The organism is Limnohabitans sp. (assembly GCF_040401495.1).
Taxonomy (GTDB): Bacteria; Pseudomonadota; Gammaproteobacteria; order Burkholderiales; family Burkholderiaceae_C; genus Limnohabitans.
This window is the reverse complement of the sequence record NZ_JBBAOI010000022.1, coordinates 1-41,415: the sequence shown is the minus strand read 5'-3', so window position 1 is coordinate 41,415 and position 41,415 is coordinate 1. Positions and strand designations below refer to the sequence as shown.

The window sequence follows — 41,415 nt, the reverse complement described above, 5'->3', positions numbered from 1 at the left end:
CGCCACGTTTGAGGCCACGGGGCAAGACCATTTTGCCGTAGCGAATTCGAATCAAGCGACTGACAGCATGACCAACCGCCTCAAACATGCGACGCACCTCACGGTTGCGCCCTTCTTGGATGGTGACGCGGTACCAACAATTGGCACCTTCGCCGCCGCCATCCTCAAGGCTGCCAAACTGGGCCATGCCGTCTTCAAGGTTGACGCCCGAAAGCAATTTTTCTTTTTCGATATTGCTCAAAGCGCCCAAGACCCGCACAGCGTATTCTCGCTCGAGGCCAAAGCGCGGATGCATCAGCTTATTGGCAAGTTCACCCGAACTGGTGAACAACAACAAACCCTCGGTATTGAGGTCTAGGCGACCCACGGCTTGCCATTTGCCTTGGTAAAGACGGGGCAGTTTGCGAAACACCGTAGGACGGTTTTGCGGGTCATCACGGCTGACGATCTCGCCCACCGGCTTGTGGTAAGCCAAAACGCGTACCGGCATGGCTTGTATGCGCACGGGAATCGCTCTGCCATTAACCTTAATGCGATCGCCAAACTGTATGCGTTGGCCCACATGGGCAAGCTCATCATTGACAGTGATGCGACCTTCGCCGATCAGTCGTTCCATCTCTAAGCGAGAACCCAGCCCAGATTGGGCCAAGACTTTGTGCAACTTAGGGGTATCGTCGCTCACGCGGGGTTCTCGCCCGAAGCCGGTTCTTCCAAGGCCATGGGCATTTGGGCAGGGTCGACTTCTTCGATGGATGCAGAAGTGAAAAATTGACTCACAGCGCCTGGAGACTCTAAAGGCGGCAACTGGTCCAGTGAAGCCACGCCCAAATCGTCTAAAAATTGTTTTGTGGTGGCATAGAGCATGGGCCTGCCAACGGTTTCGCGGTGGCCAATGACCTCGACCCAGCCGCGGTCCTCCAGTTGTTTAAGCACCAAGGAATTGATGGTCACGCCACGAATGTCTTCCATGTCTCCGCGGGTCACCGGTTGGCGGTAGGCAATGATGGCCAAAGTTTCCATGGCGGCACGCGAATATTTGGGCGGCTTTTCAGGGTGCAAACGGTCAAGGAAGTCACGCATTTCAGGGCGACTTTGCATGCGCCAACCGCTGGCAACTTGCACCAATTCAATACCACGCTGCGTCCAGTCGTCTTGGACGTCGTGCAAAAGTGTTTTGAGCGTGTCGGCGCCCAGCTCATCGTTAAACAGCTGGCGCAGCTCTCGCACCGACAAAGGTTGTGCGGCGCATAGCAGAGCGGTTTCGAGGACACGCTTGGCATCCAAGGTGTTCATAGCAGGTATTCCGAGGGAAATTCAACCGATCATTCTAACTGAGCACCTCGGACAGACCCCAATCCGACAGGGCTTGCTGCATGTCAAGGGGTAAGGCCCTGTGAAATTGCAAGGACTCCCCCGTCATGGGGTGCAGGAAACCCAATTTGTAAGCATGCAAAGCTTGGCGCTGAAGATTGGCACCATGACTTCCACCGTACAAGGTATCAGCCAACAAGGGGTGTCCAATTGACGCCATGTGGACGCGGATTTGGTGGGTGCGACCGGTGTGCAAAGTGCAATGCACCAAACAGCCTAAATCTTGGCTTTCCAAGCAGCGCAAACTGGTGTGTGCGGTTTTGCCGGATTGTTTGGCCATGTCAACCACTGCCATACGCAAACGCTGACGTGAGTCACGCCCTATGGGTGCGTCCACCTCCCGCAACAAGGCCCCGCGCCAAGGGCGGTGAGCGATGGCGAGGTACTCACGGTGTACTTGCCTTGCGGCGATCATTTGCACCAAAGCGTCCATAGCGGGGCGTGTGCGGGCGGTGACCATCAAACCGCTGGTGTCCTTGTCCAGGCGGTGCACAATGCCAGCGCGGGGAATTAATTTGAGCCCTTCATCCAAATACAGCAAACCATTGAGCAAAGTGCCGCTCCAGTTGCCTGGGGCCGGATGCACAACCATTCCCACGGACTTATGAATGACGCGAAGGTGCTCGTCCTCAAAGACCACATCCAATGGCAAGTCTTGTGGCACAAAGGCCTGTGACATATCGGTTGGCTGCAACCGCACCTGACAGGCTTCAAATGCTTTGACCAAATGCGCTACTTTGGTGACCACTTGTTCGCCCAAGCTGACACATCCGTCTTCGATCATGTGCTTGAGATGGTTGCGTGAAAACTCGGGCAGCAAGCTCACCAAAGCGCGGTCCAAGCGCTGTCGATGTAAATCGGTGGGTATGGCAAGTTCGCGGACTTCTATCTCGGTGGCGAGGTCATCGCTTTCGAGCTCAGCCAATGTCGGTGGGGCTGTCGGTGCTTTGTGGTGGGAGATCATCGTTGATAATGCATGCCATTCAAAGCCTAAAGGTTGACTGTGTTGAGATTTCTTTCATTATCGGTGTTGTTGGCAATGCTTGCGCTCCTCGGTTGCGCGACCGAGGAAAAAGACAAAACCCTCAAGATGAAGCCCGAGGAGCTCTACGAGGAAGCCCGTGACAGCATGAATGGCGCTTTGTACGACAAGGCGATTGTCCTTTACGACAAACTCGAAGGAAGAGCCGCAGGTACCGTACTCGCCCAGCAAGCCCAACTTGACAAAGCCTACGCGCAGTTTAGAAACGGTGACCGCGCCACGGCCATCGTCACGCTTGACCGCTTTATCAAGCTCAACCCTGCCTCTCCTGCGCTGGACTATGCGCTCTACCTTAAAGGCACAGTCAATTTCAATGACGATTTGGGCTTGCTTTCCAAATGGTTTAAACAAGATTTGGCAGAACGAGACCAAATGGCGGCTCGGGAGTCTTTCGAAGCGTATAAAGAGTTGGTAACCCGCTTTCCAGAATCAAAATATACCCCTGACGCCACCTTGCGTATGCGTCATATCGTTAATTTACTGGCAAAATCTGAGATCAAAGTCGCTCGCCACTATTACAAAAAAGGCGCTTATGTGGCCGCCATCAACCGCGCACAAACCACACTCAATGACTACCAAAACATTGCGGCAGTGGAAGATGCTTTGATTATTTTGATCGATTCTTACGAAGCTTTGGGCTTGACCAAACTAAAGGAAGACGCGATTCGGGTGCTTGAGAGCTCTTATCCCCAAAGCCAGTATTTCACTGACAAAGCACCACCACCACCTCCTCCTAGCAAGCGTTGGTATCAGTTTTGGTAATGCAAGCCAAGGCTTGAAGAAGTTCTGGCAGGGTCTGTACCTTTTGCATGGCTGGCAAATTAGCTAGTAAACGCCTGCCATAACCGGTGCTGACCAAGCGGTTGTCACAAACCACCAAAGCGCCCCGATCGCTTTCACGCCGAATCAATCGCCCTGCCCCTTGTTTTAGCGATACGGCGGCCTCTGGCAAAAAATAGTCATTGAACGAGCTGCGCCCTTGGGCCTCTAGGCGTTGGCCGCGAGCTTCCACCACTGGGTCATTGGGTGGTGGAAAAGGCAGCTTGTCAATCACCACCGCTTGTAAAGCGTCTCCGGGCACGTCAAAGCCCTCCCAAAAGCTTGCCGTCGCTACCAGCACACAACCTTGTTTGCCGGGCTCAATGGCTTGGCGAAAACGTTGCATCAACTGCCGTTTAGGGCTTTCGCCTTGAACCAAAACGTCAATCTGTGCGGTTTCGCCCAATGCGGTCTGCAATTGCAAACCAATGGCTCGCAAAGCGCGTGAAGTGGTGGTCAGTACCAATGTTCGCCCACCTAACACACGTGCTACTTGCAAAGCCACGTCTCCTACCGCTGAGCTGTGCTGCGGGTCTTTGGGAGACACCATGTCACGCGGCACATAAAGCCAAGCTTGGGTGGCATAGTCGAACGGACTCTCAACACGCAACACCTTTGCTTGAGATAAACCACAGGGCTCGGTAAACCAAGTCAAACGATCGTCGTCGCCCAGCGTGGCTGAGGTAAAAATCCAACTGCGCGGTAAATTCACCGCATTGCCTTGCGCATCCGGCACTGTCACCACGGCTTGCAGCAAACGGCTTTGCATCACATCCGCAATGTCCAAGGGGGCTTGCATGCACCGCGCTTGCGACCCCACTTCCAACCAGCGGACAGATCCTGGCGGACACTCTTGGGAAAAGTGGGCAACCAAACCAATGACATCGCTTACCCGCTCATGCAAGCGAACAAACTCTGGCGCTGAATCTGCCACCACTTCCAAAGAAGCCAATAACGCTTGGGATCTTTGGGTCAGCAGCAACATGGCGTCGCCCCAGTCTTGGGGATTGATGCCCTGTGGGTAGCCTGCCAACCAACGTAAACGGGTGTTGGGTGGATGCTTGCCTATCAGCAAGCGAAGGTCGCGCAAAGACTTTTCAAACTCGCCGACCACGCCTTGCCAATCTGCCAAACCCTTGGCCAATTGCAAACCGCAAGCAAGAATGTCACGGGCCAAGTCGAGCAATTGCCCCAGGCCCAGTTGTTGACCTAAAAACTGTATGCCGGTTTCGTTGAGTTGATGGGCTTCATCGAAAACCACCACCCTCACACTGGGCAGCAACTCTGCCATACCGCCCTCACGCATAGCCAAATCGGCAAAAAACAAGTGATGGTTAATCACCACCACATCAGCCGCCATAGCCTCTTTGCGAGCGGCATTCACGTGGCACTCTTTCCAAAAACTGCAGGTCGAACCCAAACAGTTGTCGCGGTTGGAGGTGATCAAGGGAATCAGAGGTGAGCGCTCATCGAGCGTGGGCATTTCAGCCAAGTCGCCTGTGCGGGTAGTGTTGGCCCAGGTTTGTACTTGCGCCAAGGTTCTGACGCAAGTTCGGTCGGGCAAAGTAGCGGCTTGTTGCGCCATGGCCAAGCGTTGCTGGCACACATAACTGCCACGGCCTTTGAGCATGGCCAAGCGCAGAGGCAAACCTAAAGCGGCGAGCAAATCAGGGATGTCTCTGGCAAACAACTGGTCTTGCAAAGTTTTGGTGGCAGTCGACAGCAACACCCGCTCACCGCTTAGCAACGCGGGCACAAGGTAGGCAAAGGTCTTGCCAACACCAGTGCCTGCCTCCACCACCAAGGAGCCGCCCTCAGCCACAGCATCGGCCACAGCCATGGCCATTTCGGTTTGGCCGGCACGAGGTTTGAAATAAGGGCTTGATCTGGCCAGCGGTCCCAAGGAACCAAATACCTCCTTGACCGCATCAGACAAAGGGTTTGTCAAGGCTTGCCCATCATGGCTTTTCAAGAGGATGAGCAGGGAGCGGGTCAGCCCCTGGGGTGCCACGCTGCACGCGGTTACGTTCTACTTGCTCGCGATGTTCTTTGGCCGCTTGCATTTTTTGCAGATGTTTTTCACGCTCGGCGTTGGCGGCATCCACTTTGTCTTGGTGAGCACGTTGTCGCTCGCTCAACTCTTGTTGGCGCCGGGTGTTTTTCTCTAAATTTTCAGCTTCACGCGCTTCTTTTTCCAAACGGTCTTCATTTTTTTTAAGATTACTCTCAAGCTTGTCAAGGTGCTGCCTAGCGCTTCGGGCGCGACGCTCGGCATCCTCGGTTTGGGTCGCCAAACTGTTTTTTTCTTCTATGCTTTGCAAAGCTGCGGCACTGCGCTGCTTGCGCTCTTGGTCGTTCAGAACCCGCTCTTGCGAGCGCAGCAGATTACTTTTTTGCAAACGAATCTTCAAGGCATCGTCTTTACAGCTGTTGACATTGAGTTTTTGGTAACAAACCCGCAGGGATTGGCTGTACTCAGCCTCCATTTGGCTGCGCTCGAGCTTGATGCGGTCACGCTCAGCCGTGACGTCTAAGCCCTGAGCCAAGTTATCTTGCGCATGCGCACCCAAGGCGAAGCCGAGCAGCATCAGGACGAAAAAGTTTGATCTAAGGTGTTTCATGTCAACGAAGTATCCACCATGCGCCGCCCCAGCGCCAAAAAAGCCCCTGACTGCATTTCGCGCAACCGAGAAGCGGTGCGCGGAAACTCGTGCGACATCGGTCCCTGGGTGTACAAAGCCTCAGGCGCCACCTCGGCCATCACCACCAATTTGACGCGGCGGTCATAGAGAACATCGATCAACCAAGTAAAGCGTCTGGCCTCAGAGGACATGCGTACCTCCATGTGTGGAACGCCACTTAAAAATACCGTGTGAAACTGACTTGCAATTTCCAAAAAATCGTTTTGTGAGCGTGGACCACCGCACAAGACCTTGAAATCGAACCAGACCACGCCACCCGCGCGGCGTTTCGCCCAAATTTTGCGTGACTCAATCAGCAACAAACCATCTTGGTCCGGGGCTTCTGCCAAGCGGTCAAATGTTTGGTGCATCAGTGCTTCGTTGGCGTCATTGCACGGGCTCAAATACAGTTGAGCTTGTTCCAACATGCGGCCACGGTAGTCGGTACCGTTGTCCACATTTACCACCTGCATGCTGGCGTTGAGCAGATCAATGGCGGGCAGCATACGGTCGCGGTGCAAACCATCGGGGTAGAGTTCGTCAGGCTTGAAATTGGAGGTGGTGACAAAGCCAATCCCGTTGACTTGCATCGCCACCAGCAAACGGTGCAAGATCATGGCGTCGGTAATGTCAGCAATATGAAATTCATCAAAACAAATCAGCTTGAAACGCTTGGCCATGCGACGACCCAACTCATCCAAAGGATTGACCGTGCCTTGCAGTTCATGCAGTTCGCGGTGCACCTCTCGCATGAACTCATGAAAATGCAAGCGGGTTTTGCGCTCAATGGGAACGGCTTGGTAAAAGCAATCCATTAAAAAACTTTTTCCCCTGCCAACACCGCCATACAAGTAAACGCCTTGTGGAATATCGGGGTGGTTAATGAGCTTTTTGATGGCGTTGGCCCGTTTGAGCTTGTAGCCAGACCAAGCCTTGGCGCAGTCGTCTAAGGCCTCAACGGCAAGCAATTGCGCTGGGTCACTGTAAAAACCACGCGCTTTGAGCTCCTGTTGGTAAATCGCTGAAACCGACATGCAGCGCAGGCGTTATTTCGCAAACAGGCTGGAGGGATTGGCAAATGCCTTGAACTCTAATGCGTTGCCACAAGGATCATGCAAAAACATGGTGGCCTGCTCACCCACTTCGCCTTTGAAGCGTATGTAGGGTTCAATGACAAAGCGCACCCCCGCTGTTTTGAGTCGTTCGGCCAAGGCGTCCCACTGAACCATGGTCAGTACCATGCCAAAGTGGCGCACCGGCACATTGTGTCCGTCCACCGCGCTGGTGTGGTTCAGGCGAGCTTCCTTGGGGCTGAGATGAGCCACGATTTGATGGCCATAAAAGTCAAAATCCACCCAGTCAGATGAGGAACGTCCTTCGGGACAGCCTAAGAGCTCGCCATAAAAGGAGCGCGCTTTTTCAAGCGACGTCACGGGAAAAGCCAAATGAAAAGGTTGCATGGATTCAGTATACAAAGTCTGCTAAAACCACCTCACTCAGCCAATAAGAGGCAAATTTATGCCAGAGACCATTCTTAGCGCATCCGAAATAACGCAATACCATGCGAACGGATTTGTGATTCCCCGCTTTAGCCTGCCCACAAAAATGGTGAAGGACCTGCAAAACACCTTAGATGAACTTATTCTTGCTAACCCCGATGTCAGGCCAGAAAAACTGGTCAGTGCGCATATCGAAGGTCAGCAGAATGGCAAAAATGACGATGGGGTTGCAGGCAGCAGAAAATTTTTAGAACTGGCGATGTACCCGCCTTTGGTAGAGATGGTGTCGCAGATCATTGGCCCCAATGTGGCGCTGTGGGGATGTCAAGTGTTTTGCAAACCCGCAGAGCACGGGTTTGAAACTCCTTGGCACCAAGACGGTCAATACTGGCCAATGCGACCGCTGGCAACTTGTACTGTGTGGGTTGCGATTGAACCCAGCTTAAAGAGCAATGGCTGCTTGCGGGTCATACCAGGCTCGCATAAAAACCAAGTGCTTCACCCTCATTTGCATGAAGACAGGACCGACTTGGTGTTGAACCAGCGCATGGTTGACGATACCTTTAACGAAAATGAAGCTGTCGACCTAGAACTGCGGCCTGGTCAGATGTCATTGCACGATGTCTATATGATCCACGGCGCCAAAGCCAACACTTCAGGCTTGCGCCGAACAGGCGTGGCAATCCGCTATATGCCAACCACTTCCCACTTTGACCGCCGCTTACACCCCGCAGCAGGCAAAACCGGCCTGGCACTGAATTTTGAAACAAGACCCCTGTGGCTTCTAAAAGGCAAAGACGCTTGCGGTTTGAATGATTTTTCCATTGGACATGAATGAATAAAGAATTGCACAAAATTGTCATCGTTGGTGGTGGCGCGGGAGGCTTGGAGTTGGCCACCAAATTAGGCAAAACCTTAGGGCGAAAAAACAAAGCGCTGGTCACACTGGTTGACAAAAACCGCACACATATTTGGAAACCCAAGCTGCACGAAATAGCCTCCGGCAGCATGGACTTTGGCGATCATGAGGTGGATTACATGGCCCATGCCCATTGGAACCAATTCACTTTTCGCATCGGTGAACTCAATGGTTTGAACCGCGTAACCAAAACCATAGACTTGGCGCCCTATGTGGACAGCGATGGGACGCCTGTAACCCCCGTTCAACAAATTTCCTATGACACGCTGGTCATTTGCATTGGCAGTTTAAGCAACGACTTTGGCACCCAAGGCGTAAAGGAATATGCGCTGCGTTTAGAGAACCAGCATGATGCGAAACAGTTTCATTCCAAGATGGTCAATGCGTGTATCCGAGCGCACAACCAGTTAGAGGCCATCAACAAACGACAGTTGCATGTAGCCATCATTGGGGCGGGGGCTACTGGGGTTGAGCTTGCAGCTGAGCTGCACCGAACCACCCGTGAAGTCGTGGCTTTTGGTCTTAACCGAATTGACGCAGACAAGGACATCAAAGTCAGCTTGATTGAAGCTGCGCAACGCATACTGCCCGCGCTGCCGCCAAGGTTGTCCAAGGCCACAGAGCAACTGATTCAATCCTTGGGTGTGCAAGTTTTGACCAATGCCAAAGTGACCGAGGTATTGTCCACTGGGCTACGGCTTGCTGATGGCCGAATACTGGAGTCAGAACTGGTGGTATGGGCGGCTGGGGTCAAGGCCCCTGATTTGTTAAAAGATATTGGGGGGCTGGAAACCAACCGGATCAACCAAATCGTGGTGAACGACACGCTGCAAACCACGCGTGACAAAGATATTTTTGCTCTGGGTGATTGTGCAGCTTGCCCTTACCCTGATGGGCATACAGGCCAATCCGGACTGGTTCCACCGCGTGCCCAAGCGGCGCACCAACAAGCTTCGCATGTGTACCAACAAATCATGAGAAGGTTTGCCAACAAACCCCTCAAACCCTACCACTACAAAGATTTTGGCTCATTGGTATCTTTAGGAAAATTCAGCACAGTGGGCAATATGATGGGTGGCCTCATTGGTAAAAATTTGATGATTGAGGGCTACTTTGCAAAAATCATGTACCTGTCTTTGTACAAATTGCATGAGTTGGCCATTCATGGTTTTTTGAAGACATCGCTCTACACCTTGGCAAGAATGATCACCAAGCAAACCAACCCAACTGTGAAGCTTCACTAGCATGGTTTTGGAAAACTCTTCCCCATGCGGCCTGTTGACTGGAAGTCAGGTGCAGTTTTACTTTCTCATGTGTTGCGCCCCTACTGGTGCGGCAACAAACAAAAGCGCGCTGGCCAAGCATAGAAAAACCAGTCCATCGAGCAGATAAATAACGTTTCATTTGAATTCCCTTTGGGTCAAAGGCGAAATACCTTTATTACCAATCAAAGTATGGGCGATCAGGGAAGTAAATAAGGGCTACATCACGGGCAAAGCTCTCAATCACAAGAAGAATTGATCTTCATCATCAAATCATTTAATAAATAAAACCTAAAATTTTGTAGAATTTACCAAATACACAAAAGTATTTGGCATGACAAAATTATTATTAATATTTGTATTATTTTTATCGAATATCGTCAACGCGAAAACCATTGAAGGTTTGGTGGTTGGGGTTGCAGATGGTGACACCATCACAGTGCTAGATCAACATATGAATACTTACAAAATCAGGCTGCAAGGCATTGATGCCCCCGAAAAAAAGCAAGCTTTTGGCGAAAAATCCAAGCAAAGCCTGAATGACCTTGTTAATGGCAAGCAGGTACATATCGAATATGACAAAGAAGACAAATACGGCCGAATGGTGGGCAAAGTCACCTTGGGTGATTTAGATGTTTGTCTGCAGCAGTTGGTACTGGGCATGGCGTGGCACTATAAGAAATACCAAAACGAACAGCCAGCAACAGACCGCGCGGTCTACAGTGATACAGAGATGAAATCAAAGTCTCTCAGACTTGGGCTGTGGGCTGACGAAACACCCATGCCGCCTTGGGCGTTTCGCAAGAAATAAGCGTGATCGGTTAACCTCAGCCATTTAGGAGCTTGTCTTGGAAATGCCGACGGGCCGCCCGGCCACCCTCAGCCCACGCGGCATGGTTACCTCCCCCCACAGCTTGGCCTCCGCCGCCGGTGCAGACGTACTTCGCGCAGGTGGCTCTGCCGTTGACGCAGCCATTGCCACAGCCGCCGTGCTGGGCGTGATCTACCCCCACATGACTGGCATAGGCGGCGACGCTTTTTGGCTCATCCATGATGCCAGTACTGGCAAAGTCCGCTACTTGAACGGCGGCGGGCGGGCGGCGGCCAATGCCGATCCTCGCTTTTTCACAGACAAGGGATTAACTGAGGTGCCGTTTCGCGGCATTTGGCCTGCCACTTTGACCACGCCCGGTGCGGTGTCGAGTTGGTGCGCGGCACACAACGCCTATGGCAAGTTAGGCTTGCCTCGCATCTTGGCTTGTGCCATCGACTATGCCCACAACGGCTACCCCGTCAGCCAGCGACTCGCAGGCTGGATGCAGCGCAGCCAAGCCGATTGCAGCGCCCAGACAGGCTGGTCTGCGCTTTTCACACCCGATGGCCAATTGCCTAGCACTGGCGACACAAGACGAAATCCCGCCTTGGCCCGAACCCTGCAAGCTGTGGCAGAACAAGGCCAAGCTGGTTTTTACCAAGGCGAAACAGGCAAGGCCTTGGCTGCGCTGGCCAAGGAACACGGTGGTTTTTTCAATGCGCAAGATCTTGAGCGTCAACAAGCTCAATGGGGTGAGCCGCTGGTGGGCAGTTACCGTGACCTGACGCTTTACCAAACCCCCGCACCCACCCAAGGCTTTACTGTCTTGCAAATGCTGAAACTGGTCGAGCCATTTGAGTTGCACAAAAAAGATTTTTTTGACCCAGAACGCATTCATTTGATGGTGCAAGCCAAGCAAATCAGCTACCACGACCGTGACCGCTGGCTGGGCGACCCCGCGTTCACCGATATGCCCATGCAGCAGTTGCTGAGTGACGCCTACCTTGATGAACGGCGCAACTTGATCAACCCCCAACATGCCTTGGCTTGGGACCAAGTGCCCTCCTACGGTAGCCTGCGAGGTGACACGGTGTACATCGCAGTAGTGGACGAACAAGGCCAAGCGGTGTCGCTGATTCACAGCCTGTACGGCGCATTTGGCTCTGGCGTGGTCAGCCTTGATACAGGCGTTTTGTTGCAAAACCGCAGCGCCTATTTTTCTTTGCAAGACGGCCACCCCAATGTCCTGGCACCAGGCAAAATTCCCCTGCACACCTTGATTGCGTCCATCGGTTTTCGCCACAACAAGCTGTGGAGCGTCATGGGCTGTATGGGCGCAGATGGGCAACCGCAAATCCAATTTCAGACCTACAGCGCGATGATGGACCATGGCTTGGACATACAGCAGGCGGTGGAAGCGCCGCGCTGGCTATCAGGGCGCTTTGGTTTAGGCGAGGCCCGCGACACCTTGCATGTGGAGAGCCGCTTGGGCAGTGCAAACCTTGACGCCTTGGCCGCCAAGGGCCATGTGCTCAACCGTTGGGGTGCTTGGAACGAACTGGCCGGTCATGCCCACGGAATTACCTTGGAAGGTTCGCAGCAAACCCGCTTTGGCGGCAGCGACCCGCGCAGCGACGGCGCTGCCATCGGTTACTGAGCGGGCGACTCGCTCAAGGGCAAGCTGCAAACGCTTTCCATCAGGTGTTTGTCAATCGAATCCATCTCGGGCTTGGTCCACTGACCGTTGCCGCTGCGCCTGGCCACCAAGTTGCCTGTGGCCATGGGCCCCGACATGGCGTGGATTTGCATAACCCGCGCCTGTTTCTCCTCGCAGTCGTATTCTTCTACCGATCGAAAAGAGGCTGTCCCTTGGCCATTGGGTTTACCCAGATCGTTCAAGATCCAAGCGCGGCGATAGCCATTGATGATGCGCAAATTGTCTTTATCGACAAAAAAACGGGCTGAGCCTTTATCGGTGTGTACCAAATGCCAATCGGCATGGGCAGCAAAAGCCATAAAAGTCAACAATATCGGTAATTTTTTCATATCTAAGGCTCTCAGATCTTCATTTTCCAGCGGGAGTGCCGAAACAAAGACTAACTGATTTTATTTTCAGCGCTGTTGCTCCATGCCCGAGAGGTCTTTTTGCTGCGTTTTAACCCGTCCCGTTTGAAAGCCTTGCGCTCGCCCCCCTTCAAGTCATGCCTGATGGCCTCACTTGTAACCGCTGCGTGCCCAGTGCAGGCGCAAGCCGTCAGCAGTGGCGCTGGGACGACTGAACTTCATGCCATGGCAAACAGCAATGATGAATGGGTGAAGTTCCCACCGAGACCAGGTCCTGCAGCACCCAAGGCTCAAAACGACAAGCCTAAGGCCGCTAGCAGCCCTCCCCCAGCCACACCATCAACCGATGACGGATGGATCAAGTTCCCAGCATTGCCGCCACCTAAGCCAGCCAGTGCGGCTAAAACCGAAGCGCTTGCCCCTGTCCAATCGAAAAATGAACCCAGCCAAGAGGCGGCGCCTGCCAGCACCGAATTTGTATTCAAAGGCTTCAAATTTGAAGGCAACAAGGTCTACTCCTCCAAGCGTTTAGAACAGTTGCTGAAAAAAACCATTCCAAACGTTCAGGACTTGGCAGATTTACAAAAAGCCGCTGACACGGTGGCGCAGCTCTACCAAAACGAAGGCGTTTTAGCCCGTGTGGATTTGTTGCCCCAAGACCTGACCGAAGGTGAAGTTCTCATCACCATCACCGAGGGCAAGTTTGCCGGCGCCAAGCTGGAAACCCCCAACAGCGCCAAACTACCCCCTGACTATTTGGTCAAACTGGTGGAAACTGCCCAACCCAAAGGCGAAGCGGTACGCATGAGCCAGCTAGACCGCGCCACCTTGCTGTTGGGTGAGGTGCCAGGTGTGCAAGCCAATATGCGCTTGCGCTCAGGCGACAAAGAGGGTGAAACCGAGGCTATGTTGCAAGTTGCCGAAGGCAAGCCATGGGACGGTCAAGTCAGTTGGGACAATGCGGGCCCAGTTTCCACAGGCTTTAACCGCATGAGCACCCAGCTCAACCGCTATGGCGCACTAGGTCGCGCAGACATCAGCAGTATGCAGTTCATGCACAGCGATGGCACAGATTATTTGCGACTGTCCTACAGCGAACCGCTTGGCTATTGGGGCAGCCGCTGGGGCGCGAATGCTTCAGTGAGCCGCTATAAAGTGGTGACAAACGACTATCTGACGCTTAACCCGCAAGGACCTGCCAACAGCGTGGGCTTTGACATGACGCTGCCTTTGCTGCGCAGCAGAACGACCAGTGCCAGTATGCAAGTGGCTTTGGATCGTAAGTTTTACCGCAACAACACCAATGCGGGCGTGGTTTCAGACTACTTCATGGACACCGTGACCACCAGCTTGCAAGGCAACCGAAACGACGAGTGGATGGGCGGGGGCGAGACCAGCGTGGGGGCACAAGTGACCCGCGGCTTGGTCAATTTATCAGGCTCCCCCAATGAAGTGTCGGATGCCAGCACCTACATGACCGCGGGACGCTTCACCAAGTTGCGCTTGAACCTGAACCGTCAGCAGACTTTGAGCCCCACCACGCAGCTGGTTGGCTCTTACCAACTACAAATAGCCAGCAAAAACTTAGACGGCAGCGAGAAATTTTCGCTGGGTGGCTCGCAGGCGGTTCGCGCCTACCCCTCCTCTGAGGCCAATGGCAACGCTGCACAATTGATGACGGTGGAATACCAAAAAACACTGCAACTTCAACAATACCCATTCAAACTCAGCGCATTTCTTGATTCTGGGCGGGTCACCAAGCTGAAATTCAATACCGGTTCGGGCATTAATACCTACAACTTGCAAGGCGCGGGTCTGTGGGTAGGCTCTTCTGTACCCAACCGCTGGGGTCAAGCACAATGGCGCGTAACTTGGGCGCATCGCATAGGCACCAACCCCGCAGCCCAAGCCAACGGACGGGACCTTGATGGAACATTGCACAATGACCGCTTTTGGTTGTCGGTGATACAGCAGTTTTGACAATGAAAAAGCTCTGCCCCTGCCCCTTGCACATTTTGGCCTTGGCCACGGCTTTGCTGTCTTTGGGCGTGGCACATGCACAAACAGCACCTGCCGCCTCGCAGTTACCGCAAGGCGGTAAGGTGGTGGGCGGGGGTGCGGCCATCAGCAGTTCGGGCAACACCATGACGGTGCAGCAAAACAGTCAACGCGCGGTCATCGACTGGAACACCTTCAACGTCGGCTCTGGGGCGCAGGTCAATTTCAATCAACCCAACGCCGCCTCCGTCACGCTTAACCGAGTCCTTGACAACAACCCCAGCCAAATCATGGGGCGCATCAATGCGCCTGGTCAGGTCTTCATTGTCAACCCCAACGGCGTGCTGTTTGGTGCCACCTCGCAGGTCGATGTGGGAGGCCTCTTGGTCACTACCCACGGCATCAGCAACGCTGACTTCATGGCAGGTAAAAGCACTTTTGAAGGCAATGGCAAGTCTGGCAGTGTGACCAATCTTGGCTCACTGAAAGCTTCACTGGGCGGCTATATCGCCCTGCTCGCTCCTCAGGTGCGCAACGAGGGCGTCATCATTGCCCACGAAGGCACTGTCGCCATGGCAGCAGGCAACAAAACCACCTTGGTCTTCAGCGGGCAAAGCCTGACCGCGGTACAAATCGACCAAGGCGTGATGGACGCCTTGGTAGAGAACAAACACGTGGTGAGGGCCGATGGCGGCTTGGTGGTGATGACCGCTCGAAGTGCCAGCGTGTTGATGGGCAGCGTGGTACGCAACAGCGGCACGGTGCAAGCACAAACCATCGCCAATAAGGGTGGGCGCATTCTGCTGTTGGGCGACATGACCTCAGGTGTCACCGAAGTCGGTGGCAGCTTGGACGCCAGCGCTCCCAATGGCGGCGATGCTGGCTTCATCGAAACCTCGGCTGGCAGAGTGAAAATTGCTAACGAGGTGCGCATCACCACTTTGGCAGACAAAGGCAAAACAGGTAATTGGTTGCTGGACCCTGTGGACTTTACTGTCGCCAGTTCGGGTGGCGACATGCTCAATACAGACCTTCAAAACAGCTTGGCAACAACCAATGTTGAGTTGCAAAGTACCTCAGGTGCGAGCGCTGGTTTGGGCGACATCAATATCAATGCAGATATCAGTTGGACTTCTAACCGAAGATTGACATTGACGGCCTCTAACAATGTGAATATCAATGCCAATATCAGCGCAACAGGAACTTCAGCGGGTTTGGTTATTCAACCCGCCAGCGGTAGCGGTAAATTCAACCTTTTATTGGGTAAATCCATCACCTTGTCGGGCAGCAGCCCCAATCTGTCGATCGCAGGCAACAGTTACACGGTGATCAACAGCTTGGGCACATCCACCAGCAGCAGCGACGGTAGCTTGCAAGGTATGCGGGGTAACTTGGGTGGTTTTTATGCGCTTGGCAGTGACATCATTGCCACTGCCACTGCCACTGCCGATCCCCTTACCTCTTGGGGCAGTGCCGGTTTCATACCTATTGGCAATGATTCCACTGGGTTCAGCGGTACCTTCCAAGGCTTAGGCCACAGCATCACTGGACTGAAGGTGAATCCTTCAGACCTGACCTCGGTGGGTATGTTTGGCTCTACCACATCCACGGCAAGTATTTCCAATGTGGCGCTGCTGGGAGGCAGCACCTCGTCTACCAACGTCACCAACATAGGCGGATTGGTAGGCTTGAACCAAGGCTTCATCAACAAAAGCTACAACACGGGAAGCGTCGGCACCTCAAGCCCCGCCAAAGGTATAGGCGGCTTGGTGGGGGGGAACGCCAGCCTGGGCAGCATCAACAACTCCTATGCCACTGGCGCTGTTTCCAACGCGGAAGGCTCGGGGGCCATTGGCGGTTTGGTCGGTTATTCCACTGGCACCATTTCCAACACTTATGCCGAAGGTGCTGTCACCGCTGGGGCCGGCACAGGCCAAAACTTGGATACTGCATTTAATGGCGTAGGTGGCTTGGTGGGTTATGCCTCAGGTACGGTTTCCAACTCGTATGCCACTGGCGCGGTACTGGTCAATGGCGTGACCAGCCAAGTTGGTGGCTTCATGGGTTTAGGTAAAGACCTCGTGCTCACCAACAGCTATGCCACTGGCAGCGTGACGGTCACAGGCTCAAACAGCAGCCATATTGGAGGCTTTGTAGGCAACAACAACAATCTCAGTCTCACCAACGCATTCTCCACGGGCGCAGTCAGTGCTGGGAACGGCTCCACCTATGTAGGCGGGTTTGTAGGAAACGCCAATTCATTAGGAACCACCGTCAGGAATGCCTATTCCACAGGGCGCATTACCATTGGCGGCGTCACAGGCGGCGGCGGCTTTGCGGGTGGCGTGACCAATGCCACGGTCACCAACAGTTTTTGGAACACCAATACCTCAGGGGCAGCAACCAGCGCTGCTGGATCAGGCAAAACCACGATACAACTGAGCGACAAAGATATGTTGACTACCGTCGGCTGGCACACAGAAACAGTGTCTGCGGGCTCCCCGCAACTTGTGTGGAGCATGATCCCTGGCCAAAACAGCAGTTTCCCCGTTTTGGCCGTGGGTGCCAGTGTGTTGTATGTACGCGCAACCGACGGCAGCAGCATTTACGGCAGTGAAGGAACTTTGACCTACAAGGCCTACAAAAGCCCAAGCGGTGTCACAGAGGCCATGGGTTACTCATTGACAGGTACTTCACCGCAGTGGAGTTTTGCTTCGAGCACATTAAACGGTGTGACGATCGATGCGGCAACCGCTGCACGAACCTACAGCGTTGGCTATATAAGCGGCTTGCGTTCCAACAACAATAGCGCTGTGCCAATTGCTGGCAGTTTATCCACATGGGCCATCAACCCAAAGCCCTTGATTATCTCTGTCACCAAGGCCTATGACGGCAACACCACCTTCAGCACCGGCTTTGTTCTCACGGGCATGGTGCTGGGTGAATCGGCACCCAGCGTGACTGGAAGCGCCACAGTTGCCAGTAAAAACGTCGGGACCAGCACTACGTTTTCAACCAACAGTTTGGTGTCTGGAAACACCAACTATGTGTTGACAGGTGGTTTGAGCGCTGCAATCACCAAGAAACTATTGACAGCTAGCATGTCGATCAATAGCAAGACCTATGACGGCACCACAGCTGCCACCCCCACCATCACAATCACAGGCGGTTTGGTCGGCAGCGAAACCATTAACGCCTCGGGTACCGCCACCTTTAACTTAAAAGATGCAGGAAGCCGTACCGCCACATTGAACTCGGTTGTATTGGCCGACGGCACGGGCACCAATGCTGGACTGGCTGGCAATTACAACTTGGTCGCAAACAATTACAGTTTTCTCTCTTTAACGACCACTGCCACTATCTCCCCCAAAACCTTGACTGCCAGCATCAAGGTAGCTGACAAAAGCTATGACGGCACCACCGTAGCAGATGCACCCACCATTGTTTTGAGCGGCTTAATTGGTAGCGAAACATTGACGCCCTCAGGCTCTGCACAATTTCAAACGGCTTCGATCGAAAAAAATAAAACCGTTGCTGTCACAGCAGTTAGCTTGGCCAATGGCAACAATGGCGGACTGGCCGCCAACTACACCATGGGCACCACATTCAGCACCACGGCGTCCATCAACTTCCCCGACCTCAGCAAAACGCCTTTGAACCTTAGTAACGCGCAAGTTGCAGTGCTAACACCTGACCTGATGGCCACCCTCACTCCAGCTCAATTGGCCTCACTGAGCAAAACGCAAATCCGTGCTTTGACTCTGAATCAATTGGGAGGGTTGAGCAGTCGGCAGTTGGCGATGTTGAGCTTAGACCAATATGACGCCATGAATGACGATCAAATTATTTTCCTGACCACCGATGCCAAGGACAAAGCCACCAATAACAGTGCAGTGACGTCTACAAGCACAGCCCTAACACCAACCTCGCCCGCCAACCCTGCGAACACGGCGCGAACTACTGCCTTGGGTAACGCCGGATTAACCGTCATCAGCAGCAAGCAAATGACGCAACTCACCCCCGCTCAGTTGCAAGCCATCTCGCCTGCTACCTTCGCTGCCTTGAACCCCACACAAGTTTCCAGTCTGTCGGTCGAACAGTTCCAGTTGCTCAGCCCCAGCCAACTGCGCTCGCTGAGCACCAGCCACATCACCGTCCTAACCAACGAGCAACTCCAAGCGCTCTCCACTACCCAGCTGAACTCGCTAACCCCCACACAAGTGTCTGCTTTGAAGCTGAGTCAAGTCGAGACCTTGAGCAACGAGCAGGTGACCTCCCTGAATGAGGCACAAATCGCCGCCCTTACCACCTTGCAACTCACCGCCTTTAACGCCAGTACCCTCAGCAAACTGCGCGAGAGCCAATTGCAGGCCTTGACCGCTAGCCAAATAGCCACGCTCAGCAATACGCAACTGACTTCGCTGGACAAGAGCCAGTTGCAGTGCCTGAGTTGCAACCAGTTCAAGGCATTGACCCCGCAACAAATCGCCGACCTCCCGCCTGAGGTCTTCAAAACCTTGGTTAGCAGCAAGGTGCCTTGCATCAAGCCTCAACAACTTGCTGCCATCAATGAGCGTCAACTGAAAATGCTCACGACCAGTCAGATCACTGAGCTGAATTCAGAGCAGCTTCAAGCGCTCAATCCCAGCCAGCTGAGTGTGCTGACCTCGGTGCAAATACAGCGCTTGAAGTCCGAGCAAGTACAGACCTTGTTACCTACCCAAGTCGCGGCTTTAAGCAATGACAAATTGCGTGTGACCCTTAAGTCACTCACCACAGAGCAAGTACAGGCACTGACCACCCAACAAATCGCCAAGCTGTCTGTGGGCGATGTGGCTTTGCTTAACCCCTTGCAACTGCAGTCGCTCTCAACCGTTCAAATCGCAGCACTTTCACCCGAGTTTGTGGCGCAACTGAGCCGCTCTCAGCTGCGAGGTTTGCTGCCCAGTCAAGTAGCTGCTTTGCAGCGCGATCAGCTCCAAGCCTTGACCGCAACCCAAATCGTCGAACTGCAAAATCTGCAACTCGCCGCTCTGAGCGACAAGCAACTTTCCACTTTGCGCCCAGACCAAATTGCCTTGCTCAGCCCCAAACAGCAACGGGCCTTGTTGGTTGACCAACTGGCTTTGCTCACCCCTGAGCAGCGCCAAGCTTTCAGCAACCCCTTGCTGGTGCCTCAGCCCATCACTGCGGCAGACCTCGCCATCGCCAAGACCATGAACGAACTCAGCCCCAGCGAGATCACTCCTGACAAGCTCACCGTGCTCACACCTCAGCAAATGCGCTTGGTGAGTGATGAGCAAATAAAGTCTTGGAACAATGCGCAAATGGGCGCCCTGAGTTTGGTGCAACTGCAAAGCTTGACACCCGAGCAAATCGCTGCCATCTCGCCTGCTGTGTTGACAAACATGGACGTCAAATTTGTTCAAAACTTGCAGCCCAGCCAAGTCGCAGTCTTTACACCAGCGCAATTGCAAGCCTTCTCGCCAGCACAAGTGCAGTCGCTCAGCCCCTCGGTGGTGGCGTCTCTCACCCCAGAACAAATCAAGACGCTGTCGGTGCAGCAAACCAGTTTGCTGCTGAGCGCCCAAGTGCAGGCTCTCTCTAAGGCGCAACTCCAAGCCATGACCCAAGAGCAGGTGGTCAACCTCAACCCACTGCAGCTGGCCACACTAAGCCCTGCACAACTCTCGGTGCTCACCCCCGATCAAATCAGCTTGCTCAAAGCCCCCCAACTCCAAGGTCTGAACCAAGCCCAAATGAATGGGCTAACTTCTAACCAAATAGCAGCCTTAACCAAGGCCCAAATCAGCGCCTTGCGCCCCGAGCAAGTCCTGGCGCTGAACCAAGCACAGGTGGGGGCTTTGAGTCCTGTCCAAGTCGCAGCCCTGCAAGTCAAGCAGATTCAAGCCTTGCAAGAAAACCAAATTGCGGTGTTGAACTTTGCCCAACTCAATGCGCTCTCGCCTGCGCAGTTACAAGCTCTGACGCCCAACCAAATCACCGCCTTGACGCCCAGCTTGTTTGGCCAACTCAGCACACCGCAAGTGCAATCGCTTACCCGTACACAGATGAGTGTGCTCACACCACAATCCATTGCCGCCATGGGCGAGACCCAACTCAATGCCTTGACCAGCGCACAAATGTCCGTCATCAACGCACAACAACTCGCGGCACTTTCACCTAATCAGCTGCAAACCTTCTCGGCCGTGCAACTTGCAGCCATCAACCCTTCGCAACTCGTGGCCCTGAGCAACGTTCAGTTGCAGTCCATCAGTCCTGAACAAATTGGTCAACTCAACCAGCAGCAACTCAATACCGTCTTACGCTTACTCAACCCCAGTCAACTCACTGGTCTTACACAAACACAAGTCTCGGCCATGGACATAAACCAACTTCGTTCGCTCTCACCGCAGCAACTCCAAACCCTTGCCGACAGAAAAATGATCACACTGGTCACTGCTCGTTAGGGCTTCTTACAGTTTTTATGAATGAGCTGAGTCACGCAAGCGATCAACCACGGTTTTCATAAACACCCAGCTTACGGTGCAGGGGTGACTCATCGGCGACAAATAAAAAGCAGGCTTTGTCTTTGTCCAAATTGCAAAGGGTGACAGCTTCATATCCTGGTGCACAACAGGTGTCGGCTGCCACCATGTGAAAGCTGCTATTCACGATGTTGACTTGCATAACGCCTTCAATCACATGAAACACCTGCGCTGGTGAGCGAGCGGGCAAACGAAGTGATTGGCCAGGGCGCAACATCAAGGCGTAAAAGCCCAAAATATTTTCGGCGTCTGTTCCTGTTTCGGGGTTGGTGTAAGTCACCTGAACCTGCTCTAGCGCTTCGTCGTCTTCAGCCAAAGTTTGTAAAGCGGCTTTGGCGTCTGTCCAAGCATAGCGAAGCATGGGGTAGGCCTTCTTGCTGCGCTCAAACACCTTGCTCGGCACCACGCCACCATAAGCGTATTGCTTGTCGCCTCGCCCTGGCACCACGGTTTGTCTATCGCCATTCACATGGTAAGAAGCCTCCATGTAAAAAACCAAAGGCAGGTCAAGCACATCCAGCCAAATGACGGGGTCTTTGCCATCGTGACCGTGTTCGTGCCACAAGCCTGTGGGTGTCAAAATCAAATCACCCCGACTCATGGGACATTTTTCGCCGTCCACTGTGGTGTAAGCGCCCTCGCCCTCCACAATCATGCGTACCGCATTAGGTGTGTGTCTGTGGCTGGGCGCCCATTCACCGGGCATGAGCAACTGCATACCTAAATACATGGCAGCACTGGCCTGCATCTTGTCCAATCCGTGGCCGGGGTTGGCCAACACCAACACACGCCGCTCGGCTTTTTCAATGGGTGTCAACTCACCTGCTTTCATCAGCAACGGACGCAGGGTTTGATACGGCCAATGCGTGGGTTGAGTTAGGCGGTTTGGAATATGCGCAGGAAGCACCCCGCGCAAACTTGGCCACAAGGGCACCAAATTCAAATCACGTAAATCTTGCACATAGTCTTGGGGCAAGTCTTCTAATCGACCTAGTTCATTAGACATGATTATTTCTTTCTTGAACGCATCACAACTTCACCCAAATGCGCTTGTTATCTATGCGAACGGGATACACACGAATATCTTCGGTCAGGGGTGCACACAAGGCTTTGCCTGTACAAACGTCAAAGCGTCCTTGGTGAAAAGGGCATTCGATTTGATTGCCCTCCAAAAATCCATCACTCAAAAGTGCGTCGCCATGGGTGCAGCGGTTGTCACTGGCGTACACCTCACCGTCCACCTCGTACAAAGCCAGCTCTTTATCGCCCACCTTCACGGCGGTGACGTCCCCTGGCACCAAAAATTCCAAGTCATAGGCGTGTGTCCAATCATCTGACATGGTGTCTCCTTAAATCGGGTAAATGATGGAGTTGGCAATCATCTCGCTGTCGTACACGCACAAGCGAGACAACAACTTCAAACCTTGCGGGGTGCGAACCACCACATCATGGTAATAACCAGCACTGAGGATGGTGGAGTCACCATCGAACTTGGTTCGAATGACCGTGTAATTGGCCTCGCAGACAATGCGCTCACCGCCTGCTTCAATTGAAAGAATGCGAGGTATTCCCACAATATGACGCTGGTAGTAGGGGTCGTGGTAGAGCGTTTCTTTGACACCATAGACACGGTCTTGGATCATGGCTTTGCTCTCCAAGGCTAACAAACACAGTGGCAGGTCTTGCTCGAAATTTTCTCTGGGTTGCAAACGGTAAGTGCCTGCATCCACAAAAAAATCTGGCCACTTTTCCCACTCGGTGGAGTCGCACACCATGGCGTAGTCGCTGTAGAGGCTGAGCAGTTCAAAATAAGTTTTGAAATCCACCATGGCTATTCCCCCATCACTTTGCGCCAATAGTCGTACATGCCGCGAATCAAGGTTTCGGTCACCATGTGATCAGTGTCGCCAATGTCCAATCCACCCATCTCTACCAAGGTTCGGTGTGATGGTTTTTGCTCAAAACCTTGCTGTGACCATTCAATGACTTCGCCGTCATCTGCGGAGACAAAACCAGCAGGCCCAAATAAATTGGCTTGAATCAATCGTCGCTGCTCCATCTCAGCTGTGTCGTCCTCAAAACCGAAATGCGTCCAAACAAAATCGAAGGAACCATGACCACTGGGTTGAATATGTCGGGTAGACACGCTGTTGACTTGCTGTTGAATGATCAGGCTGGGGAAAATCGTGGTCATCACCGCAGTCGGGCCACCCCACCAAGCCTCAGGAACAATGTCCAGCAGTCGTGTGTCATTCAATGTCATCTTGTCCTTGAAGCTGTCCAAGCCACTGACCACATCGGCATTGTTGCCGCCTTGGCCGCGGGTGGAAATCATGGCGGCGTGGCGAAACTTGTCGTCCATCTTCAGCTCTGACTTGTTATCTGCTCGCCAAAGACCGAAGGTAGAAAACCAAGTGTGCAGCAAACCTGGGTGATAAGGGTCTTTGATGTTCTCTTGCATCAGCTTCCAGTTGCCCGGAATGCGTTGACGCCTATAACCTAAGATTTTGAGTTGACGGCCATTGAAGGTGCGGTCAAAGTATTTCAATATGACAGGTCCAAGGAAATCTTCCAAGGACTCGATATCGTGATCGAAAGAGGCAAACACCACACCGCCACGGGTGGCGACTTTGAGCTTGGTCAGGCCATGCTCTTCCAACTTAAAGTCTTTGGGCATACCGCCATTGACCTTTCCGTCTTGCTTGACGCCACGGCGAAAAGGCACACCTTGTAAATCGCCTTTGAGGCTGTAATTCCACTGGTGATAGGGGCAGAGAAAGTCTTTGGCATTGCCGTGGCGTTCTCGGCAAAAGCGCATACCGCGATGAGCACACACGTTTTCGACCACATTGATGCTGCCATCGGGGTCTCGCACCATGATGACAGAGCGTTCACCCACCACGGTGCGGCGAAAGTCACCTGGGTTAGGTATCTCAGCCTCTAAGCCAACATAGCACCAGTGATTGTTGTAAAAAAAGCGGTCCAGTTCCTTTTTATACAGGTCCTCTCGGGTGTAAGCCCAAAATGGGATGCGACTGGTGCCCTCGCCTGCCCATTGCGGATTTTGAGGAAAAACACTTGCATGAGACATGACCACTCTCCTAAAGAATCAGTGAGTAAACGGCTGGCACTGAAAAGACAAAAGGGTTAGCCCGTTTAGGGGCTAACCCTTTGATATCTTTGGTCGGCGTGGCGGGATTCGAACTCGCGACCCCTTGCACCCCATGCAAGTGCGCTACCAGGCTGCGCTACACGCCGAAGAGAGTGAATTATAGCCTTGCCAGAAGACTTTTTAGTTCAGCAAATCGCGTATTTCAAATAATTCACGACGCAGCAATTGAAGCTTGTTGGAGTCATTGTCATCTGGGCTAAGTTGCCAGTTCTCTTCGCCGCGGGTCTCATCCAACAACAAGTTATCTTCTAAGTCGTCCAATCCTTGCAACATCACTTCGCCAGCACGTTTTTTGTCTCGTTCTTGCTGAACCAGTTCTTGCAATTTATTGCGGGCACCGCTGATGGTGAATCCCTGTTCGTACAAGAGGTCTCGAATACGTCGAATCATCAACACTTCGTGGTGTTGGTAGTAACGACGATTGCCGCGACGCTTCATGGGCCGCAGTTGTGTGAATTCCTGCTCCCAATAGCGCAGCACATGTGGCTTAACGCCACATAACTCGCTCACCTCACCAATAGTGAAATAGCGCTTTGCTGGGATGGAAGGGAGAGAACTCTCCATGGGTTCAGTCATTTAAAAAGTGAGGCCTGAGGTTACACGAAGTAACCTGCCAAGTTAAGCTTATCGGCACGATATTCCGAAAATAAAGACGCTTCTTTGACAAATAAAAGCCATAAGGCGGCGGTTTTTGCCTCTGTTTGGCGTCAATCGACGACACTGCCAAGCAGATGTGTACTTTATTCGGCATCTGTTAGCGGAGTACCTTGGATATGTTCTTTGAGCTTTTGGCTGGCGTGGAAGGTAACGACGCGACGAGCTTCAATGGGAATGGATTCGCCAGTGCGCGGATTGCGGCCAGGTCGGGCAGCTTTGGTGCGAATTTGGAAGTTGCCAAAACCAGAAATCTTGACGTCTTCACCATCAACTAATTTTTGGGAAATCAGATCAAAAAAAGCGTCAATCATGTCCTTTGACTCACGCTTGTTTAATCCAATTTGGTCAAACAAGAGTTCAGCTAACTGCGCTTTGGTCAAAGCGGGCGTTTCCAAGCTTTCAAAAGAAATTTCCATTCTGCATTCTCCTTCAGGTACGCAAACGGGCGTTCAATTGTTGTGTCAATTGTTGCACTACGGCTTGAAGCGCCTGTTCAATTTGGTTATCGGTCAATGTTGCATCGGTGCTTTGCATGGTCAAGCGAACTGCAAAGCTTTTCTCCCCGACAGCTACATTGCCACCTTCTTTGGCAGGACGGTAAATATCAAACAGCGCCGCATCTTTTAGCAAACCTTGTGTGGCAGCTGTGTGAATACAGCTCATCAAGGCCTGATGACTGATCTCTTCTTTGACAACTACCGCAATATCTCTTTCCACAGCTTGTAACTTCGGCACAGCCGATACCACGGGCACTGTGCGCTCTAACAAGGCGTCCAGCTGCAACTCAAAGACCATGGGCGCGTGAGACAAGTCCCACTGCTGACGCCACTTGGGATGGAGTTCGCCTAACCAGCCCAGGAACTGACCGTTTGAAGAAATACGAGCACAGCGACCTGGGTGCAGCGCCGGATGTTCTGCCGCCTCAAATTGAATATGCCGAGGTGCGAACATTGCTTGAACATCGGCTTTGATATCAAAGAAGTCTGCATTTTTTTTGTCGATGTTCCAAGCTAATTCGTTGACAGGCCCCCAGGCCATGCCAGCGAGCATCATGGGTTGGTCAATGCCCTTGACCGACTGCAAAGAATCTTCAACATCAGGGCTTTTATGAAAGACTCGGCCCACTTCAAAAACCCTTACACGCGAAGCTTTGCGATCCGCATTGAATTTAACTACCTGCAACAACGACCCGATAAGGCTTGAGCGCATCACACGCATATGGCTGGCAATGGGGTTGAGTAGCTCAATTGGATCTGTATTGCCCGCCAAATCTTTTTCCCACTGTGCATCTACAAAGCTGAAGTTAATGGTTTCTTGGTAACCCAAAGCGGCAAGACTGCGACGCACCGCAAAAGGGTGCCTCAGGTGTTCTGGTATGAGTCGTGGCGTGATGGGCGCAAGCGGGGCTGTAGACGGCAGTTGATCAAAGCCCACCATACGGGCGACTTCTTCAATCAGGTCCTCTTCAATCGTGATGTCAAACCGAAAACTGGGCGGGGTCACAGTGATGACACCAGGGGTTTCGCTCACTGCAAGACCCAAACTTTGCAAGGCCTCGGCCATGCGCTGCTGAGACAGATCCACACCCAAAACTTTGTTCGCTCTGGCCACACGCATAGCAACAGGCTTTCGCTCAGGCATTTGGAGTTGATGGTCGTCCATTTGTCCAACTTGGCTTTGCGGTGTGCCACAAATATCCAGTACCAAGCGGGTAATCCGCTCAATATGCTCAACCGTATGTTCTGGGTCGACGCCGCGCTCAAAACGGTGACCTGCATCGGTAGAAAAATTAAACCGTCTTGATCGCCCTGCCACCGCTTGAGGCCACCAAAAGGCAGCCTCGATATAAATATGTTGCGTGTCGTCAGAAACTGCAGTGGCATCACCGCCCATAATTCCCGCAAGCGACTCCACTTGGGAAGCATCAGCAATAACGCCCACCTTGTTGTCCAACTCTACAGTGCTGCCATTTAAGAGCTTGAGGCTTTCACCTGCTTTGCCCCAACGCACCACTAAACCATCGTTAATTTTGTCGAGATCAAAAATATGAGAGGGGCGACCCAACTCAAACATCACATAGTTGGAAATATCCACCAAAGCGCTCACACTGCGTTGACCGCACCGAGACAAGCGCTCGACCATCCAATCGGGTGTGCTTGATTTAGGGTTGACATTTTTCACCACACGCCCACTGAATCGGCCGCATAAATCGATAGCTTCGACTCGAACAGGCAAGACCTCTTGCGTTTGCACATCGACGGGAGGGAATTGAGCTTGAATCAAAGGCGCACCAGTCAGCGCTGAAAGTTCACGGGCAATACCGTAAACACTTAAGCAATGCGCCAAATTGGGCGTGAGCTTGAGGGTGAACAAGGTGTCATCGAGTTGCAAATGTTCACGAATGTCTTGCCCTATGGTTGCCTCAAGGGAAAGCTCTAACAAACCAACGTTTTCTTGCGAAAGGTGCAACTCCTTGGATGAACACAACATGCCTTGGCTTTCAACACCGCGCAACTGGCTCTGTTTGATCAAAAAGGGTTTGCCATCATCGCCTGCGGGCAACTCTGCACCTACCAAGGCACATGGCACTTTGATTCCCACGCGGGCATTCGGCGCACCACAAACGATGGACAGTGGTTGAACTTGCCCGACATCCACTTGACAAATACGCAAGCGATCAGCGTTGGGGTGTTGCTCTGCAGACGTAATGCATCCAACCACCACTTTGCTAAAGGCAGGGGCCACACTGCGCATCTCTTCCACCTCTAGACCTGCCATGGTCAAGGTCTCAGCCAGTTGCTGAGTATTCAAGGGTGGGTTACAAAATTCTCGCAACCAAGATTCAGGAAATTGCATTTGTCTACCTTGGTCTGTTTAACGGAATTGGCTGAGAAAGCGAATATCGCCATCGAAAAACAGGCGCAAATCATTGACGCCATAGCGCAGCATGGTCAAACGATCAGGCCCCATGCCGAAGGCAAAACCGATGTAATGCTCTGGGTCTAAACCCATATTGCGAACAACATTTGGGTGAACTTGGCCTGAGCCGGCCACTTCCAACCAGCGTCCCGCCAAGGGACCACCGGGGAATTGGATGTCGATTTCTGCACTGGGCTCTGTGAAAGGAAAGAAACTCGGTCTGAAACGAAGCACTAAATCTTCGTTTTCAAAAAAGGTTTTACAAAAATCGGTGAACACCACCTTCAAGTCTTTGAAGCTGATGTTTTCGCCAATCCACAAACCCTCGCACTGGTGAAACATGGGCGAATGGGTGGCGTCACTGTCAACTCGGTAAGTTCGACCTGGGGCAATAACCCGAATTTCAGGCATGCCCCTACCCGCCTCTATGCTCTTTTGATGCGCTTGTACATGCGCCATGGCATGTCGTATTTGCATGGGGCTGGTATGCGTTCGCAGCAGATGACCACCCTCAACATAAAAGGTGTCATGCATGGAACGAGCAGGGTGATCTTGGGGCGTGTTCAGCGCAGTGAAGTTGAACCAGTCGGTTTCAATTTCAGGCCCTTGTGCCACTGAAAAACCCATAGAGGCAAAGATCAATTCAATGCGCTCTAAACTCAAACTGACCGGATGCAAGCCACCTTGGCTGCGCAAGCCGCTGGGCAAACTGACGTCCAGTTTTTCTGCTTGGAGTTGTTGATTCAACTCTTCATCCGCCAAAGCTTGGCGACGGGCATTCAAGGCTTGTTCTATGGACTGCTTAGCCGAATTGATGACAGCACCTTGGATCTTTTTGGCTTCCAAATCAAGCTGGGACAAACCCCTCATCATTTCGGAAATACGGCCCGACTTGCTCAAGAACTGTGCCTTGGCATTTTCTAACTCAGCCGCAGAGGCACACTGGGAAAAGAGAGCGTGGGCTTGTTGTACCAGCGTATCGAGCTCGTTCATATCGTCTCAAGTTTGAAATGAAAAAGGGATTGAAGCAGTTGTGGGCTTCAATCCCTTGGGCCAACATGTCACCCGCCAATAAGTGACGGGTATCGCAAGCAACCCCGTCAGGCAGCTAAACGCGCTTTGACTTGATCGACGATGTGTCCAAAGGCTGCTTTGTCATGAACCGCCAAATCAGCAAGCATTTTGCGGTCAATTTCGATGGCAGCTTTGCGCAAGCCGTTGGCAAATTGGCTGTAGGTCAAGCCAAATTCACGAGAAGCCGCATTGATACGGGCGATCCACAACTGACGAAACACACGCTTTTTGGCACGACGATCGCGGTAGGCATATTGACCCGCCTTCATCACCGCCTGTTTGGCGATGCGATAGACATTACCGCGGCGACCGCGGAAACCTTTGGCGAGGGCTAAAACTTTTTTGTGTCTGGCTCTGGCCGTGACACCACGTTTTACGCGAGGCATAGTAAGTTCTCCTTATTCGTCCGTTGATTACAGGCCAGCCATGGGCAGCATTTGCGCCATGTGACCCATATTGGTTTCATGCACACCTGTAGGACCACGCAAATGACGTTTGTTTTTGGTGGTTTTCTTGGTAAGGATGTGGCGTTTGAAAGCTTGACCGCGCTTGACGGTACCGCCTGGACGAACACGAAAGCGCTTTTTAGCGCTGCTTTTGGTCTTCATTTTGGGCATTGAATGCTCCTTTTTGTTTGTGCTCGTGAGGCGCTACGCAACTGAACGCAGACTTGTTAGCCCCGAGACACTTGTTTGCGTGACCTTTTACGCAGCGGTTGCTTGCACAGCCTCTGCGGCGGGTTTGGTCACGCCACCCGGTTTCTTCTTACCTGGTGCAATCATCATGATCATCTGACGACCTTCCAGTTTGGGAAACTGCTCAACCACAATCAGATCAGCAAGTTCATCCCGAATTCTTTGCAACAACGCCATGCCAATTTCTTGGTGGGTGATTTCTCGACCGCGAAAACGCAAAGTGATTTTGCATTTGTCGCCTTCGTCAAGAAAACGCTTGATGTTGCGTAATTTGATGTTGTAGTCGCCGTCGTCTGTTCCGGGTCGGAATTTAATTTCCTTGACCTCGATCACCTTTTGTTTGGACTTGGCTTCAGCCGCCTTCTTTTGCTCTTGGTATTTGAACTTACCGTAGTCCATCAGTCGACATACTGGTGGTACGGCAGTTGGTGAAATTTCTACCAAATCAACATCAAGTTCCCCTGCCATTCGCAGCGCTTCAGCCAAGCTGAGCACGCCAATGGGTTCGTTGTTAGGACCGCTCACGCGGACTTCGGGGGCCATGATTTCTCTGTTCAGGCGGTGTTTGCGTTCCTCGCGTTGTCGGCGATCGCGGAATTCAGTAGCGATGGTTCAATCCTTCAAAAAAAACCTGTTTCAAAATGAAACAGTGAAACTCCGTCGCATCTTCGACGTCCAAGCATGAAGTCAACCAGTGAAATCAAAGTTTGGCGGCAATGTCCGAAGCCAACTTTTCAGTGAATGCTTCGAGTGGCATAACCCCAAGGTCTACATTGCCTCGGGCGCGCACTGCGACGGTACCTGCTGCTTTCTCCTTGTCACCCATGACGAGGATATAGGGCAGCTTTTGCAATGAATGCTCGCGTATTTTATACGTAATTTTCTCGTTTTTAAGGTCTTGAATAACCCTAAATCCTTGATTTTTCAGCTTTTTGACTACATCTTGCACGTAATCAGCCTGTGAATCAGTGATATTGAGGACAGCAACCTGGACAGGCGCCAACCAAGCTGGCAGGGCTCCAGCATGCTGTTCAATCAAAATACCGATGAAACGCTCCAAGCTTCCCACGATGGCTCTATGCAACATGATGGGCCTGTGACGCGCACCATCTTCACCTACATACTCTGCGCCTAGTCGCTCGGGCATATTGGGATCGACTTGCATGGTGCCGCACTGCCATTCACGCCCGATGGCGTCTTTCAGTGTGTATTCAATTTTGGGTCCGTAAAAAGCACCTTCACCCGGCAAATATTGAAAATCACAGCCAGAGGCTTTCAAGCCTTCAGCCAAGGCCTGTTCTGCCCTGTCCCAACTTTCTTCAGAACCTATGCGCTTTTCAGGTCGGGTGGATAACTTGTAAATGATCTCGGTGTAGCCAAAATCTTTGTAGACCTTTTGCAGCAAAGTGGTGAATGCAATGACCTCAGACTGAATTTGCTCTTCAGTACAAAAAATATGGCCATCGTCTTGGGTAAAGGCTCTTACGCGCATGATGCCGTGTAAGCCACCCGAGGGCTCATTACGATGGCATTGTCCAAACTCCCCAAAACGCAGGGGTAAATCGCGGTAGCTTTTGATACCTTGGTTGAAAATAATCAAATGCCCAGGGCAGTTCATGGGCTTGAGTGCGTAATCGCGTTTTTCAGATTCAGTGACAAACATGTTTTCACGGTATTTGTCCCAATGCCCAGTTTTCTCCCACAAACCTTGGTCGAGTATTTGAGGGCCTTTGACCTCCAAATAGCCGTTTTCTCGGTAAACCTGACGCATGTATTGCTCGACCTCTTGCCAAAGCGTCCAACCCTTGGGATGCCAAAAGACAGTGCCGGGAGAATGTTCATCGATATGAAATAAATCCAGTTCTCGACCAAGTTTGCGGTGGTCACGCTTTTCAGCCTCCTCCAACATCGTAAGGTATTGCTGCAAATCGTCCTTGGTAGCCCAAGCAGTGCCATAAATACGCTGCAACATTTCGTTGCGGTGGTCGCCACGCCAGTAGGCGCCTGCCACCTTCATGAGCTTGAAATGCTTTAGCTTGCCAGTGCTAGGCACATGGGGGCCACGACACAAATCGGTAAAGCTACCCTCGCTGTAAAGAGATACGTCTTCATTGGCAGGAATAGAAGTAATGATCTCTGCCTTGTAATGCTCGCCGAGTTTTTTGAAATAGTCGACAGCTTGATCTCTTGGCATGACTTGACGCGTGACAACCTCATCCTTAGAAGCCAACTCCGTCATTTTCTTTTCAATCAATTGCAAATCGTCGGGTGTGAAAGGTCGGCTGTAGGAAAAATCGTAATAAAACCCGTTATCTATAACGGGCCCAATAGTGACTTGTGCGTCAGGGAATAAAGACTTAACAGCGTAGGCAAGTAAATGGGCTGTGGAATGGCGAATAACTTCTAAGCCTTGGGCATCTTTGGCAGTCAATATGGCCAAACGCACGTTGTCTTGGATTAAGTAACTGGTGTCCACCACCTCGCCATTGACATTACCCGCTAAAGCCGCTTTGGCCAAGCCTGCGCCTATAGAAAGCGCAACATCTGCCACCGTTACAGGACCAGGGTATTCGCGAAGAGAGCCATCCGGCAAGGTGATTTGGAGCATAAGTTGGGTCAGTGAGCCATGAAAGTAAAACAAAAGCGCGGTGAAAACCGCGCTTACATGCTTGCAAACTTCATTTTCCCATAAAAAACAGGCCCCTAGAGGCCTGTTTTGTGGGTCACTTAGCTATGAAATCAATGGAATTGCTCTTCTTCGGTAGAGCCCGTTAAAGCAGTAACGCTGGATTGGCCGCCTTGAATGACCGTGGTGACATCATCAAAGTAGCCTGTTCCCACTTCTTGTTGGTGTGAAACAAAACTGTAGCCTCGGTCACGAGCCGCAAATTCAGGCTCTTGAACCTTCTCTACATAGGCTGACATGCCACGCGCAGCGTAGTCTTGGGCCAAGTCAAACATGTTGAACCACATAGAGTGAATACCGGCCAAGGTAATGAACTGGTATTTGTAACCCATGGCACCCAATTCGCGCTGGAATTTGGCGATGGTTGCATCATCCAAGTTTTTCTTCCAATTGAAAGAAGGTGAGCAGTTATAAGCCAACATCTTTCCAGGGTGAACTTTGTGAACAGCCTCAGCAAATTTGCGGGCAAATTCCAAATCGGGGGTACCTGTTTCACACCACACCAAATCCGCGTAATGGGCATAGGCAATGGCACGGGAAACGGCTTGGTCCATTCCCTTTTTGGTTTTGTAAAAACCTTCGGCGGTTCGCTCGCCAGTAATGAAAGGCTTGTCATTGGCGTCGTAATCACTGGTCAACAAATCAGCAGCTTCAGCATCTGTACGTGCAATCACCAGCGTGGGAACGCCACAAACGTCAGCAGCCATACGTGCAGCCACCAATTTTTGAACGGCCTCAGCAGTTGGAACCAGCACTTTGCCACCCATGTGACCACATTTCTTCACAGAGGCCAATTGGTCCTCGAAATGCACGCCGCCAGCACCAGCACGAATCATGGCTTTCATCAATTCGAACGCGTTCAATACACCACCAAATCCTGCTTCAGCATCGGCAACGATGGGGGCAAAGTAGTCAATAAAGCCTTTGTCTGAAGGATTCAAACCTTTAGACCACTGGATTTCATCCGCACGACGGAATGTGTTGTTGATACGCTCAACCACTGTAGGAACGGAGTCGACAGGGTACAAAGACTGATCTGGGTACATAGAGGCATAAGAGTTGTTGTCAGCAGCGACTTGCCAACCAGACAAATAAATGGCCTTGATGCCTGCTTTGACCTGCTGCATAGCTTGCCCGCCCGTCAATGCACCTAAACAATTGACATAGGGTTCGTTGTTCACCAAGTCCCACAGCTTTTCTGCGCCACGCCGAGACAAGGTGTACTCAATGGGAAAAGACCCGCGCAGGCGCACAACATCAGCAGCGCTGTAACCTCGCTTGATTCCTTTCCAACGTGGGTTGGTTGCCCAGTCCTTTTCCAGGGCGCTGATCTGTTGTTCGCGGCTTAACTGCTCTGTGATGTCTTGTGGCATGTGTCACTCCAAGTGAAAATTTAGATAAATGAAAAGCTCTCGCCTTATTCTATATCTTATATAAGAGTTAATTGGCCTCTTATGTCTTATATATGAAATATATTTAATATATAAAAAACAAATACTTAAAAATGTAATTTTGTATTATGAAATATAAAATCGCAATATCAAAAAAATTTCCGGTAAAAGTTAAAAAAAGAGTGTGACATCAGAAAAATTTGAAAAAACAACATTTTCATTCGGGAAAGCAGATAAATCTATAAAAAAAAGGCAATTTCTCCATTACGATTAGCGTTGCCGACAAAAGCAATAATGCTAGCGGTATTTCACTCACTTCTAGAAGGAAAATGAAAATGGCAACTGCAAAGAAAGCAGCAAAAAAAGCTGCTGCAAAAAAATCCCCTGCTAAAAAAGCCGCCGCAAAAAAACCTGTTGCTAAAAAAGCTACAGCCAAAAAAGTAGCAGCTAAAAAAGCCCCCGCGAAAAAAGCCCCTGCTAAAAAACCTGTAGCCAAAAAAGCGCCTGCCAAAAAAGCAGTTGCTAAAAAAGCTCCAGCTAAAAAAGCGGCTAAGAAAGCCCCAGCCAAAAAGCGCACTCCTAATGCTGCTTTCATGAAGCCCCTGACACCTAGCGCTGCCTTGGCTGCTGTTGTGGGCTCCACTCCTTTGGCACGCACTGAAGTAGTTAGCAAATTGTGGACTTACATCAAAAAGCACGCTTTGCAAGACAAGGTCAATAAACGCAACATCAATGCAGATGACAAACTCAAAGCTGTGTTTGGCAAATCGCAAGTCACCATGTTTGAACTTGCAAGTCTGATTGGCAAGCACTTGTCATAAGTTCTTCCAAATAAAAAAAGGGCCGCTTACGCGGCCTTTTTTTTGTCCTAAGTCATCAGTTTTTGGTGAACATGAATTCGCCTGGGGAAAGAATGGGGTCCACATTGATCAGTATGGTGTCATGTGGCATAAATTTTCCTTCAAGCAACATCTTGGACAGCGGATTTTCAATGCGCTGCTGAATGGCTCGTTTGAGTGGCCTAGCACCAAAAACTGGGTCAAAGCCAACCTTGGCCAGTTCTTCCAAAGCTGCTGCAGATACATCCATGCCTAAGTCCATACGTGTTAAGCGATCTGAAAGAACTTTCAATTGAATGTCTGCAATTTTGGCTATGTGCTTTGCGTCCAGTGAATGGAAAACCACTGTTTCATCAATACGGTTCAAAAATTCGGGTCTGAAATGGTTCTTCAACTCTTCCCAAACCGCTTCCTTGATTTCTGAATAGTCTGAGCCAACCATTTTTTGAATCAAGTGAGAGCCAATATTTGAAGTCATTGCTATCACAGCATTCTTAAAATCAACTGTGCGCCCTTGTCCATCGGTCAAACGCCCATCGTCTAGAACCTGCAAAAGAATATTAAAAACATCGGGATGGGCTTTTTCAATTTCATCCATCAAAATAACGGAATAAGGTTTGCGACGAACGATTTCGGTCAAGTAACCCCCTTCGTCGTAACCAACATAGCCGGGAGGTGCGCCAATGAGTTTGCTAACCGAGTGCTTCTCCATGAATTCGCTCATATCGATGCGAACCAAGTGATCCTCGCTGTCAAACAAGAACCCGGCTAAAGCCTTACAAAGCTCTGTTTTGCCTACGCCTGTAGGACCTAAAAACAGAAATGAGCCAGTTGGCCTTGAAGGATCGCTCAATCCTGCTCGACTGCGGCGTATGGCGTTGGAAACAGCGACGATAGCCTCATCTTGTCCCACAACCCGCGCATGAAGTCGATCTTCCATCAGCAGCAATTTTTCACGCTCGCCTTGCATTAATTTAGAAACAGGAATGCCTGTGGAACGAGCAACGACTTCGGCAATTTCTTCAGCACCTACTTGTGTCCTAAGTAAGCGCATGACATGGGCTTGTCCATCAGAAGTGTCAACGGCGTTGGCCGCTTTCATACGTTTTTCCAATTCGGGCAATTTGCCGTATTGAAGTTCAGCCACTTTATTGAAGTCACCTTTGCGTTTGAGCTCTTCAATTTGAAAACGCGTACGGTCAATTTCCTCTTTGATAACAGCGCCGCCTTGCGCTTGGGCTTTTTCTGACTTCCAAACCTCCTCAAGGTCGGCATACTCTTTTTGAAGTTTCAGGATCTCTTCTTCAATAAGCTGCATACGCTTTTGAGAAGCATCGTCTTTTTCTTTGCGAACTGCTTCTCTTTCAATTTTTAACTGAATAAGTCGCCTCTCCAACTTATCCATGATCTCGGGCTTGGAGTCAATTTCAATTTTGATTTTTGCAGCAGCCTCGTCTATCAAGTCTATGGCCTTATCTGGCAAAAATCTGTCTGTGATGTAGCGGTGCGAAAGCTCTGCCGCAGCGACAATGGCCGGATCGGTAATCTCTACCCCATGGTGGACTTCATACTTCTCTTGCAAGCCACGCAAAATTGCGATGGTGGCCTCTACAGAAGGTTCACCCACAATAATTTTCTGAAAACGTCGCTCTAAAGCTGCATCCTTCTCTATGAAACGACGGTATTCGTCAAGCGTTGTAGCGCCCACACAATGCAACTCACCCCTTGCCAAAGCAGGTTTGAGCATATTTCCAGCATCCATGGCGCCATCAGCCTTACCGGCACCGACCATGGTGTGTATCTCATCAATGAAGAGAATGGTTTGTCCCTCATCCTTGGCTAATTCATTGAGCACACTTTTGAGTCGCTCTTCAAAATCGCCCCTGAACTTGGCTCCGGCCAAAAGCGAAGCCATGTCCAAGGACAAAACACGCTTTCCCTTAAGTGAATCGGGCACTTCGCCAGAGACAATCCGCTGCGCAAGACCTTCAACAATGGCGGTCTTCCCAACGCCTGGCTCACCAATAAGAACTGGGTTATTTTTACTTCGCCTTTGCAGGACTTGGATTGCTCGACGGATTTCATCATCACGACCAATGACCGGATCAAGCTTTCCCAGTTTTGCTCGCTCAGTCAAGTCGAGTGTGTATTTTTTTAGCGCACCTCGCTGGCTCTCTTCGTCAGCAGACTTGACAGTTTCGCCACCTCTTAAAGACTCGACAGCTGCACCCAGATTTTGTCTGCTCAAGCCGTGCTTTCTGGCAAGCTGCCCCAACTCAGATTTTGAATCGGATAAGGCCAATAAAAACATTTCACTGGCTACAAATTGATCCCCCTTCTTAAGGGATTCCTTTTCGGCAGACTGCATCAATGAGACCAAATCACGCCCAACTTGTACTTGGTGTTGGCCATGAACTTCGGGTAACTTTGCAATGGCATCTTCACTGTCTTTTAAGAGACCTGCGATATTGACGCCGGAACGCATAAGCAAGGTGCGGGGCCCATCATCTTGGCGCAGCATAGCTACCAGTAGATGACATGGCTCTACATAGGCTTGATCTTTGGCAAGCGCAATTGACTGTGCATCTGACAGCGCTTCTTGGAATTTGGTGGTTAATTTGTCCAGACGCATAGATTTCCTTTGAAAACTAAGTAATTAACCTCAGGTGAGGCTTTAAACCAAGAATTCAAGTCGGAAAAACGAACTTATCACTGTGGAAAAGCATTTTTAGCCTCGATTCCCCATTTTGCCAAGGCTTGGTCATCACTTATTCTGGCGTCTACCCAATGTGAGCCATGAGGCCCTGTTTCTTTCTTCCAAAATGGCGCCTGGGTCTTTAGGTAGTCCATCAAAAACTCACAGGCTTGGAAACTCTCGCCACGGTGCGCAGAAGTCACTGCCACCAACACGATTTGGTCTAAAGGATTCAATATACCAACCCTGTGTATGACTTTTGCAGAAATAATGTCGAATCTTTGTCGAGCGTCGTTGAGCATTAGTTCAATGGATTTTTCGGTCATCCCGGGGTAGTGCTCTAACTCCAAAGTAGATACATCATCGCCATCATTTCTGTCCCTGACGGTACCAACAAAAACACATACTGCACCAATGTCAGCTTTGCCCGATCGCAAGGCTTGAACTTCTTGGGTTAAATCAAAATCTTCAGTTTGTATAAGCACCGAAAAAGTCATGTCAGCCACCTGTCACAGGAGGAAAAAAAGCAACCTCACAGCCCTCAGACAACAAAGCATTGTCGTCACAGACCTCTTGGTTCACAGCTACTCGAATAGCCTTACCAGATGCTAAGGCTTGAGCATAATTAAGATTTAACAGCATCAATTCTGAACGCAGCTGTGCTACGTTGAGGGCCGAAGTTTCATGCGCTAGGGTACTGAGACCAAGTTGCTCTCTAAGTGATGAAAAAAAACGAAGCGTAACTTTCATGACATTAAATCTTTGAATGAAAGAAAATTGACCATGTCTCCAGACGTAATGCAAGTTCCTGGCGGGTTGTCAACCAAGCCATCAGCCCAAACCGCAGAAGTCAAGACGCCAGAACTTTGGTTTGGAAACAAATCCAATCCATCGTTTTGATTTCGCTTTACGCGCAAAAATTCTCTTCGCTTATCTGACTTTGATAATGAAAAGTCTGCTCTTTTCAAGTGGGGCTTCGCTGTCAAATCAAGACACCCCTGAAGGGACAATATAAAGGGTCTGACTAACATCAAGAAAGTCACCAAACTAGACACCGGATTACCTGGCAGACCAATAAAGTGTGCTTGTTTATCTGTATTGGATTGGCTTTTTACGTAACCATAGGCAAAGGGTTTGCCAGGCTTAATAGACAAAGCCCAAAGTTGTAGCTCACCAAGAGTTTGTACAGCAGGCTTGACAAAATCTGCCTCTCCCACAGAAACACCCCCACTGGTCAGAATCAAATCATGGTTGCTAGCGGCTTGAGACAAAGCAGAGACAGTTTGCGCTTGGTCATCTGGCACATTGCCTAAGTCAGTCACTTCGCAACCCAAGCGCTCAAGCAAAGACCGCAAAAAAAATCTATTTGAGTTAAAAATGGAGCCAGAAGGTAAAAAATGAGGTTCAATATCGCCAGGCATAACCAACTCATCGCCAGTGGAAAACAAAGCGACTTTTGGCTTGTCCGATACCGATAACGAAGGGCAGCCAATGCTGGCAGCTAAACCTAAGGAGGTAGGATCTAAGCGAGTTCCCCGAGGTAGCAGCACAATGTCTTTTTCAATATCCTCGCCTTTTTTACGAATACATTGACCTAATGTCGGGGAGGTATGAAAACGTACATGCGAATCATCAACCACGATCACTTCTTCTTGCATGACCACCGCATCAGCCCCAAACGGAACAGGTGCACCAGTAAATATTCTTGCGACTTCACCCTTATTCAAGCTTGACGGGGGATGCCCAGCAAGAATGCGTTGCCCTAACTTCATAACCCCATCATTGAAGGACAAATCAGCTAAACGCAAAGCATATCCGTCCATTGCAGAATTATCAAAAGAGGGAACTTGTATTGCTGACACCAAATCTTGTGCCAACACACATCCGTCCGCTTTGAAAGTAGACACATTTAACACTCTGTTCAATGGCTTTGCACAAAGCAACAATCTATGAAGTGCATCATCGAGTGAAAGTAAGGATGATGGGTTCATGAAAGTGGTTGAGAGTAAACGAATCTATCCTGATGAGCGATCAGCCAATCAGCAATTATTTCTGGATTGTCTAAAGGCAAGACTGGCAAAGCTGTCGTCAATGGAAACTCAGTAAAGTCAGAATAAGCAATGGCCGTCACAAAATCATCTGAAAGAAAAAAAGGATTTTGCAAAACTTCTTGTGACCTGATGACTTCTACTTTCAATAGATCGCTGGACTTGAAACCTTCGACAAAAACCCAATCAACACCATCATACATTTGGGCAATGACCGCGTGGATAGACATATGGGAATCCCGCTCAAAAGTTCGTTGCAAACTCAGACTGCGATCAGAAACCAAAACCACCTCAAAGGAACCTGCCCTCTTCATTCGCCAAGTGTCTTTTCCTTGGTGATCTATCTCTGCAGCATGATGGGTGTGCTTCACAGTCGAAACTCGCAAGCCACGATCTTTGAACAATTCAATCAACTGCTCTATCAAAGTCGTCTTCCCAGCGCCGGAAGATCCAATAAATGCAAGTACATGCATCATGAAGAAGTTTCTCCATCGATATGGGATGCAATGAAATTCTTCAAACTTGTGAGGTCTGCAGGCATAACACTCACAAATTGTGGCAATGATTCGATCTCAGAAAAAGCTTTGGGACAAGGTGGCTCTATTGAGATAGCTTCATGAATTGTTCGCGCAAATTTGATGGGCAATGCAGTTTCCAAAACCAGCATCGGAATATTTTTTTCGTGAAAATCCAGTGCAACCTTTAAGCCATCAGCGGTGTGCGGGTCTATCAATTCATCCATTGTTTTATGAACATGGCGAATTGTTTTTAACCTGTCTTCATGGGTACTTTTGCCACTTAAAAATCCAAAATGGGCTTTGGCGGCAGCAAAGAACGGATTTTCAGCAAGAGAAAACTGCCCCTTACTTACCAACTCCTGGGCAAAAAGATGTTTTACTGTTTTAGCATCTTTTCTTAACAGATCAAAAATAAATCGTTCAAAGTTACTTGCCTTTGAAATATCCATTGAAGGACTTGATGTCTCGAAAGTGTTCTCCCCAGATCTGGCCTTGTAGGTACCAGTTCGAAAAAACTCGTCAAGAACATCGTTTTCATTGGTGGCAACGATTAAGTTTTGAATGGGCAGCCCCATCATTCGCGCAACATGACCAGCACACACATTACCGAAGTTTCCACTGGGCACAGTAAAACTCACTTTTTGTTTTGAGTTTTCAGTCGCCTGAAAATAACCTGAAAAGTAATAAACAACTTGGGCCAATAATCTGGCCCAATTGATGGAATTCACAGTTCCAATTTGGTACTTGCGCTTAAATATCAAATCGTTAGACACTTGCTTGACCAAATCTTGACAGTCATCAAATACGCCTTGAATTGCAATGTTGTGAATATTAGGCTCATTCAAAGAAAACATTTGCGCTTGTTGAAATTTACTCATGCGTCCTTGCGGACTGGTCATGAATACAGCAATACCCGTTTTCCCCTTCATGGCATATTCAGCAGCACTTCCCGTGTCCCCAGAGGTTGCTCCCAGGATATTTAATTTTTGGTTTCGTCTAGCAAGTTCATACTCAAACAAATTGCCAAGCAACTGCATTGCCATGTCTTTGAAAGCCAAAGTTGGGCCATTGGACAAAGCGAGGACAAACATATTGTCAGGGTAGGCTCGCAAGGGTGTAATGAGCGAACTACCAAACACTTCCTTTGTATATGTTTTAAAACATAGCCTTCTTAGATCTTCAGCTGGAATGTCATCAATGTACAAAGACAAGATTTCAAATGCAAGTGCGGCGTAGCCTTCACTTTGAAATATGTGACGCCAAATTTCAAGCTTGGCCCCATCAACTGCAGGATAAGTCTCTGGCAAATACAAGCCCCCATCCGGGGCAAGCCCCTCGAGCAAAATATCGCAAAACCGCTGCCTCTCAGAATAACCCCGCGTAGAAACATAAAACATCAGATCAACTCTTCTTTACGAATTCGAATAATGGGATCAATCACCGTGGCTAAGGATTGAATTTTTACCAATGCAGCATTCATTTGGGACTCTACGCATTGATGCGTCAAGATGATTAATTCTGTGCTTTCTTCCTTGTTGTGGGAAGGTTGTTGAAGCATTGCGTCAATGCTGATGTTGAACTCGGCCAGGACTCCGGTCACATTTGCAAGCACGCCAGCTTGGTCAGCTACTCCCAAGCGCAAATAATAGGCAGTCATAACCTTATCTATCGATAAGATCGGAATGTTTCGCATTTCTTGAGGCT

At 50.7% G+C, this 41,415-nt stretch carries 35 protein-coding genes, 1 tRNA gene and 1 pseudogene; 8 read left to right on the top strand and 29 right to left on the bottom strand.

Annotation, left to right across the window (positions count from 1 at the left end):
* The 3 genes and pseudogenes from AC9UEO_RS11575 to AC9UEO_RS11565 form a co-directional block, all read right to left on the bottom strand.
* On the bottom strand, positions 1–682 hold a 682-nt coding region (locus AC9UEO_RS11575; protein ID WP_509533519.1), incomplete at its 3' end, for a pseudouridine synthase.
* Between the two features lie 106 nt (positions 683–788).
* Positions 789–1,293 (bottom strand): annotated as a pseudogene (scpB, locus tag AC9UEO_RS11570) (SMC-Scp complex subunit ScpB); the annotation flags it as partial.
* A 34-nt stretch (positions 1,294–1,327) separates the two neighbouring features.
* Entirely contained in the window at positions 1,328–2,335 is a 1,008-nt protein-coding gene (locus tag AC9UEO_RS11565; RefSeq protein WP_509533517.1) for an RluA family pseudouridine synthase, read from the bottom strand.
* 42 nt (positions 2,336–2,377) lie between these two features.
* Here AC9UEO_RS11565 and AC9UEO_RS11560 point away from each other — a divergent pair, with 42 nt between their 5' ends.
* Positions 2,378–3,175, top strand: a complete 798-nt coding sequence (locus AC9UEO_RS11560; protein ID WP_509533514.1) for an outer membrane protein assembly factor BamD — start codon at positions 2,378–2,380, stop codon at positions 3,173–3,175.
* Here the strand turns inward: AC9UEO_RS11560 and yoaA are convergent.
* From yoaA to AC9UEO_RS11540, 4 genes are read right to left on the bottom strand one after another with little or no spacing between them, the layout of a single operon-like run.
* Positions 3,147–5,180 (bottom strand): DNA repair helicase YoaA, encoded by a 2,034-nt coding sequence (yoaA, locus tag AC9UEO_RS11555; RefSeq protein ID WP_509533512.1) that lies wholly within the window; start codon positions 5,178–5,180, stop codon positions 3,147–3,149. The genes AC9UEO_RS11560 and yoaA overlap by 29 nt on opposite strands.
* Before the next feature lie 10 nt (positions 5,181–5,190).
* Entirely contained in the window at positions 5,191–5,853 is a 663-nt protein-coding gene (locus AC9UEO_RS11550) for a hypothetical protein (RefSeq protein WP_509533509.1), read from the bottom strand.
* On the bottom strand, positions 5,850–6,947 hold the full coding sequence (gene zapE, locus AC9UEO_RS11545) for a cell division protein ZapE (RefSeq protein ID WP_509533506.1): 1,098 nt from the start codon (positions 6,945–6,947) through the stop codon (positions 5,850–5,852). Before zapE ends, AC9UEO_RS11550 begins: the two co-directional genes overlap by 4 nt.
* Positions 6,948–6,959: 12 nt before the next feature.
* Positions 6,960–7,373 carry a VOC family protein gene (locus AC9UEO_RS11540; protein ID WP_509533503.1) on the bottom strand — a complete coding sequence of 138 codons (414 nt, stop codon included), beginning with the start codon at positions 7,371–7,373 and terminating at the stop codon, positions 6,960–6,962.
* Between the two features lie 58 nt (positions 7,374–7,431).
* Here AC9UEO_RS11540 and AC9UEO_RS11535 point away from each other — a divergent pair, with 58 nt between their 5' ends.
* From AC9UEO_RS11535 to ggt, 4 genes are all read left to right on the top strand, one after another.
* Positions 7,432–8,250, top strand: a complete 819-nt coding sequence (locus AC9UEO_RS11535) for a phytanoyl-CoA dioxygenase family protein (RefSeq protein ID WP_509533500.1) — start codon at positions 7,432–7,434, stop codon at positions 8,248–8,250.
* Positions 8,247–9,575, top strand: coding sequence for an NAD(P)/FAD-dependent oxidoreductase (locus AC9UEO_RS11530; protein ID WP_509533497.1), 1,329 nt, complete (start codon positions 8,247–8,249; stop codon positions 9,573–9,575). Before AC9UEO_RS11535 ends, AC9UEO_RS11530 begins: the two co-directional genes overlap by 4 nt.
* A 352-nt stretch (positions 9,576–9,927) precedes the next feature.
* Complete coding sequence (locus AC9UEO_RS11525; RefSeq protein ID WP_509533494.1) at positions 9,928–10,404, top strand: thermonuclease family protein; 477 nt, start codon at positions 9,928–9,930, stop codon at positions 10,402–10,404.
* Positions 10,405–10,447: 43 nt separating this feature from the next.
* Positions 10,448–12,064, top strand: a complete 1,617-nt coding sequence (gene ggt, locus AC9UEO_RS11520; RefSeq protein ID WP_509533524.1) for a gamma-glutamyltransferase — start codon at positions 10,448–10,450, stop codon at positions 12,062–12,064.
* On the opposite strand, the gene AC9UEO_RS11515 is transcribed toward ggt, so the two are convergent.
* On the bottom strand, positions 12,058–12,423 hold the full coding sequence (locus AC9UEO_RS11515) for a surface-adhesin E family protein (RefSeq protein WP_509533491.1): 366 nt from the start codon (positions 12,421–12,423) through the stop codon (positions 12,058–12,060). The two genes, ggt and AC9UEO_RS11515, sit on opposite strands and share 7 nt — an antisense overlap.
* A gap of 192 nt (positions 12,424–12,615) precedes the next feature.
* Between AC9UEO_RS11515 and AC9UEO_RS11510 the strand changes: the two genes are divergently transcribed.
* Together AC9UEO_RS11510 and AC9UEO_RS11505 are read left to right on the top strand one after the other, a co-directional pair.
* On the top strand, positions 12,616–14,451 hold the full coding sequence (locus AC9UEO_RS11510; protein ID WP_509533488.1) for a ShlB/FhaC/HecB family hemolysin secretion/activation protein: 1,836 nt from the start codon (positions 12,616–12,618) through the stop codon (positions 14,449–14,451).
* Positions 14,452–14,453: 2 nt separating this feature from the next.
* On the top strand, positions 14,454–20,939 hold the full coding sequence (locus AC9UEO_RS11505; RefSeq protein ID WP_509533486.1) for a two-partner secretion domain-containing protein: 6,486 nt from the start codon (positions 14,454–14,456) through the stop codon (positions 20,937–20,939).
* 43 nt (positions 20,940–20,982) lie between these two features.
* Here the strand turns inward: AC9UEO_RS11505 and AC9UEO_RS11500 are convergent, their stop codons facing one another.
* From AC9UEO_RS11500 to aceA, 14 genes are all read right to left on the bottom strand, one after another.
* On the bottom strand, positions 20,983–22,023 hold the full coding sequence (locus tag AC9UEO_RS11500; protein WP_509533483.1) for a cupin domain-containing protein: 1,041 nt from the start codon (positions 22,021–22,023) through the stop codon (positions 20,983–20,985).
* A gap of 22 nt (positions 22,024–22,045) precedes the next feature.
* Positions 22,046–22,357, bottom strand: a complete 312-nt coding sequence (locus AC9UEO_RS11495; RefSeq protein ID WP_509533480.1) for a non-heme iron oxygenase ferredoxin subunit — start codon at positions 22,355–22,357, stop codon at positions 22,046–22,048.
* A 9-nt stretch (positions 22,358–22,366) separates the two neighbouring features.
* A complete protein-coding gene (locus tag AC9UEO_RS11490) occupies positions 22,367–22,846 on the bottom strand; it encodes an aromatic-ring-hydroxylating dioxygenase subunit beta (protein ID WP_509533477.1) in 480 nt (159 codons plus the stop codon).
* A 2-nt stretch (positions 22,847–22,848) separates the two neighbouring features.
* Positions 22,849–24,108, bottom strand: coding sequence for an SRPBCC family protein (locus tag AC9UEO_RS11485; protein ID WP_509533474.1), 1,260 nt, complete (start codon positions 24,106–24,108; stop codon positions 22,849–22,851).
* 90 nt (positions 24,109–24,198) lie between these two features.
* Positions 24,199–24,275, bottom strand: a tRNA-Pro gene (locus AC9UEO_RS11480).
* Between the two features lie 34 nt (positions 24,276–24,309).
* On the bottom strand, positions 24,310–24,753 hold the full coding sequence (locus AC9UEO_RS11475) for a MerR family transcriptional regulator (RefSeq protein WP_509533472.1): 444 nt from the start codon (positions 24,751–24,753) through the stop codon (positions 24,310–24,312).
* A 176-nt stretch (positions 24,754–24,929) separates the two neighbouring features.
* Positions 24,930–25,262 carry an integration host factor subunit alpha gene (locus AC9UEO_RS11470; RefSeq protein ID WP_509533470.1) on the bottom strand — a complete coding sequence of 111 codons (333 nt, stop codon included), beginning with the start codon at positions 25,260–25,262 and terminating at the stop codon, positions 24,930–24,932.
* A gap of 13 nt (positions 25,263–25,275) precedes the next feature.
* Positions 25,276–27,702, bottom strand: a complete 2,427-nt coding sequence (gene pheT / locus AC9UEO_RS11465; RefSeq protein WP_509533467.1) for a phenylalanine--tRNA ligase subunit beta — start codon at positions 27,700–27,702, stop codon at positions 25,276–25,278.
* An 18-nt stretch (positions 27,703–27,720) separates the two neighbouring features.
* Positions 27,721–28,758, bottom strand: coding sequence for a phenylalanine--tRNA ligase subunit alpha (gene pheS, locus AC9UEO_RS11460; protein WP_509533464.1), 1,038 nt, complete (start codon positions 28,756–28,758; stop codon positions 27,721–27,723).
* Between the two features lie 107 nt (positions 28,759–28,865).
* Complete coding sequence (gene rplT / locus AC9UEO_RS11455; RefSeq protein WP_509533461.1) at positions 28,866–29,225, bottom strand: 50S ribosomal protein L20; 360 nt, start codon at positions 29,223–29,225, stop codon at positions 28,866–28,868.
* Positions 29,226–29,252: 27 nt separating this feature from the next.
* A complete protein-coding gene (gene rpmI, locus AC9UEO_RS11450; protein ID WP_509533459.1) occupies positions 29,253–29,456 on the bottom strand; it encodes a 50S ribosomal protein L35 in 204 nt (67 codons plus the stop codon).
* An 87-nt stretch (positions 29,457–29,543) separates the two neighbouring features.
* A complete protein-coding gene (gene infC / locus AC9UEO_RS11445) occupies positions 29,544–30,143 on the bottom strand; it encodes a translation initiation factor IF-3 (RefSeq protein ID WP_509533522.1) in 600 nt (199 codons plus the stop codon).
* 91 nt (positions 30,144–30,234) lie between these two features.
* Positions 30,235–32,142, bottom strand: a complete 1,908-nt coding sequence (gene thrS, locus AC9UEO_RS11440) for a threonine--tRNA ligase (protein WP_509533456.1) — start codon at positions 32,140–32,142, stop codon at positions 30,235–30,237.
* 131 nt (positions 32,143–32,273) lie between these two features.
* Positions 32,274–33,593, bottom strand: a complete 1,320-nt coding sequence (gene aceA, locus AC9UEO_RS11435; RefSeq protein ID WP_509533453.1) for an isocitrate lyase — start codon at positions 33,591–33,593, stop codon at positions 32,274–32,276.
* A gap of 353 nt (positions 33,594–33,946) precedes the next feature.
* On the opposite strand from aceA, the gene AC9UEO_RS11430 reads away from it, so the two are divergent.
* A complete protein-coding gene (locus tag AC9UEO_RS11430; protein WP_509533451.1) occupies positions 33,947–34,432 on the top strand; it encodes an SWIB/MDM2 domain-containing protein in 486 nt (161 codons plus the stop codon).
* A gap of 55 nt (positions 34,433–34,487) precedes the next feature.
* Here the strand turns inward: AC9UEO_RS11430 and clpB are convergent, their stop codons facing one another.
* From clpB to AC9UEO_RS11395, 7 genes are all read right to left on the bottom strand, one after another.
* The gene (clpB, locus tag AC9UEO_RS11425) at positions 34,488–37,082 is read right to left on the bottom strand and encodes an ATP-dependent chaperone ClpB (protein ID WP_509533448.1); all 2,595 of its coding nucleotides are present in this window, start codon (positions 37,080–37,082) and stop codon (positions 34,488–34,490) included.
* Positions 37,083–37,159: 77 nt separating this feature from the next.
* Positions 37,160–37,642, bottom strand: a complete 483-nt coding sequence (locus AC9UEO_RS11420) for a molybdenum cofactor biosynthesis protein MoaE (protein ID WP_509533446.1) — start codon at positions 37,640–37,642, stop codon at positions 37,160–37,162.
* Between the two features lies 1 nt (position 37,643).
* Positions 37,644–37,895, bottom strand: coding sequence for a molybdopterin converting factor subunit 1 (moaD, locus tag AC9UEO_RS11415; protein ID WP_509533443.1), 252 nt, complete (start codon positions 37,893–37,895; stop codon positions 37,644–37,646).
* Positions 37,892–39,136 (bottom strand): molybdopterin molybdotransferase MoeA, encoded by a 1,245-nt coding sequence (locus AC9UEO_RS11410; protein WP_509533441.1) that lies wholly within the window; start codon positions 39,134–39,136, stop codon positions 37,892–37,894. Before AC9UEO_RS11410 ends, moaD begins: the two co-directional genes overlap by 4 nt.
* Positions 39,133–39,669, bottom strand: coding sequence for a molybdopterin-guanine dinucleotide biosynthesis protein B (mobB, locus tag AC9UEO_RS11405; RefSeq protein ID WP_509533438.1), 537 nt, complete (start codon positions 39,667–39,669; stop codon positions 39,133–39,135). Before mobB ends, AC9UEO_RS11410 begins: the two co-directional genes overlap by 4 nt.
* Complete coding sequence (gene thrC, locus AC9UEO_RS11400) at positions 39,666–41,108, bottom strand: threonine synthase (protein WP_509533435.1); 1,443 nt, start codon at positions 41,106–41,108, stop codon at positions 39,666–39,668. Before thrC ends, mobB begins: the two co-directional genes overlap by 4 nt.
* Positions 41,108–41,415 (bottom strand): ACT domain-containing protein (locus tag AC9UEO_RS11395; RefSeq protein WP_509533432.1); only part of this gene is annotated, 308 nt, incomplete at its 5' end. The genes AC9UEO_RS11395 and thrC, both read right to left, overlap by 1 nt.

Coding starts and splice junctions, on each gene's coding strand:
- AC9UEO_RS11430 (WP_509533451.1), top strand. CDS start 33,947: ATGGCAACTGCAAAGAAAGCAGCAAAAAAAGCTGCTGCAAAAAAATCC.
- AC9UEO_RS11525 (WP_509533494.1), top strand. CDS start 9,928: ATGACAAAATTATTATTAATATTTGTATTATTTTTATCGAATATCGTC.
- AC9UEO_RS11495 (WP_509533480.1), bottom strand. CDS start 22,357: ATGTCAGATGATTGGACACACGCCTATGACTTGGAATTTTTGGTGCCA.
- AC9UEO_RS11470 (WP_509533470.1), bottom strand. CDS start 25,262: ATGGAAATTTCTTTTGAAAGCTTGGAAACGCCCGCTTTGACCAAAGCG.
- AC9UEO_RS11490 (WP_509533477.1), bottom strand. CDS start 22,846: ATGGTGGATTTCAAAACTTATTTTGAACTGCTCAGCCTCTACAGCGAC.
- AC9UEO_RS11475 (WP_509533472.1), bottom strand. CDS start 24,753: ATGGAGAGTTCTCTCCCTTCCATCCCAGCAAAGCGCTATTTCACTATT.
- pheS (WP_509533464.1), bottom strand. CDS start 28,758: ATGAACGAGCTCGATACGCTGGTACAACAAGCCCACGCTCTCTTTTCC.
- AC9UEO_RS11485 (WP_509533474.1), bottom strand. CDS start 24,108: ATGTCTCATGCAAGTGTTTTTCCTCAAAATCCGCAATGGGCAGGCGAG.
- thrS (WP_509533456.1), bottom strand. CDS start 32,142: ATGCTCCAAATCACCTTGCCGGATGGCTCTCTTCGCGAATACCCTGGT.
- AC9UEO_RS11500 (WP_509533483.1), bottom strand. CDS start 22,023: ATGTCTAATGAACTAGGTCGATTAGAAGACTTGCCCCAAGACTATGTG.
- aceA (WP_509533453.1), bottom strand. CDS start 33,593: ATGCCACAAGACATCACAGAGCAGTTAAGCCGCGAACAACAGATCAGC.
- mobB (WP_509533438.1), bottom strand. CDS start 39,669: ATGATGCATGTACTTGCATTTATTGGATCTTCCGGCGCTGGGAAGACG.
- AC9UEO_RS11505 (WP_509533486.1), top strand. CDS start 14,454: ATGAAAAAGCTCTGCCCCTGCCCCTTGCACATTTTGGCCTTGGCCACG.
- ggt (WP_509533524.1), top strand. CDS start 10,448: ATGCCGACGGGCCGCCCGGCCACCCTCAGCCCACGCGGCATGGTTACC.
- clpB (WP_509533448.1), bottom strand. CDS start 37,082: ATGCGTCTGGACAAATTAACCACCAAATTCCAAGAAGCGCTGTCAGAT.
- AC9UEO_RS11510 (WP_509533488.1), top strand. CDS start 12,616: ATGGCCTCACTTGTAACCGCTGCGTGCCCAGTGCAGGCGCAAGCCGTC.
- AC9UEO_RS11530 (WP_509533497.1), top strand. CDS start 8,247: ATGAATAAAGAATTGCACAAAATTGTCATCGTTGGTGGTGGCGCGGGA.
- AC9UEO_RS11550 (WP_509533509.1), bottom strand. CDS start 5,853: ATGAAACACCTTAGATCAAACTTTTTCGTCCTGATGCTGCTCGGCTTC.
- AC9UEO_RS11420 (WP_509533446.1), bottom strand. CDS start 37,642: ATGACTTTTTCGGTGCTTATACAAACTGAAGATTTTGATTTAACCCAA.
- moaD (WP_509533443.1), bottom strand. CDS start 37,895: ATGAAAGTTACGCTTCGTTTTTTTTCATCACTTAGAGAGCAACTTGGT.
- AC9UEO_RS11535 (WP_509533500.1), top strand. CDS start 7,432: ATGCCAGAGACCATTCTTAGCGCATCCGAAATAACGCAATACCATGCG.
- thrC (WP_509533435.1), bottom strand. CDS start 41,108: ATGTTTTATGTTTCTACGCGGGGTTATTCTGAGAGGCAGCGGTTTTGC.
- pheT (WP_509533467.1), bottom strand. CDS start 27,702: ATGCAATTTCCTGAATCTTGGTTGCGAGAATTTTGTAACCCACCCTTG.
- AC9UEO_RS11540 (WP_509533503.1), bottom strand. CDS start 7,373: ATGCAACCTTTTCATTTGGCTTTTCCCGTGACGTCGCTTGAAAAAGCG.
- AC9UEO_RS11515 (WP_509533491.1), bottom strand. CDS start 12,423: ATGGCTTTTGCTGCCCATGCCGATTGGCATTTGGTACACACCGATAAA.
- zapE (WP_509533506.1), bottom strand. CDS start 6,947: ATGTCGGTTTCAGCGATTTACCAACAGGAGCTCAAAGCGCGTGGTTTT.
- AC9UEO_RS11410 (WP_509533441.1), bottom strand. CDS start 39,136: ATGAACCCATCATCCTTACTTTCACTCGATGATGCACTTCATAGATTG.
- AC9UEO_RS11565 (WP_509533517.1), bottom strand. CDS start 2,335: ATGATCTCCCACCACAAAGCACCGACAGCCCCACCGACATTGGCTGAG.
- rpmI (WP_509533459.1), bottom strand. CDS start 29,456: ATGCCCAAAATGAAGACCAAAAGCAGCGCTAAAAAGCGCTTTCGTGTT.
- rplT (WP_509533461.1), bottom strand. CDS start 29,225: ATGCCTCGCGTAAAACGTGGTGTCACGGCCAGAGCCAGACACAAAAAA.